The sequence below is a fragment of the Caenimonas aquaedulcis genome (assembly GCF_015831345.1).
GTDB classification, from domain to species: Bacteria; Pseudomonadota; Gammaproteobacteria; order Burkholderiales; family Burkholderiaceae_C; genus Ramlibacter; species Ramlibacter aquaedulcis.
The window spans coordinates 512,057-568,021 of record NZ_JADWYS010000001.1 but is presented as its reverse complement, the minus strand read 5'-3'; the positions used below and the strand labels follow the sequence as shown (position 1 = coordinate 568,021).

At 67.5% G+C, this 55,965-nt stretch carries 49 protein-coding genes and 1 tRNA gene (1 of these 50 running past the window's edge); 18 read left to right on the top strand and 32 right to left on the bottom strand.

Annotation, left to right across the window (positions count from 1 at the left end; translation table 11 throughout):
- The 4 genes from I5803_RS02580 to I5803_RS02565 all read right to left on the bottom strand — a co-directional run.
- On the bottom strand, positions 1 to 454 hold a 454-nt coding region (locus tag I5803_RS02580; protein WP_435520836.1), incomplete at its 3' end, for a calcium-binding protein.
- A 107-nt stretch (positions 455 to 561) separates the two neighbouring features.
- On the bottom strand, positions 562 to 1,305 hold the full coding sequence (locus I5803_RS02575; protein ID WP_196984857.1) for an acetyltransferase domain-containing protein: 744 nt from the start codon (positions 1,303 to 1,305) through the stop codon (positions 562 to 564).
- A 46-nt stretch (positions 1,306 to 1,351) separates the two neighbouring features.
- Complete coding sequence (gene purL / locus I5803_RS02570; RefSeq protein ID WP_196984856.1) at positions 1,352 to 5,332, bottom strand: phosphoribosylformylglycinamidine synthase; 3,981 nt, start codon at positions 5,330 to 5,332, stop codon at positions 1,352 to 1,354.
- Positions 5,333 to 5,409: 77 nt separating this feature from the next.
- Complete coding sequence (locus I5803_RS02565) at positions 5,410 to 6,522, bottom strand: ankyrin repeat domain-containing protein (RefSeq protein ID WP_196984855.1); 1,113 nt, start codon at positions 6,520 to 6,522, stop codon at positions 5,410 to 5,412.
- Between the two features lie 117 nt (positions 6,523 to 6,639).
- Between I5803_RS02565 and map the strand changes: the two genes are divergently transcribed.
- Both map and I5803_RS02555 read left to right on the top strand, forming a co-directional pair.
- Complete coding sequence (gene map, locus I5803_RS02560) at positions 6,640 to 7,443, top strand: type I methionyl aminopeptidase (protein ID WP_196984854.1); 804 nt, start codon at positions 6,640 to 6,642, stop codon at positions 7,441 to 7,443.
- Positions 7,440 to 10,067 (top strand): [protein-PII] uridylyltransferase, encoded by a 2,628-nt coding sequence (locus I5803_RS02555; protein ID WP_196984853.1) that lies wholly within the window; start codon positions 7,440 to 7,442, stop codon positions 10,065 to 10,067. The genes map and I5803_RS02555 overlap by 4 nt, the downstream gene beginning before the upstream one ends.
- A gap of 4 nt (positions 10,068 to 10,071) precedes the next feature.
- Here I5803_RS02555 and I5803_RS02550 read toward each other — a convergent pair whose 3' ends face one another.
- The 8 genes from I5803_RS02550 to smc form a co-directional block, all read right to left on the bottom strand.
- Positions 10,072 to 10,761 (bottom strand): class I SAM-dependent methyltransferase, encoded by a 690-nt coding sequence (locus tag I5803_RS02550; RefSeq protein WP_196984852.1) that lies wholly within the window; start codon positions 10,759 to 10,761, stop codon positions 10,072 to 10,074.
- Between the two features lie 86 nt (positions 10,762 to 10,847).
- Entirely contained in the window at positions 10,848 to 11,387 is a 540-nt protein-coding gene (gene def / locus I5803_RS02545; RefSeq protein WP_196984851.1) for a peptide deformylase, read from the bottom strand.
- On the bottom strand, positions 11,384 to 11,659 hold the full coding sequence (locus tag I5803_RS02540) for a Txe/YoeB family addiction module toxin (RefSeq protein WP_196984850.1): 276 nt from the start codon (positions 11,657 to 11,659) through the stop codon (positions 11,384 to 11,386). The genes def and I5803_RS02540 overlap by 4 nt, the downstream gene beginning before the upstream one ends.
- Positions 11,659 to 11,931: a type II toxin-antitoxin system Phd/YefM family antitoxin gene (locus tag I5803_RS02535; protein ID WP_196984849.1), complete on the bottom strand. Its 273-nt coding sequence runs from the start codon at positions 11,929 to 11,931 to the stop codon at positions 11,659 to 11,661. Before I5803_RS02535 ends, I5803_RS02540 begins: the two co-directional genes overlap by 1 nt.
- Before the next feature lie 40 nt (positions 11,932 to 11,971).
- Positions 11,972 to 12,478 carry a BRCT domain-containing protein gene (locus tag I5803_RS02530; RefSeq protein ID WP_196984848.1) on the bottom strand — a complete coding sequence of 169 codons (507 nt, stop codon included), beginning with the start codon at positions 12,476 to 12,478 and terminating at the stop codon, positions 11,972 to 11,974.
- A gap of 97 nt (positions 12,479 to 12,575) precedes the next feature.
- Positions 12,576 to 14,999 (bottom strand): NAD-dependent DNA ligase LigA, encoded by a 2,424-nt coding sequence (ligA, locus tag I5803_RS02525; protein ID WP_196984847.1) that lies wholly within the window; start codon positions 14,997 to 14,999, stop codon positions 12,576 to 12,578.
- A gap of 34 nt (positions 15,000 to 15,033) precedes the next feature.
- The gene (locus tag I5803_RS02520) at positions 15,034 to 16,056 is read right to left on the bottom strand and encodes a cell division protein ZipA C-terminal FtsZ-binding domain-containing protein (protein WP_196984846.1); all 1,023 of its coding nucleotides are present in this window, start codon (positions 16,054 to 16,056) and stop codon (positions 15,034 to 15,036) included.
- 55 nt (positions 16,057 to 16,111) lie between these two features.
- Positions 16,112 to 19,627: a chromosome segregation protein SMC gene (gene smc / locus I5803_RS02515; protein WP_196984845.1), complete on the bottom strand. Its 3,516-nt coding sequence runs from the start codon at positions 19,625 to 19,627 to the stop codon at positions 16,112 to 16,114.
- A 136-nt stretch (positions 19,628 to 19,763) separates the two neighbouring features.
- Between smc and I5803_RS02510 the strand changes: the two genes are divergently transcribed.
- Entirely contained in the window at positions 19,764 to 20,531 is a 768-nt protein-coding gene (locus I5803_RS02510; RefSeq protein ID WP_196984844.1) for a YiiX/YebB-like N1pC/P60 family cysteine hydrolase, read from the top strand.
- Here the strand turns inward: I5803_RS02510 and I5803_RS02505 are convergent.
- Positions 20,528 to 20,959 carry a hypothetical protein gene (locus tag I5803_RS02505; RefSeq protein ID WP_196984843.1) on the bottom strand — a complete coding sequence of 144 codons (432 nt, stop codon included), beginning with the start codon at positions 20,957 to 20,959 and terminating at the stop codon, positions 20,528 to 20,530. The two genes, I5803_RS02510 and I5803_RS02505, sit on opposite strands and share 4 nt — an antisense overlap.
- A 163-nt stretch (positions 20,960 to 21,122) precedes the next feature.
- Between I5803_RS02505 and I5803_RS02500 the strand changes: the two genes are divergently transcribed.
- The 10 genes from I5803_RS02500 (at position 21,123) to I5803_RS02455 (ending at position 31,670) form a co-directional block, all read left to right on the top strand.
- Entirely contained in the window at positions 21,123 to 22,016 is an 894-nt protein-coding gene (locus I5803_RS02500) for a DUF72 domain-containing protein (protein ID WP_196984842.1), read from the top strand.
- Positions 22,013 to 23,200, top strand: coding sequence for a succinyldiaminopimelate transaminase (gene dapC / locus I5803_RS02495; RefSeq protein ID WP_196984841.1), 1,188 nt, complete (start codon positions 22,013 to 22,015; stop codon positions 23,198 to 23,200). The genes I5803_RS02500 and dapC overlap by 4 nt, the downstream gene beginning before the upstream one ends.
- A 10-nt stretch (positions 23,201 to 23,210) precedes the next feature.
- Positions 23,211 to 24,035, top strand: a complete 825-nt coding sequence (gene dapD / locus I5803_RS02490; protein ID WP_196984840.1) for a 2,3,4,5-tetrahydropyridine-2,6-dicarboxylate N-succinyltransferase — start codon at positions 23,211 to 23,213, stop codon at positions 24,033 to 24,035.
- Between the two features lie 18 nt (positions 24,036 to 24,053).
- The gene (locus I5803_RS02485; RefSeq protein ID WP_196984839.1) at positions 24,054 to 25,211 is read left to right on the top strand and encodes a PilT/PilU family type 4a pilus ATPase; all 1,158 of its coding nucleotides are present in this window, start codon (positions 24,054 to 24,056) and stop codon (positions 25,209 to 25,211) included.
- 13 nt (positions 25,212 to 25,224) lie between these two features.
- Positions 25,225 to 26,400, top strand: coding sequence for a succinyl-diaminopimelate desuccinylase (gene dapE / locus I5803_RS02480; protein ID WP_196984838.1), 1,176 nt, complete (start codon positions 25,225 to 25,227; stop codon positions 26,398 to 26,400).
- Complete coding sequence (gene prmB / locus I5803_RS02475) at positions 26,397 to 27,266, top strand: 50S ribosomal protein L3 N(5)-glutamine methyltransferase (protein ID WP_196984837.1); 870 nt, start codon at positions 26,397 to 26,399, stop codon at positions 27,264 to 27,266. Before dapE ends, prmB begins: the two co-directional genes overlap by 4 nt.
- Before the next feature lie 63 nt (positions 27,267 to 27,329).
- Positions 27,330 to 28,571, top strand: a complete 1,242-nt coding sequence (locus I5803_RS02470) for a cystathionine gamma-synthase family protein (protein ID WP_196984836.1) — start codon at positions 27,330 to 27,332, stop codon at positions 28,569 to 28,571.
- Positions 28,568 to 30,487 (top strand): ABC-F family ATP-binding cassette domain-containing protein, encoded by a 1,920-nt coding sequence (locus I5803_RS02465; protein WP_196984835.1) that lies wholly within the window; start codon positions 28,568 to 28,570, stop codon positions 30,485 to 30,487. The genes I5803_RS02470 and I5803_RS02465 overlap by 4 nt, the downstream gene beginning before the upstream one ends.
- Before the next feature lie 18 nt (positions 30,488 to 30,505).
- On the top strand, positions 30,506 to 31,000 hold the full coding sequence (locus I5803_RS02460; protein WP_196984834.1) for a hypothetical protein: 495 nt from the start codon (positions 30,506 to 30,508) through the stop codon (positions 30,998 to 31,000).
- 79 nt (positions 31,001 to 31,079) lie between these two features.
- Positions 31,080 to 31,670 (top strand): CBS domain-containing protein, encoded by a 591-nt coding sequence (locus I5803_RS02455; RefSeq protein ID WP_196984833.1) that lies wholly within the window; start codon positions 31,080 to 31,082, stop codon positions 31,668 to 31,670.
- Here the strand turns inward: I5803_RS02455 and I5803_RS02450 are convergent, their stop codons facing one another.
- The 9 genes from I5803_RS02450 to I5803_RS02410 form a co-directional block, all read right to left on the bottom strand.
- Entirely contained in the window at positions 31,671 to 32,756 is a 1,086-nt protein-coding gene (locus I5803_RS02450; RefSeq protein WP_196984832.1) for a calcium-binding protein, read from the bottom strand.
- Positions 32,757 to 32,811: 55 nt separating this feature from the next.
- The gene (locus I5803_RS02445) at positions 32,812 to 34,059 is read right to left on the bottom strand and encodes a calcium-binding protein (protein WP_196984831.1); all 1,248 of its coding nucleotides are present in this window, start codon (positions 34,057 to 34,059) and stop codon (positions 32,812 to 32,814) included.
- Between the two features lie 188 nt (positions 34,060 to 34,247).
- Positions 34,248 to 34,721, bottom strand: coding sequence for a pilin (locus I5803_RS02440; protein WP_196984830.1), 474 nt, complete (start codon positions 34,719 to 34,721; stop codon positions 34,248 to 34,250).
- Between the two features lie 236 nt (positions 34,722 to 34,957).
- Positions 34,958 to 35,033, bottom strand: a tRNA-Lys gene (locus I5803_RS02435).
- A gap of 26 nt (positions 35,034 to 35,059) precedes the next feature.
- Positions 35,060 to 35,839, bottom strand: coding sequence for a tRNA threonylcarbamoyladenosine dehydratase (locus I5803_RS02430; protein WP_196984829.1), 780 nt, complete (start codon positions 35,837 to 35,839; stop codon positions 35,060 to 35,062).
- On the bottom strand, positions 35,836 to 36,636 hold the full coding sequence (gene ybgF, locus I5803_RS02425; RefSeq protein ID WP_196984828.1) for a tol-pal system protein YbgF: 801 nt from the start codon (positions 36,634 to 36,636) through the stop codon (positions 35,836 to 35,838). The genes I5803_RS02430 and ybgF overlap by 4 nt, the downstream gene beginning before the upstream one ends.
- A gap of 2 nt (positions 36,637 to 36,638) precedes the next feature.
- Complete coding sequence (gene pal / locus I5803_RS02420; protein ID WP_196984827.1) at positions 36,639 to 37,172, bottom strand: peptidoglycan-associated lipoprotein Pal; 534 nt, start codon at positions 37,170 to 37,172, stop codon at positions 36,639 to 36,641.
- Positions 37,173 to 37,218: 46 nt separating this feature from the next.
- On the bottom strand, positions 37,219 to 38,484 hold the full coding sequence (gene tolB / locus I5803_RS02415) for a Tol-Pal system beta propeller repeat protein TolB (protein WP_231402536.1): 1,266 nt from the start codon (positions 38,482 to 38,484) through the stop codon (positions 37,219 to 37,221).
- A gap of 43 nt (positions 38,485 to 38,527) precedes the next feature.
- Complete coding sequence (locus I5803_RS02410; RefSeq protein WP_196984825.1) at positions 38,528 to 39,313, bottom strand: glycosyltransferase family 2 protein; 786 nt, start codon at positions 39,311 to 39,313, stop codon at positions 38,528 to 38,530.
- Positions 39,314 to 39,457: 144 nt separating this feature from the next.
- Between I5803_RS02410 and I5803_RS02405 the strand changes: the two genes are divergently transcribed.
- Positions 39,458 to 41,776, top strand: coding sequence for an O-antigen ligase family protein (locus I5803_RS02405; RefSeq protein ID WP_196984824.1), 2,319 nt, complete (start codon positions 39,458 to 39,460; stop codon positions 41,774 to 41,776).
- Positions 41,773 to 43,536, top strand: coding sequence for a lipid A export permease/ATP-binding protein MsbA (gene msbA / locus I5803_RS02400; protein ID WP_196988652.1), 1,764 nt, complete (start codon positions 41,773 to 41,775; stop codon positions 43,534 to 43,536). The genes I5803_RS02405 and msbA overlap by 4 nt, the downstream gene beginning before the upstream one ends.
- A gap of 4 nt (positions 43,537 to 43,540) precedes the next feature.
- On the opposite strand, the gene I5803_RS02395 is transcribed toward msbA, so the two are convergent.
- Genes I5803_RS02395 through rng form a run of 3 tightly spaced genes read right to left on the bottom strand, consistent with a single transcriptional unit; the run spans position 43,541 to position 46,909 of the window.
- Entirely contained in the window at positions 43,541 to 44,695 is a 1,155-nt protein-coding gene (locus I5803_RS02395; protein ID WP_196984823.1) for a glycosyltransferase family 4 protein, read from the bottom strand.
- Positions 44,688 to 45,416: a polysaccharide deacetylase family protein gene (locus I5803_RS02390; protein ID WP_196984822.1), complete on the bottom strand. Its 729-nt coding sequence runs from the start codon at positions 45,414 to 45,416 to the stop codon at positions 44,688 to 44,690. Before I5803_RS02390 ends, I5803_RS02395 begins: the two co-directional genes overlap by 8 nt.
- A gap of 5 nt (positions 45,417 to 45,421) precedes the next feature.
- A complete protein-coding gene (gene rng, locus I5803_RS02385; RefSeq protein WP_196984821.1) occupies positions 45,422 to 46,909 on the bottom strand; it encodes a ribonuclease G in 1,488 nt (495 codons plus the stop codon).
- An 88-nt stretch (positions 46,910 to 46,997) separates the two neighbouring features.
- Between rng and I5803_RS02380 the strand changes: the two genes are divergently transcribed.
- Positions 46,998 to 48,431: a PAS domain-containing protein gene (locus I5803_RS02380; protein WP_196984820.1), complete on the top strand. Its 1,434-nt coding sequence runs from the start codon at positions 46,998 to 47,000 to the stop codon at positions 48,429 to 48,431.
- On the opposite strand, the gene I5803_RS02375 is transcribed toward I5803_RS02380, so the two are convergent.
- The 7 genes from I5803_RS02375 to I5803_RS02345 are packed head-to-tail and all read right to left on the bottom strand — an operon-like array spanning position 48,428 to position 53,603.
- The gene (locus I5803_RS02375) at positions 48,428 to 49,021 is read right to left on the bottom strand and encodes a Maf family protein (RefSeq protein ID WP_354001611.1); all 594 of its coding nucleotides are present in this window, start codon (positions 49,019 to 49,021) and stop codon (positions 48,428 to 48,430) included. The genes I5803_RS02380 and I5803_RS02375 overlap by 4 nt on opposite strands.
- Entirely contained in the window at positions 49,014 to 49,481 is a 468-nt protein-coding gene (gene rlmH / locus I5803_RS02370; protein ID WP_196984818.1) for a 23S rRNA (pseudouridine(1915)-N(3))-methyltransferase RlmH, read from the bottom strand. Before rlmH ends, I5803_RS02375 begins: the two co-directional genes overlap by 8 nt.
- Entirely contained in the window at positions 49,478 to 50,080 is a 603-nt protein-coding gene (rsfS, locus tag I5803_RS02365) for a ribosome silencing factor (RefSeq protein WP_196984817.1), read from the bottom strand. Before rsfS ends, rlmH begins: the two co-directional genes overlap by 4 nt.
- A complete protein-coding gene (gene nadD / locus I5803_RS02360) occupies positions 50,080 to 50,691 on the bottom strand; it encodes a nicotinate-nucleotide adenylyltransferase (protein WP_196984816.1) in 612 nt (203 codons plus the stop codon). The genes rsfS and nadD overlap by 1 nt, the downstream gene beginning before the upstream one ends.
- Positions 50,688 to 51,599, bottom strand: coding sequence for an oxygen-dependent coproporphyrinogen oxidase (gene hemF / locus I5803_RS02355; RefSeq protein ID WP_196984815.1), 912 nt, complete (start codon positions 51,597 to 51,599; stop codon positions 50,688 to 50,690). The genes nadD and hemF overlap by 4 nt, the downstream gene beginning before the upstream one ends.
- A gap of 4 nt (positions 51,600 to 51,603) precedes the next feature.
- Positions 51,604 to 52,884 (bottom strand): phosphoribosylamine--glycine ligase, encoded by a 1,281-nt coding sequence (purD, locus tag I5803_RS02350; protein WP_196984814.1) that lies wholly within the window; start codon positions 52,882 to 52,884, stop codon positions 51,604 to 51,606.
- Positions 52,881 to 53,603: a YebC/PmpR family DNA-binding transcriptional regulator gene (locus tag I5803_RS02345; RefSeq protein WP_196984813.1), complete on the bottom strand. Its 723-nt coding sequence runs from the start codon at positions 53,601 to 53,603 to the stop codon at positions 52,881 to 52,883. Before I5803_RS02345 ends, purD begins: the two co-directional genes overlap by 4 nt.
- Before the next feature lie 65 nt (positions 53,604 to 53,668).
- Here I5803_RS02345 and I5803_RS02340 point away from each other — a divergent pair, with 65 nt between their 5' ends.
- Both I5803_RS02340 and I5803_RS02335 read left to right on the top strand, forming a co-directional pair.
- Positions 53,669 to 55,204: a helicase HerA-like domain-containing protein gene (locus tag I5803_RS02340; protein WP_196984812.1), complete on the top strand. Its 1,536-nt coding sequence runs from the start codon at positions 53,669 to 53,671 to the stop codon at positions 55,202 to 55,204.
- Positions 55,205 to 55,245: 41 nt separating this feature from the next.
- On the top strand, positions 55,246 to 55,965 hold the 5' portion of the coding sequence (locus tag I5803_RS02335; protein WP_196984811.1) for a GTP cyclohydrolase II. The gene runs 549 nt beyond the window's last position; the window shows 720 of its 1,269 coding nt (coding positions 1-720); the start codon lies at positions 55,246 to 55,248; its stop codon lies beyond the right edge, outside the window.

Below are 55,965 nucleotides of genomic sequence, written 5' to 3'. Positions count from 1 at the left end.
CGTCGCCGATCAGCGTGTCGTTGCCGTCGCCGCCAAGAAGGGTGTCGTCCGCGCCCATGCCGCCGAGCACGTCGTTTCCTTCGGAGCCGGTGATGCTGTCAAGGCCCGCGCCGCCGAAAAGCGTGTCGTTGGACGGTGTGCCGGAAAGGACCAGGCCATCGCCCGCGTGGGGAACGAGCTGGCCGAACGTTTTGGGCCCGTCGAAGAAATTGAAGGTCTCGACGTCTTTGACGACGTCCGTGCCGTCACGGCCCGGGAACTGGTCGGCGATGGTGTATTCGTGCGTCGCCGCGTCGTACGTGATGACGTAATCGGCGAAGTTGCCCTGGTAATAGGCCGTGTCCGCAAGTGCGCCACCATCGATGGTGTCGTCGCCTCCCGAACCGATCAAGGTGTCGTTGTCGGCCCCGCCGGCCAGAATGTCATTGCCGCCGGTGCCTGCATAGAAAGCCATCAGTACTCCCCCTGGTCTTTGCAGTCCAGTGTATCCAGGCTGCCAATTCCCGAACCACGTTTGTGGCAACGGCACGACAAGGAGAAAGCCACTATGGACGCGGAGAGCTACCGGAGTGCTGGTAGCGCCGTCAACACGCCGATCATCACGGGCTGGTGCAGCATGTACCACGAGAGGCTCCAGCGACCGAGCCATGCGAGTGGATTCGCGGCCTCCGGAATGGTTCGCGCGAGCGTTTCGCGCCGGTGCGCCAGCAGCCACTGCCCCGCCGCCATGCCCCACCACATGACCCCGAGCCACGGAACGAGGGGTACGTAGTCTTCGGTCACCGGCTTGCGGCTGATGAGCCCGAGCCAATTGAACAGGGGCGCATTGAGGAACTCCAGCGCGGGCCATTGCCCATGGGCCCAGGCGGCGGCCGGCTTCAATGCGATGGCGACGGCGCCCGCCACCCACAGCCAGCGGCCCCAACCGGCACTGCATCGCACAAGAATGAGCATCAGCGCAATGCCGTGCAACACGCCGAAGTAGATGAAGCTTTTCGGGAACATGGCGATCGAGCCCGCGGTGACCAGCAGCGCGCAAGCGGCGATCTGGCCCCAGCGCTTCCAGAACCTTCGCCAGCTTTGTCCCTGCTCCACCGCGACCGCCTGACCGAGGCCCGCGCAGAAGAGGAACAGGCTGACGATCGCCGTGCGCTGCCCCGTCCAGAAGGCGTCCTGGTAAAAATTCTGGTGCAGCCAGCCGATGTGGTTGAGGTCGAAGCAGAAGTGGAACACCGTCATCCAGACGATGGCGATGCCGCGCAATGCGTCGATGGAGTCGAAGCGCGTGGTGAGGGGAGCGGCCATCGCGGCGAGTCTATCCGCGCCGGGCGACGGCGGGGCGCTGGGGCGGTCAGCCCACCCACTTCCTCGCGTTGCGCCAGATCCGCATCCACGGGCTGAGCTCGCTCGTGTCTCCGGAGGTCCAGCTCATCTGGACATTGCGGAACACGCGCTCCGGGTGCGGCATCATGGCCGTGAAGCGGCCGTCGGCCGTGGTCACGGCGGTGAGGCCCCCCGGGCTGCCGTTCGGGTTCAACGGGTATGTCTCCGTCGGCTGGCCGTGGTGGTCGACGAAACGCATCGCCGCGATGGCTTTCGACGGGTCTCCACGATGCGCGAAATTCGCGAAGCCTTCGCCGTGCGCCACCGCGATAGGCAGCCGGCTGCCCGCCATCCCCGCGAAGAACAGGCTGGGCGACTCCAGGACTTCCACCTGCGACAGCCGGGCCTCGTACCGCTCGCTGCGGTTCGTGGTGAAGCGGGGCCAGGCCTGCGCGCCGGGGATGATGTCCGCCAGCTCAGCGACCATCTGGCAGCCGTTGCACACGCCCAGCGCGAAGGTGTCCGCGCGGCCGAAGAAGTGCCTGAACTGCTCCGCCAGCAGCGGGTTGAAGGTGATGCTGCGCGCCCAGCCGATGCCCGCGCCCAGCGTGTCGCCGTAGCTGAAGCCGCCGCAGGCGACGAATCCCTTGTAGTCCTGCAGGCGGGCCCGGCCCGATTGCAGGTCCGTCATGTGGACGTCGTACGCGTCGAAGCCCGCCTCGGTGAAGGTGTAGGCCATCTCGACGTGCGAGTTGACGCCCTGCTCGCGCAGGATCGCGACCCTGGGACGCGACAGGTTGAGGTAGGGCGCGGCGACGTCGTCCTTGGGGTCGAAGGTCGGCGACACCTGCAGGCCCGGGTCCGTGGGGTCGCCCGCCGCGGCATGTTCCGCGTCCGCGCCGGCCGGGTTGTCGCGCTGCTGGGCGATCTTCCAGCTCACGCTGTCCCATACCTGGTGCAAGTCGGACAGCTTCGCGCTGAACACGGCCTTGGTGTCGCGCCACACCTGCACTTCACCCTTGCCCACGTCGATGGACGATGAAGCGAGCCGGGTCTGCCCCACGAAGTGGCTGTGGCGCGAGAGGCCGTGCTCGCGCAGCAACTGCATCACCTCGTTGCGCTCCGCGCTGCGCACCTGCAGCACCACGCCGAGCTCCTCGTTGAAGAGCGCCTTGAGCGTGAGCTCGTCCCGGCGCGGGCCGACCTGCGCCGCCCAGTTCTTCGCGTCGCCGTAGTCGGCGCGGCTGTCGCTGATGCCGTCGCCTTCGGTTACGAGCAGGTCGACGTTGAGTGCCACGCCCACGTGGCCCGCAAAGGCCATCTCGCACGCCGCGGCAAAGAGACCGCCGTCGCTGCGATCGTGATAGGCCAGGATGCGGCCCTGGGCGCGCAGCGCATTGACGGCGTTCACGAGCTTCACCAGGTCCTGCGCTTCGTGCAGGTCCGGCACTTCATCGCCGGACTGGCCCAGCGTCTGCGCGAGGATGCTGCCGCCCATGCGGTTGCACCCGCGGCCGAGGTCGACGAGCACCAGCGTGCTTTCTTCGGCGGCGTCGAGCTGCGGGGTCAGCGTGCCGCGGACATCCTGCAAGGTGGCGAACGCGCTCACGATCAGGCTGACCGGCGACGTGACCTTCTTGCGGTCCCCGCCCTCGCCCCACTGCGTCCGCATCGACAGGCTGTCCTTGCCGACGGGAATGGAAATCCCGAGCGCGGGGCATAGCTCCATGCCGACCGCGCGAACCGTCTCGTACAGCGCGGCGTCTTCACCCTCCTCGCCGCAGGCGGCCATCCAGTTGGCGGACAGCTTCACGCGCGCGAGCTCGATCGGCGCGGCCAGCAGGTTGGTGATGGCTTCCGCGACCGCCATTCGGCCGGAGGCCGGCGCGTCGATCGCGGCGAGCGGCGTGCGCTCGCCCATGCTCATCGCCTCGCCCGCGAAACCCTTGTAGTCGGCGAGCGTGACGGCGCAGTCCGCCACCGGCACCTGCCAGGGCCCGACCATCTGGTCGCGGTGCGTGAGGCCGCCCACGGTGCGGTCGCCGATGGTGATGAGGAAGCGCTTCGATGCCACCGTGGGATGCGCGAGCACCGCGATGGCGGCGTCCTGCAGCTTGACGCCGCCCAGGTCCACCGGCTTGAAATCGCGCTTCACCGTCTTCACGTCCCGATGCATCTTGGGCGGCTTGCCCAGGAGCACGTTCATCGGCATGTCCACCGGTGCGTCTTCCTCGCGCGCGACGACGAGCTGGCGCTCTTCGGTCGCCACGCCCACCACGGAGAACGGGCAGCGCTCGCGCTCGCAGTAAGCCTGGAATCTGGCGAGCGACTCCGGCGCGATCGCCATCACGTAGCGCTCCTGGCTCTCGTTGCACCAGATTTCCTTGGGTGCGAGGCCCGATTCTTCCAGCGGCACCTTGCGCAGGTCGAAGCGCGCGCCGCGGCCGGCGTCGTTCGTCAATTCGGGGAACGCGTTGGACAACCCGCCCGCGCCGACGTCGTGTATCGCGAGGATCGGGTTGGCGGCGCCTTCCGCCCAGCAATGGTTGATGACTTCCTGCGCGCGGCGCTCGATCTCGGGGTTGCCGCGCTGCACGGAATCGAAGTCCAGCTCGGCCGCATTCGCGCCCGTCGCCATGGAGCTTGCCGCCCCGCCGCCCATGCCGATGCGCATACCCGGCCCGCCCAGCTGGATGAGCAAGGTGCCGGCGGGAAACTCGATCTTCTTCGTCTGCTCCGCCGAGATCGTGCCCAGGCCGCCCGCGATCATGATGGGCTTGTGGTAGCCGCGCATCGCGCCGCCGGCTTCGAGCTCGTACTCGCGGAAATAACCGAGCAGGTTGGGCCGTCCGAATTCGTTGTTGAAGGCCGCGCCGCCCAGCGGGCCTTCCGTCATGATCTGCAGGGGGCTCGCGATGTGTTCCGGCTTGCCGCCGGGCTGGTCGGACCAGCCGCCCCAGAGCTTCGACACCGTGAAGCCCGTGAGGCCCGCCTTGGGCTTGGAGCCGCGGCCGGTGGCCCCTTCGTCGCGGATTTCGCCGCCGGCGCCGGTGGACGCGCCCGGGAAAGGCGAGATCGCCGTGGGGTGGTTGTGCGTCTCGACCTTCATCAGCACGTGGTGCAGCGCGTCAGCCTTTTCGTAGCGGGACGCCGACGATTCGGTGGCCAGGAAGCGCTCGACCTGCGAGCCTTCCATCACGGAGGCATTGTCCGAATAGGCGATGACGGTGTGCTGCGGGCTGGTCTGGTGCGTGTGCCGGATCATCCCGAACATGCTGCGTTCCTGCGGCACGCCGTCGATCGTGAACGCGGCGTTGAAGATCTTGTGGCGGCAGTGCTCGCTGTTGGCCTGCGCGAACATCATGAGTTCGACGTCGCTCGGGTTGCGGCCCAGGCCCTGGAACGCCTGCACCAGGTAGTCGATCTCGTCGTCGGCGAGCGCGAGCCCGAACTGCGTGTTCGCGCGTTCGAGCGCTGCGCGGCCGCCCCCCAGCACGTCGACGTGCTCCATCGGCGCGGCTTCGAGTTCGGTGAAGAGTCCATGCGCCTCGGACCGGGCGAACATCGCGCTTTCGGTCATGCGGTCGTGCAGCAACGCGGCGATGGCCCGCAATTGCGCGGGCTCCGGGGATTTCGCGCCGCCCAGCAAGCCCGGCTTCGACGCGACGCGGAATTCGGTGATCCGCTCCACGCGCCTGAGGGCGATGCCGCAGTTGTGCGCGATGTCGGTGGCCTTGGAGGCCCAGGGCGATACGGTGCCGAAACGCGGTGACACGACGATCAGCGCACCGTTTTCGGGCGAATCGGCGGGCTCCCCGTAGCTCAGCAGGGCCGCAAGCCGGTCACGCTCGTCGGCAGAAAGCGCATGGTCGGTGGCCACCAGGTGAATGAAACGGGCCGAAACGCCGCTGACCTTGTCGTGGATCGCCTGCAGGCGTGGGAGAAGTTGCCGGACTCTGAAATCGCTGAGGGCCTTACCGCCCTCGAACTCGGTGATGTGCAGGGACACTGTGAAAGCCTGTTCGCGTCGGGGATCCGGTGGTCGGCGCGCCGCTGACTGGGGCGCGCACGGGGTAGACCCGGATTTTACTTGAGCCCGAACACGCGGCAGATCCGCTGCTGGGCATCCGGCTGCGGCTGGCGCGCGCAGCACTGCCCGAGCAGGGGCAGCCTGGCTTGCACCAGTTCGCGTGTGTACAGGCGGGTATCGGCCCCCGCCCGCAGCAGGGTTTCGATCACCTCGAGCTGCGGCTGCATCAAGCGCTCGACCTCCGGCGTGGGACCGCCCATCACGCAGGAACCGGCGGCGCGGCCGATCGCCGTCGTGCCGTCGGGGCCCAGCCGGTTCGGGTCGGCGCCCTGCGCGAGGAGGAACTTCACCATCTCGACGTCGGGCGCGCTGGAGGCACCCATCAGCGGCGTCGAATAGCTCCCCAGGTGGTTGATGTCCGCGCCCTGCGCGATCTGCCACTGCACCATCGCCTGCCGCTGGGCCTGCGTGCGCACGGCCCGCGCCGTCGTGGTGTAGGCCACGCAGGCCAGCGTGCCCTTGGGAAAGGGCTTCACGTAGGCGGCGACGAAACGCGCGGTGGGCGACTCCGGGTCGACGTAGCAGACCGCCTCGCCGATGCCCCAGTCCCGCTGGGTTTCGTTCGCGATGCTCACGAGGAAGAGCGCGAGATTCGTGTCGGCGTCCGTGCCCGAGGCCGGGTTGCACATCGCGCGGCAAGCCGCCGCGATCTGCCTGTCCAGCCGGGCGCCGAAGCGCCTGCGATCGGAGCGCTCCCAGAGAAAGCGCACCACCTCGAGGCGGCCCGATTCCACGGCATCGTCGAAAGCGGTGTGCGGCTCGCCCGGCACCTGGGTGTTGGATTCGGCATAGAGGTCGGCGCCACCGTCGACGAGCAGCTTCACCATGTCCAGCTGGCCCGAGCGCGCCGCGAGCATCAATGCCGTGATGCGCAGGCGCCGCGCGTAGTTCCCCTCCAGTCCGCGCGTCTTCTCGTCGAAGGTGCCGTTGAGGTTCTTGCGCTGCGCAGCCCAGTTGCGCACCGTCGCCGTGTCGCCGCCCAGCACGGCCTCGTGCAGCGGGCTCATGGTGTCGCCGCACGCCGACAGGGCCAACGCGGCTGCGCACAGGCCGAGCACCGCCCGCGCCCAGGAGGCGCATCGTCGCGTGCGGGTTCGGTCTCGGTTCATGGCTGGGCTCCGGAGGCGCATGGGCGCTGGTATTTTGCCGCGCAGGCGGCCGGGCGGCGCAAGGTGGAATCCCCGCCCCGACGTGCGGGAAGCGGGCGGCTCGGGGATAATTGGGACATGAGCATCACCTACAAGGACACCGACGGCGTACAGGGCATGAAAACGGCGGGCCGCCTCGCCTCCGAAGTGCTGGACTACCTCACGCCGCACATCAAGCCCGGCATCACGACCAAGGAAATCGACCGCCTGGCTGCCGAATGCATGAAGAAGCAGGGCACGACCTCCGCGACCCTGGGCTACCAGCCCCCGGGCTACCCGCCCTACCCCGCGTCGCTGTGCACCTCGGTCAACCACGTGGTGTGCCACGGCATCCCCAACGAAAAGCCGCTCAAGAAGGGCGACATCGTCAACGTGGACGTCACGGTCATCAAGGACGGCTGGTTCGGCGATACGAGCCGGATGTTCATGGTCGGCGAGGTGTCCATCGCCGCGAAGCGCCTCGTCAACCTCACCTACGACGCCATGTGGCACGGGATCATGCACGTGAAGCCGGGCGTCCACCTGGGCGACATCGGCTTCGCCATCCAGAAATTCGCCGAAAGCAACGGCTTCTCGGTGGTGCGCGAATTCTGCGGGCACGGCATCGGCCGCAACTTCCATGAAGAGCCGCAGGTGCTCCACTACGGCAAGCCGGGCACGCTGGAAGAGCTCAAGCCCGGCATGACTTTCACCATCGAGCCGATGATCAACGCGGGCCGCAAGGACGTGAAGGAATTCGGCAACGACGGCTGGACCATCGTGACGAAGGACCACTCGCTGTCCGCCCAGTGGGAGCACACGATCCTGGTCACCGAATCGGGCTATGAAGTCCTGACGCTGTCCGCGGGCAGCCCGCCGCCCCCGCCTTTCGTCAACGCATGAGCGCTCTGGGCGCGCTGACCGAGCGGCGCGATGGCTATCGCGCGCGGCAGGCCGCCCTGCTCTCCACGCTCGCCACGCAAGGCGCCTCCACCCGGGGCATCCGCGCCCTCCTGCAAAAGCTCGCGCGGGAAGCCGACGCCACGCTCAAGGAGCTTTGGGCTCAGGCCGGCCTGCCGCCCGGCTTCGCGCTGATCGCGGTCGGCGGCTACGGCCGCTGCGAACTCTTCCCGCATTCGGATGTCGACGTGCTCGTTCTGATGCCCGACGGCACCCAGCTCGACACGGACGCGGACCTCAAGCGCAAGGTCGAGGCCTTCATCGGCAGCTGCTGGGACACCGGTGTCGAGATCGGCTCCAGCGTGCGGACGCTGTCCGACTGCCTCGCCCAGGCCGAAAACGACGTGACCGTCCAGACCTCGCTGCTCGAGTCGCGCCTGATCGTGGGCGACGCCAGGCTCTTCGCCGGCTTCCAGGAACGCTTCAAGGCCGGGCTCGATCCCAAGGCCTTCTTCGTGGCCAAGACGCTGGAGATGCGCCAGCGCCACACCAAATTCGAGAACACGCCCTACTCGCTGGAGCCCAACTGCAAGGAATCGCCCGGCGGCCTGCGCGACCTGCAGGTGATCCTCTGGGTGGCGCGCGCGGCGGGCCTGGGCACGAGCTGGGATGACCTCGCGCGCACGGGCTTGGCCACCCCATTCGAGGTGCAGCAGATCAAGCGCAACGAGGCGCTGCTGAACCTCATTCGCGCGCGTCTGCACGTCATCGCCAACCGCCGCGAGGACCGCCTGGTGTTCGACCTGCAAACGGCCGTGGCGGAATCCTTCGGGTACAGAAACGAAGTCAATGAGGCCGGCCGCGTCATCTCCCGCTCGAGCGAAGCGTTGATGAAGCGCTTCTACTGGGCGGCGAAGGCAGTCACGCAGCTCAACCAGATCCTGCTGCTGAACATCGAGGAGCGCCTGAACCCGAGCGCGCACGAGCCGCAGCCGATCAACGAGCGCTTCCTCAACAAGGCCGGGATGATCGAGGTCGCGAGCGACGACCTGTACGAGAAGAACCCGCACGCGATCCTGGAAACCTTCCTCGTCTACCAGACCACGGTGGGCGTCAAGGGCCTGTCCGCGCGCACTCTGCGGGCGCTCTACAACGCGCGCAACGTGATGGACGGGAAGTTCCGCAGCGACCCGGCCAACCACGCCACGTTCCGCGCGATGCTGATGCAGCCCGAAGGGATCACGCACGCGCTGCGCCTGATGAACCAGACGTCCGTGCTCGGGCGCTACCTGTGGGTGTTCCGCAAGATCGTGGGGCAGATGCAGCACGACCTGTTCCACGTCTACACGGTGGACCAGCACATCCTCATGGTGCTGCGCAACGTGCGCCGCTTCTTCATCGCGGAGCACGCGCACGAATACCCGTTCTGCTCGCAGCTCGCGGCCGGCTGGGACAAGCCCTACATCCTCTACATCGCGGCCCTGTTCCACGACATCGCCAAGGGGCGCGGCGGCGACCACTCGGAGCTCGGCGCGAAGGAGGTGCGGCAGTTCTGCCGGCAGCATTCGATCGAGGCCGAGGATTGCAGGCTGGTCGAGTTCCTGGTGAAGGAACACCTCACCATGAGCCGCATCGCGCAGAAGGAGGACCTCTCCAACGCCGACATCGTGGGCGCCTTCGCGAAGCGCGTGGGCAACGAGCGCTACCTCACCGCGCTCTACCTGCTCACGGTGGCCGACATCCGCGGCACCAGCCCCAAGGTGTGGAACGCCTGGAAGGGCAAGCTGCTGGAAGACCTGTACCGCTACACCCTGCGCATGCTGGGCGGGCGCGCGCCCGACCGCGACGCGGAGATCGAGGCACGCAAGCGCGAGGCGCTGGTGCAGCTCGCGCTGCACGCGCAGCCCTTCGAGGCGCACAAGCGCCTGTGGGACACGCTGGACGTCGGCTACTTCATGCGGCACGACGCCGGCGAGATCGCCTGGCACACGCGCCAGCTGTCGCGCCACATCATGAAGATGGCAGGCACGGCCGCGGCCGTCACCGGCAAGGCCGTGGTGCGCGCGCGCGTGTCCCCGGTGGGCGAGGGCCTGCAGGTGCTGGTCTACACGCCGGACCAGCCGGACCTCTTCGCGCGCATCTGCGGCTACTTCGACCAGGCGGGCTTCAGCATCCTGGATGCGAAGGTGCATACCGCGAAGAACGGGTATGCGCTCGACACTTTCCAGGTGGTGAGTTCGCTCCTGCCGGAACACAACCGCGAATTGATCAGCATGGTGGAGACGGAGCTCGAACAGACGATCGAGGACGCCGGGCCCCTGCCCAACCCGAGCCGCGGACGGGTGTCCCGCCGCGTGAAAAGCTTCCCCATCGCGCCGCGCGTGCACCTCGCACCCGACGAGAAAGCGCAGCGCTGGTTGCTGTCGATTTCCGCGAGTGACCACGCAGGGCTGTTGTATTCCGTGGCGCGCGTGCTGGCCCGGCACAAGATCAATCTCCTGCTCGCCAAGGTGTCGACGCTGGGTGAACGCGTGGAAGACACCTTCCTCATCGACGGGCCCGAGCTGCAGCAGAACCGCCGGCAGATCGAGATCGAGACCGAGCTGCTCGAAGCACTGGGCGCCTGAGGTCCTAGCTGAAGGCGCTGCGGCGCCAGCTGTGCAGCTTGCCCTTGTAGGCGCCGCCCCCGGGCAGGGAGCGTATCGGCTGCTCCGAGTGCGAATAGCCGAGCGTTGCCATGCTCCGCCCGAAACGCGACTGGTTGCCCCGGCCCGGGTCCGCGATCACCACTTCGACGGACATCGCGGAATGCCGGTCGATGAAGTGGGAAAGCGACACCGGATGCTCACGGTCGTACAGGACATCGCTGCCGATGATCAGGTCGAAGCGGCCCAGGCCCGGGTTCTGTCCCGTCCAGTCGCCCCGCAGGTACTTCATGGGAGCGAGGCCGTTCAGGCGCAGGTTCTCGGCGAGGAACGCGGCAGCCAGGGGATGGCAGTCGCTCGCGGTCACGTCGCCGCCGCGCCGGTGCACGACCAGGCTTGCGAGGCCCAGCCCGCAACCGACTTCCAGGACGCGCAGGCCGTCGAGCTCGAAGGTCTGCATGGCATGCGCGAGCACACGGCCCGAGGGCCACAGCATCCCGAACAGGGGCCATTGCGCCGGGGGAACGCCGGCACGTTCCGCTTCGCCCAGCGGGTCGTGGAATTGCTGGCGGTCCAGCAGGGAGCGAAGCTTCAGGTCATCGCCGGTGCCTGCGATGGTTTCGAATTTGACCTGGTAGCCCGGCGCGGAAGGCGCGGGCAGCGTAGCGGACGGCATGAGGAAAAACTTCCTGCGTGCGCCACGCGATGGGGAGCGGGCCACGGCGGGCCCTGTGGGGGGGAGTCTACGCCCTGCGCTGCTGCTCAGTCATCCTCGTTCGCATCGAGGCCGGGGAACAGCACGTCCGTATAGCCGAACTTCGTGAAATCGCGGATGCGCATCGGGTACAGCGTGCCGATCAGGTGGTCGCACTCGTGCTGCACCACGCGCGCGTGGAATCCGTCGACCGTGCGGTCGATCGGGTCGCCGTAGGGATCGAAGCCGGTGTAGCGGATGCGCGACCATCGCGGCACGACGCCGCGCAGGCCCGGCACCGAGAGGCAACCCTCCCATCCGTCCTCTTGCTCGTGGCCCACCGGCGTGATCGCAGGGTTGAGCAGCACGGTGCGCGGTACGGGTGGCGCGTCGGGATACCGGGGATTGGGGGCGTCCGTGCCGAAGATCACCAGCTGCAGGTCGACGCCGATCTGCGGCGCCGCGAGACCCGCACCGTTGACGGCCTGCATGGTGTCGAACATGTCCGCGACCAGCAGGTGGATGGCGTCGGTGTCGAACTCGCGCACCGGCTGCGCGACGCGCAACAGGCGGGGGTCGCCCATCTTGAGGATTTCATGGACCGTCAATGATCATCTCCGTAGTGATAGAGGCAGGCCAACACGACCAGGTCATTGCCGTCCACGCGGTAGACAAGCCGATGCCGCTCGTTGATGCGCCGCGACCAGCATCCCGCGAGCTGGTGCTTCAACGGCTCCGGCTTGCCGATCCCGCCGAAGGGATCCCGCGCCGCGACGTCGATCAGGTCCATGGCACGCGTGAACAGTTTGCGGTCGAGGGCCATGAGTTCCTGGAATTGCTTCCAGCCGGTCTTGCTGAATGCGATCTGCAGCGCTGGCATCAACCACGCCGCAAGGCGTCCCATTCCTTCGCGGACACCTTGCGAACCTTGCCTGTGCGCGCTTCATCCATCGATCGATTGAGTTGCCGCGCGTTGGCCGGACTGGCCAGCAAATAAGCAGTTTCTTCCCAGGACTGGAAATCCTCGAGCGACATCATCACGACCGCCTTGCCGTTCTGGCGGGTGATGATGACCGGTTCGTGGTCCTCGATGGTCTTGTCCATCGTTGCGGCCAGGTTGTTGCGCGCGTGGGTGTAGGTGACTGCGTCCATGGAATCATTGTACAGAAATGAGGACACATGTAGGAAGACGCTAGAGGGCCTTTATCCATTGGTCTTCAGCTACGACCACTAGCGGTGCCCCACCTTCCTTCAGCTGCATTGCAGCATTAATTTTCGTCCCAAATGAAGAATACTTCCACTCGCGGCTAGACAGTTCTCCGATTACCAGGTAATTCAGCCTTTTGTTGATGCCGGTTACGAAACCGCCTCTCGCTTGCACGGCCTTTTCACAGGCACTTCGAGTGCCAAACAGAAAGCTGCCCGTGAAGCAGAACGCGGCATTCGGAATGACAACCGAGGCATTGCTCTCGATAGGTAGCGAAGTGGCCTCAGCCGGTATCGCGCCGTCCTCCGAAAAGGCGCCACCAACCAAATCTGCCAAAGTCTGCTTGAGATACGCGATCTCGCTCGCCTCAATCACCCCATCGGATAGCACTTCCCGAACTCGCATATGCACTACTTGACCTGGCCATGTTGTCGCCAACTCAGGATGCTCCGAAAGCCAAGTTGACAGAAATTGAATCTCTTTGGCATTCAATTCGCCATCCGCGATCAGACCTGCAGCAATGCCCAGTAGTGACTCGCAGCTTCTGCGAAGCAAACGGCTGTCAGTAGCAATCTTGACGGATATAGCCCTATCCATCTAGCACTCCCGAGGCGCGCAGCAGATTCAAAAACTCTACTTCAGTGATGACCTGGATGCCAAGTTTTTGCGCGTCTGCTAATTTACTGCCCGCGCCCGGCCCCGCGATGACAAGGCTCGTCTTCTTGGATACGGAGCCTGTAGCCTTGGCGCCTGCGAGTTCCGCCAACTCCTTTGCGTGCTCGCGCGAGATTTCCTCCAAAGATCCCGTGATCACCACGGTCTTTCCTGCCAAGGGTCGCGAGGAGTCATGCGCAGTCGCATTGGGCTCATCGGCAGCCGACCAATGGATACCTAACCTGTTCACCTGCGCCAACACCGCGACCCAACGCTCCTGTGTGAGTTCTGCTGCAAGTTGGGCCTCAGGATTGCCGGGCTGAAGCGCCGCCTGCCCGACCGCTTCGACAAGTCCACTCGGACTTCCATACTTCGCGGCGATCCTTTTGAGAGTGGAGACGCCCAGCCCCTTTATCTGCAACGCTGCCAGCAGTCGAAAAAAGTCTAGCGATCTAACTCGTTCCGATTCAGAGGGGAGCGTCGGCTCTAGATCGCGGCCCAGCTTCCCAATCACAATTTGGTTGTGCCGCTCAGATAGGAATTTGCGGATAGCCCCCGCCGTCTTCTCACCCAAATTCTCCACTAGCAGCAGCGTATCAATGGAAGCGCCAAGCAATTCGTCCAACGAGCCAAAAAATCTGGCTAGGTCCTTCGCAGTGGTTTCTCCAACGTGACGAATTCCCAATCCAAAAATCAGGCGTGCGAGGGGCTGAGTCCTAGAATTCTCTACCGAACGCATGAGTTTTGCAGCCAGATCCTTTTGGATGCGAACCACCTTCTTGCGTTCGACTCCATCTTTATACGCATGAGCCTCCTCCCGGAGCACAAGACCTGTGAGCTTTGTTTCGGACAGGTTTTCGTAGAAGTCCGCGACAGTCCTCAACAACCCCAACTCTGCGAAACGCTCGATAAGCTCTTCTCCAAATCCTTCAATATCCATTGCTCTGCGGCTGGCAAAATGTATGAGAGCCTGATTTCTTTGAGCAGCGCACACTAGGCCCCCACTGCAGCGGTGGTCTGCCTCGCCGGCCTCTCGTACTACTGTGCTTCTACAAACGGGACAGAGGGGCGGCATCGAAAATGGTTCGCCTCGCAACGTTGCGCCTTTAGGATTTGCGTTGGGATTGAATTCAAGGACAACGCTCACCACTTCGGGGATGACGTCGCCGGCGCGACGCACGATCACCGTGTCGCCGATGCGCACATCCTTGCGGCGCGCCTCGTCCTCGTTGTGCAGCGTGGCGTTCGTCACTGTCACGCCGCCCACGAACACGGGCGCGAGGCGCGCCACCGGCGTGAGCTTGCCCGTGCGCCCGACCTGCACGTAGATGTCCTCGACTGTCGTCTGCTGCTCCTGCGCCGGGTACTTGTGCGCCACCGCCCAGCGCGGCTCGCGCGTGACGAAGCCCAGGCGCTGCTGCAGGGCCAGGCTGTTGACCTTGTAGACCACGCCATCGATGTCGAACGGGAGGCTGTCGCGTTCGGCGCCCACCGACTGGTGATAGGCGACGAGTTCTTCCGCGCCGGTCGCGACCTGCGTGCGCGGCGATACCGGGAAGCCCCAGGAGCGCAGCGTGAGCAGTGTCTCGAAGTGCGTCGTGAAGGCCGGGCCGCCTTCGCTGGCGGGAGTGATCTCGCCCCAGCCGTACGCGAAGAAGCTCAGGGGGCGCTGCCGCGCGATTGCCGGGTCCAGCTGGCGAACCGCACCGGCCGCCGCGTTGCGCGGGTTCACGAAGGTCTTCTCGCCCTTGGCGCCCTGCGCGATTTTCTCGCGCTGCAGCTCGTTGAGTTTCTCGAAATCGTCGCGGCGCATGTACACCTCGCCGCGCACTTCCAGCACCGGCGGCACATCGGGGGGCAGCCGCAGCGGCACCTGACCCACGGTGCGGATGTTCTGCGTGACGTCCTCTCCCACCTCACCGTCGCCGCGTGTCGCTGCCTGCACGAGCACGCCGTCTTCGTAGCGCAGGTTGATCGCGAGACCGTCGAATTTCAGTTCCGCCACATATTCGACGGGCGGATCGGCCTCGGACAGCGCCAGTTCGCGCCGCACGCGGGCGTCGAAGTTCCGCGCGCCGGTGGCCTCGATGTCGGTTTCCGTGCGGATGGACAGCATCGGCACGCGATGCCGGACCTTCGCGAAGCCTTCCAGGAGCTTGCCGCCCACGCGCTGCGTCGGCGAATCGGGCGTCAGGAGTTCGGGATACGCTTCTTCCAGCGACTGCAATTCGCGAAACAGCTTGTCGTACTCGGCGTCCGGGAGCTCCGGATCGTCCAGGACGTAATAGCGATGCGCATGATGGTGCAGCAGCGCGCGCAAGGCGGCGGCACGTTCCTGGATCGATGGGGAGGCTGGCATGACGTGAGGTTAACGCGGCGCGAGCGCCGCCGTGTCACGAGAAGAGCCGGCGGGCGAGCGGTGAGCCCGCTGCGATGTCGCGCGCTTCCAGCGTGTCGTAGAGCTGCTCGAGGTCGGCGCCGATGACGTCCAGCGCCTCCGCGCGGATCACCTGCCCGTTGTCGTCGGTGATGCTGCCTTCCATGGACGCGGCGAGCGTGATGGCGGTGTCGCGCATGCGCACGAAGGGCTGCTCGGCGCGGTCGACCTGCGGAACGTCCAGGCTGAGCGTGACTTCGCGCAGCGCCGACTGCGCCGGGTCGTCGGCCATGGCGGCCTGGGTGTCGTAGGCCAAGCCCAGCACGGCCGGGGCGCCGGGCGTGGCGGCAGGCAGCACCATGCGGCCCGGGATGGCGCCGGGCACGAAGCCCAGCCGCGCGGCGTTCTGCTGCAGGTAGCCGGGGCTCCACGCGGTGTTCTTCGCGCGCAGGGTGAAGCTCAGCTGGGCGTCGTGGGCGCTGGCGAACTGGTCGAGCTCCCGTGCGCGCGCGACTTCGTCCAGCATCTCCGGAAAATCCGGCGAGCCGTTGATCGCGTCCGCGAAAGCCTGCGCCTTCGACACGAACTCCGAATACTCGATCTCGTTCAGGGCGCCCGTGCGGTTGGCCAGCTGCACGCCCGCCTGGAAGGCCGTATAGCGCTGGCCCGCCATCGGCGTCTCCCAATTCAGCGTGGCCTCGTTCTGGCCTTCCACGGCAAACGGTTTGCTGCCGGCGCGCCGGGTGGGCGGCATGGCGGCCAGCGCGGCCTCGCCCGACACGGGCGCCTCCACGCTGATGGCCGCGAGCACGTCGATCAGCGCGTCCAGTCCCGGCCGCTTCTCCGTGAGGTTGGGGGGTGCGGCGAGCGGGTCGAAGTCGGTGACGGGCTGGACGGACACCGTGCTGTCCGTCGGGTCCATGCGCATCGCTTCTGGCTGGCGCGGCGTGTTGCGCCGCGTGGTCCAGGCGTTCCACGCGACCAGCACCACCAGGATCAGCCCGCCGATGAGGGCCAGGCCCAGGGTGAATCCACTCATCGGCAAACCTCCGCGCCACGCGCTGCGGAATGCGCCTCGGGGACGGCCCGGCGGCTCATGCCGCTTCGGCCATGGAGACGGCCGACTCCATGTCTACCGCCACGATGCGCGAGACGCCCTGCTCCTGCATGGTCACGCCGATGAGCTGCTCGGCCATCTCCATCGCGATCTTGTTGTGGCTGATGAAGAGGAACTGCGTTTCCTTGCTCATCGCGGACACGAGCTTGGCGTAGCGTTCCGTGTTGGCGTCGTCCAGCGGCGCGTCCACCTCGTCCAGCAGGCAGAACGGCGCGGGGTTGAGCTGGAAGATCGCGAACACGAGCGCGATCGCCGTGAGCGCCTTTTCGCCGCCGGAGAGCAAGTGGATCGTCTGGTTCTTCTTGCCGGGCGGCTGCGCCATCACCTGCACGCCGGAATCGAGGATCTCGTCGCCCGTCATCACCAGGCGCGCATTGCCGCCGCCGAAGAGCTCGGGGAACATCTTGCCGAAGTGCTCGTTGACGGTGTTGAAGGTGCCGGCGAGCAGCTCGCGCGTTTCGCCGTCGATCTTCTTGATGGCGTCTTCCAGCGTCACCATGGCTTCATTGAGGTCGGCCGACTGCGCGTCCAGGAACTGCTTGCGCTCGCGGGCCGTCGTGAGCTCGTCGAGCGCGGCGAGGTTCACCGCGCCCAGCGCCGCGATCTCCCGATGGAGCCGGTCGATGTCGCCCTGCATGCCGCCCAGGCGCACCTTGCCTTCTTCCACGGACTTCGCGATGGCTTCCAGGTCGGCTTGCGCGTCGGTCAGCAGCTGCGTGTACTGCTCGAAGCCCAGGCGCGCGGCCTGCTCCTTGAGCTGGAACTCGGTGATGCGCTGGCGCAGCGGGTCGAGTTCGCGCTCGAGCTGCAGGCGGCGTTCGTCGCTCGCGCGCAGCTTGGCGGTGAGGTCGTCGTATTCGCTGCGCTTGGCGCCCAGCAACTGCTCGCGCTCCAGCTTGAGCGACAGGGCGGTCTGCAGGCCCGCCTGCGCCGCCGCGTCGGTCAGGCGCGAGAGTTCTTCCTTCGCGCGCTCTTCCTCGGCCGCGAGCGATTGCGCCTGCTGCGCGGCAGTTTCGATGGCGCGCTGCAATTCCAGCTTGCGCGCCTCGACCGAGCGCTGGGAAAACTGCGCCTCCTGCGCCTGGCGCTCCAGGCTGCGATGCTGTTCGCGGCACTCCGCCACCTTGCGCTCGGCCTCGATCACGCGTTCGTCCAGTTGCGCATGGCGCTCCTGGCTGTCGGCCAGCTGCATGTCCAGCTCTTCGAAGCGCGCTTCGGCGGTGACGCGGCGCTCCTGCAATTCCTCCAGCAGCGCATCGACCTCGGCGAGATCTCCCGCGATCTGTTCACTGCGCGCGCGGGTCTGCTCGGCAAGCTGGGTGAGGCGCAGGGTCTCAACCTGCAGTTCGTGCGCGCGGGTTTGCGTTTCCGCGGCTTCGCGCCGCACGCTGACGAGGCGCTGCGATGCCTCGGTATAAGCCGCCTCGGCGCGCACGAGCGCGGAGCGGGCTTCCTCGGCGATCAGCGACTGCGCGCGCAACTGCTTCTCGAGGTTCTCGATCTCCTGCTGGCGGGCGAGCAGGCCGGCCTGTTCGGAATCCTGCGCGTAGAAGCTCGCGCTGTGCGCGGTGACGGCATGGCCGCTTTTCACGTAGATCGCTTCGCCGGGCTGCAGCTTGTCGCGGGCGGCCAGCGCCTCCTCGAAGCTGGAGGCGGTGTAGCACCCGTGCAGCCAGTCGGCCAGCAGGGCCTTCTGGCCCGCGTCGTTCAGGCGCAGCAGATCGGACAGGCGCGGCAACGCCGATGTGCCCTCGGGCACGGCGGCCTGCGGCGGGCTGTAGAAAGCGAGCTTGGCGGGCGGCGCATCGGCGCCGAAGGCGCGCACCATGTCCAGCCGGGAGACCTCGAGGGAATTCATGCGCTCCCGCAACGCGCCTTCCAGGGCGTTCTCCCAGCCCTGTTCGATGTGGATGCGGCTCCACAGGCCCTGCAGCCCGGCGAGCCCGTGCTTTTCCAGCCAGGGCTTGAGCTTGCCGTCGGTGCGGACTTTCTCCTGCAGCGCCTTGAGCGCTCCCATGCGGGCCGACAGGTCGGACTGCTTGTGGCTCTCGCTGTTGACGGACTGCTGCTTTTCGCGGCGGTCCTCGTCCAGCTGCGGGACCTGTTCCTGCAATTCGTGCAGGCGGGCGTCCGCTGTTTCGGCGGCTTCCTGCGCGGCGGCCAGCTGCGCCTGGAGGTTGGTCAGGCGCACTTCGTCGGGCGCCGCCAGCGCGTTGCGGTCCGTCACCAGCTTTTCGCGCCGCTGGTTCAGTTGGCGCGATTGCTCCTCGATGTTGCGCTGGTCGGCGGCCAGCACCTGGATCTGCTGCTGCACCTGCGCGACGCTGCCGCGCTGCTCGGCGGCCTTCGCCTGGGCTTGCCGCAGTGCTTCCTCCAGGTCCGGCATCTGCTGGTCCTGCTCCTCGACCTGCGCGGCCAGTAACGCCGCCTTCTCCTCGGCGTCGATGGCTTGCGCCCCGAGCGATTCGATCTCGGCGAGCGCGTCGTCCTTCCGGGCCGCCCACTGCGCCGCCTGCTCCTTCAGCTGGACGAGGCGCTGTTCCACGCGCGAACGCCCCTCGACGACGAAGCGGATCTCCGCTTCCAGCCGGCCGACTTCGGCGCTGGCTTCGTAGAGCTCCCCCTGCGCCTGGTTCACATGGTCGCCGGCGGCGTAGTGCGCCTGGCGGATCGTTTCCAGTTCGCTTTCGATGTGGCGCAAGTCGGCCACGCGCGATTCGAGGTCGTTCACCGATTTCTCGGCGTCGGCCTTCACCTTCGCCTGGTCGGCTTCGCTCTCGGCGCGTTTCAGGAACCACTGCTGGTGCTGCTTGAGCGTGACTTCGCCCTGCAGCGCGTTGTACTGCTGCGCGACCTCGGCCTGCTTTTCCAGCTTGTCGAGGTTGCTGTTGAGCTCGCGCAGGATGTCCTCGACACGCGTGAGGTTCTCGCGCGTGTCCGACAGGCGGTTTTCCGTCTCCCGGCGGCGCTCCTTGTACTTGGAGACGCCCGCGGCTTCCTCCAGGAACAGGCGCAGTTCCTCGGGCTTGGATTCGATGATGCGGCTGATCGTGCCCTGCCCGATGATGGCGTAGGCGCGCGGGCCGAGGCCGGTGCCGAGGAACACGTCCTGCACGTCGCGGCGGCGCACCGGCTGGTTGTTGATGTAGTAGCTGGACGTGCCGTCGCGCGTCAGCACGCGCTTGACGGCGATCTCCGCGAACTGCGCCCACTGGCCGCCCGCGCGGTGGTCCGCGTTGTCGAAGACGAGTTCCACCGACGAGCGCGAAGCCGGCTTGCGGTTGTTCGTGCCGTTGAAGATCACGTCCTGCATGGACTCGCCGCGCAGTTCGCTCGCGCGCGATTCGCCGAGCACCCAGCGCACGGCGTCCATGATGTTGGACTTGCCGCAGCCGTTGGGCCCGACGACCCCGACCAGTTGGCCGGGCAACATGAAGTTGGTGGGTTCCGCGAAAGACTTGAACCCGGATAACTTGATGGAATTGAGACGCACGGCCCTGCCCGAAGAAGCTGACTGTTGTGGCCCTTCCCCGGGGGGGAACGGCGAGTGGCTGGGATGATACCGTGCCCCGCCGGGCCGGCCGCGCCCCCGGCCTGCCTAGAATGGCGGGCTTTCGGGAAGGGGAATCATGTCGTTACGCCTGATCGTGTGTGCCGCGCTGCTGGCCGCCCTGGCCGGATGCGCCACCGACGTGCGGGACCATCCCGCCACGGGTCGCGCGCAGATCGTGCTCCAGAACCCGGCGCTCAACCCGCGCAATGGCGGCGTCCTCGTCGACGCGGCCAGCCTGCAGCCCGGCGACATCCTGCTGTCTTCGGCGGACGGCATCACCTCCGCCGGCATCCGGCTGCTGACCCTGTCGCCGGTCAGCCACGCTTCGATCTACATCGGCGGCCAGAAGGTGGCGGAAGCCGTCGGCGAAGGTATCCGGCAGCGCACCGTCGAGGAATTGCTGGCCGAGGAATCGACCGTCGTGGCCTTCCGCCATCCGGGCGTCTCGCCGGAGCATGCAAGCCGGATGCAGGCGTTCGCGCGCGAACAGACCGGCTCGCGCTACAACGTGATGGGCGTCATGCTGCAGGCGCCGTTCTCCATCGAGCGGCGGCTGTGCGAACTGCCGCTGCTGCCCTCCCCGTTGCGTGATTTCTGCGTGCAGGGCGTGGCCGCCGTGCAACTGGGCCTCGGCAGCAACGATCGCTTCTTCTGCTCCCAGTTCGTGCTGGAGGCCTATCGCCGCGCGGGGCTGCCGCTCACGGACGCCGATCCGCGCATGATCAGCCCCGGCGACCTCATGCACATGCGGGAGGGCGACGTGCCCTCCGTGCGCACGCACCAGGCGCTGCACTACCTCGGCCACCTGAAGTTCCAGCCGGCCGTGGCGGCAGCGCGCCTTTAACCGCCGACGTGCATGGTGAACTGCGCGCCGTTGGAATGCTGGCAGGTGCCCGTTCCCATGGTGGCCGAGTTCATCGCATAGCGGCAGTTGAGGAACCCGCCGCGATTTCCGAGCCCGTTCGCGACACCTTCCCGCGAACCCGCAACGCGGGTCGCCTCACCGGAGAAGCTCTCGCCGTTGATGTTGGTCGTGAAGTGGCCTCGACCGTTCAGGTCATTGGTGACCACGGCCATGACCGTGCCATAGGCGGCGGCCATGTCGTTCGAAGGGTAGAGGCGGGCCGAGAAAGTCAGCGGCGCTGCCGGCGCGAGCTGAACACTCGCAGGCGGCGGGGTTTGCAGAGGCACGACGTAACAGCCGGCGAGCACCGCGCTGGCGGCCGCGAGACCTGCGAACGATGCGGTCCTGGCGAAGCGTTGGAAGTTCATGTGAATCCAGAGGCCCAAGCACATGCTTGTGCGGCGGATTGTGTGAATCGGGCCGCGCAGCTCGCCGGACTTTGCGCCCCGTATCGCCGCGCGATACCGCCGAGTGCGCCATCGGTTACCGGCGGATGCCCCACGGCCGGGCGGCGTCCAGCCATACTGCGGCATGGCAGGGAAGATCCGAATCGGCGTGTCCGGCTGGCGATACACGCCCTGGCGCGGCAATTTCTATCCGAAGGGGCTGGCGCAGTCGCGGGAGCTGGAGTTCGCCTCGCGGCAGTTCCCGTCGATCGAGCTCAATGGCTCGTTCTACTCGCTGCAGCGCCCCTCCAGTTACGCCCAATGGGCCCGACAGACGCCGCCCGGCTTCGTCTTCGCGGTCAAGGGCAGCCGCTACATCACGCACATGCTGCGGTTGCGCGGCATCGAGGCCGCTCTGGCGAACTTCCTCGCGTCCGGCCTCTTCGAGTTGGGCGCCAAGCTCGGCCCGTTCCTGTGGCAGTTCCCGCCGAACATGCAGTTCGACCATGACGTGTTCGACGCATTCTTCAAGTCCTTGCCACGCACGACCGGGGCCGCGGCGCAGATCGCCCAAGGCCACGACGAGCGCCTGCAAGGCCGCGCCTCCCTCGTGCCCGATGCCAACAGGCGGTTGCGGCACGCGGTGGAGGTGCGCCACGCCTCCTTCGTGGACCCGGCATTCATCGCCCTGCTGCGCAAGCACCGCATCGCGTGGGTCGTTGCCGACACGCCCCGCCCCTGGCCGCTGTACGAGGACGTCACCGCCGATTTCGTCTACATGCGCCTGCACGGCGCCACGCAGCTGTACCAGAGCCGCTACACGAGCGAGCAATTGGACCGCTGGGCGGAGTGCATCCGCGCGTGGAGCGAAGGCGGCCAGCCGACCGGCGCGCGGCTCATCACGCCGGAGCCGCCCGCGCCGCGGCAGGCGCGCGACGTGTACTGCTATTTCGACAACACCGACAAACTGCACGCGCCGGACAATGCGCGCGAGTTGATGGAGAAGCTCGGATTGGGGGGACCGATAATCGGTCCATGAACCCCTTGTTGTCCCGCCTGCAGCCCTACCCCTTCGAGCGGCTGCGCCAACTTGTCGCGGGCGTCACGCCCAACCCCCGGTTCCGGCCGATCAGCCTTGGCATCGGCGAGCCCAAGCACCCGACCCCCGACTTCATCAAGCAGGCCCTGGTCGATTCCCTCGGCGGCCTCGCGAGCTACCCCAACACGGCCGGCGAGCCGAAGCTTCGCGACGCTTTCCGCCTCTGGATGATGAAGCGCTACGGCCTCGCGCTGGACGCCAACACGCAAATGCTGCCGGTCAACGGCTCGCGGGAGGCGCTGTTCGCATTTGCCCAAACGGTGATCGACGGGGGCAAGCGGCCCTACGTCGTCTGCCCCAACCCGTTCTACCAGATCTACGAGGGCGCGGCGATTCTCGCCGGCGCGCAGCCGCACTACGTCGCGAACGACCCGAAGCGCAACTTCGCCGCCGACTGGGACAGCGTTCCGGCGGAGGTCTGGGTGCGCACCCAGCTGCTCTTCGTGTGCTCGCCCGGCAATCCCACGGGCGCGGTGATGCCGCTGGAGGAGTGGCAGAAACTCTTCGAGCTGTCCGACCGGCATGGCTTCGTGATCGCGTCCGACGAGTGCTACAGCGAGATCTACTTCCGCGACGAGGCGCCGCTCGGCGGCCTGCAGGCGGCGGCGAAACTCGGCCGAAGCGACTTCCGCAACCTGGTCTCCTTCACCAGCCTCTCCAAGCGCAGCAACGTCCCCGGCATGCGCAGCGGGTTCGTGATGGGCGACTCGGCCCTGATCAGGAAATTCCTGCTGTATCGCACCTACCACGGCAGCGCCATGAGCCCCGTGGTGCAGGCGGCCAGCATCGCGGCGTGGAGCGACGAGGAGCACGTGGTACAGAACCGGGCCTTGTACCGCAAGAAGTTCGCCGAAGTCACCCCCCTGCTCGCCAAGGTGCTGGACGTGCAGCTGCCCGATGCCGGCTTCTACCTCTGGGCGGGCGTGCCGGGGAGCGACGAGGACTTCGCCCGCGACCTGCTGGCTCAATACAATGTCACCGTGCTGCCGGGCAGCTACCTCGGCCGCGAGACGGGCGGGGCCAATCCCGGCGCCGGCCGCGTGCGCATGGCGCTGGTGGCCGACACCGCGGAGTGCGTGGAAGCCGCGCAGCGCATCGTGCAATTCGTCCAAGGCAGGAAATAAAAGCGACCCCATGACCCAACAGCTCCAGCAAATCATCGACGCCGCGTGGGAGAACCGCGCCAGCATTTCCGCCGCCTCGGCCCCGAAGGAAGTCGCCGACGCCGTCGAGCACGTCATCGCCGAGCTGAACAACGGCCACCTGCGCGTCGCCACGCGCCAGGGCGTGGGCCAGTGGACGGTGCACCAGTGGATCAAGAAGGCTGTGCTCCTGTCCTTCCGCCTCAAGGACAACCAGGTCGTGAAGGCCGGGGACCTCGGGTTCTACGACAAGGTGCAGACCAAGTTCGCGCACCTGTCGGCCGACGAAATGGCCGCGACCGGCGTGCGCGTCGTGCCCCCGGCGGTCGCGCGGCGCGGCAGCTTCATCGCCAAGGGCGCCATCCTCATGCCCAGCTACGTGAACATCGGCGCCTACGTCGACGAAGGCACCATGGTGGACACCTGGGCCACGGTGGGCAGCTGCGCGCAGATCGGCAAGGGCGTGCACCTGTCGGGCGGCGTGGGCATCGGCGGCGTGCTGGAGCCGCTGCAGGCGGGCCCGACCATCATCGAGGACAACTGCTTCATCGGCGCACGCTCGGAAGTCGTCGAGGGCGTGATCGTCGAGGAAAACTCCGTGTTGTCGATGGGGGTGTACATCGGCCAGAGCACCAAGATCTACGACCGCGAGACGGGCAAGGTGAGCTACGGCCGCGTCCCGGCCGGGTCGGTCGTCGTGTCGGGCAACCTGCCCAGCGCCGACGGCAAGTACAGCCTCTACTGCGCGGTGATCGTGAAGAAGGTCGACGCGCAGACCCGCTCCAAGACGAGCCTCAACGACCTGCTGCGCGACTAACCACAGGAAGGCATACACATGTCCACGATGGAACGCATCCTGCGCCTGATGGGCGAGAAGAAGGCCTCGGACGTCTACCTGTCCGCCCATGCGCCCGCGCTGATCAAGATCAACGGGCAGTGCCTGCCGATCAACAACCAGCTGCTGCCGCCGGATGCGCCCAAGGCGCTGCTGGCCGAGGTGTTGCCCGCGTCGCGCATCGAGGAACTCGAGGAAAGCGGGGAGCTGAACATGGCGCAGGCCATCGAAGGCGTGGGCAACTTCCGCTTTTCCGCGATGCGCCAGCGCGGCACCTACGCTGCGGTGATCCGCTACATCACGCAGGACATCCCGCCCCTCGCCTCGCTCTCGGTGCCGATGGTGCTGGGGGACCTCATCATGGAAAAGCGCGGCCTGCTGCTGATGGTCGGCTCCACCGGCGCGGGCAAGAGCACGACGCTCGCGTCGATGATGGATTTCCGCAACGAGAAGGCCAGCGGCCACATCCTCACCATCGAGGACCCCGTCGAATTCCTTTTCAAGAACAAGAAGTCGGTAGTCAACCAGCGCGAGGTCGGCAGCGACACGCAATCGATGCAGACGGCGCTGAAGAACGCATTGCGCCAGGCGCCCGACGTGATCCTGATCGGCGAAATCCGCGACCGTGAAACCATGTCCGCCGCGATCGCCTATGCGCAGTCGGGCCACCTGTGCCTGGCCACGATGCACGCGAACAACAGCTACCAGGCGCTCAACCGCATCCTGTCCTTCTACCCGGTCGAAGTGCGCCCCACCATGCTGGGCGACCTGGCCGCCGCCTTGAAGGCGATCGTGTCGCAGCGCCTGCTGCGCACCGTGCACGGCGGCCGCGCGCCGGCGGTGGAGGTGATGATCAATACCAAGCTGATCTCCGAGCTGATCGAGAAGGGCGACTTCTCCGGCGTGAAGGAAGCGATGGAGAAAGCCATGGCCGAGGGCTCGCAGACCTTCGAGATGGACATCGCCCGTTTGATCGTCGACGGCACCGTGGACAAGAAGGAGGGCCTCGCCTACGCGGACTCGCCGACCAACCTGCAGTGGCGCCTGCAGAACGACTTCGCCGGCAAGGACAAGGATGTCGTCGAGGAAGGCGCGTCCGAGGAAGACCTGCAGGACGAACCGTCCTTCACCGAAATCACGCTGGACGTGAAGCACTGAGATCCAGTCCCCGATGTCGCGCGCCCTCCACCTCACCGAACAACTCATCTCCCGCCGCTCGGTCACGCCGGAAGACGGCGGGTGCCAGGACATCCTGTCGCAACGGCTGAAGCCGCTCGGTTTCGCCTGCGAGACCATCGCGAGCGGCCCGGAGAATTTCCGGGTGACCAACCTCTGGGCCAAGCGGCCGGGCCGACTCGAAGCGACCCCCGGGGCGGGCCGCACGCTGGTCTTCGCCGGCCATACCGACGTCGTGCCCACCGGCCCGCTGGACCAGTGGACCAGCGACCCTTTCACGCCCTCGCACCGCGACGGCAAGCTCTACGGCCGCGGTGCGTCGGACATGAAGACCGGTATTGCCGCCTTCACCGTGGCGGCGGAAGAATTCCTGGCGGCCCACCCGAACCCCGCCCTGTCCATCGCCCTGCTGATCACGAGCGATGAAGAGGGGCCCAGCGTGGACGGAACCGTGGTCGTCTGCGACCGCCTGAAGGCGCGCGGCGAGAAGCTCGATTGGTGCATCGTCGGCGAGCCGACCTCGGTCGAGCGCCTGGGCGACATGATCAAGAACGGCCGGCGCGGCACCATGAGCGGCAAGCTCACGGTCAAGGGCGTCCAGGGCCACATCGCCTATCCGCAGCTCGCGAAGAACCCGGTCCACCTCGCATTGCCCGCCCTCGCCGAACTCGCGACGGTGCAGTGGGACAAGGGCAACGAATTCTTCCAGCCCACGAGCTGGCAGGTGAGCAACATCCACGCGGGCACGGGCGCGGGCAACGTGATCCCCGGCACGGTGGTGGTGGACTTCAACTTCCGCTACTCCAGCGACTGCACACCGGAAGGGTTGCAGAAGCGCACGCACGAACTGCTGGACCGCCACGGGCTGGACTACCAGCTCGACTGGGTCGTCGGCGGCCTGCCCTTCCTCACGACGCCGGGCGACCTCGTGCAGGCGGTGACTGGCGCGATCCGCGCGGAAACCGGCGTGGAGACCGAGCTGTCCACCACGGGCGGCACCAGCGACGGGCGCTTCATCTCTCGCATCTGCCCCCAGGTGATCGAATTCGGGCCGCTCAACGCCAGCATCCACAAGATCGACGAACACGTGGTGGTGGCGGACATCGAACCCCTGAAGAACATCTACCGCCGCACGATGGAAACCCTCGAGGCCATCGCGGCCCGGCCATGACGCTGATCGAGCTGGTGGAGACGGGCACGGCGCGGCTCGAGGCCGCGGGCGTCGCCTTCGGCCACGGCACGACCAACGCGTTCGATGAAGCCGCATGGCTGGTGCTGTGGCAGCTGGGCCTGCCGATCGACGACCTGGAAGGCGCCGCGGACATGGCGGTGTCGCCGCAGCAGGAGGACAGCGTCGCGGAGCTCATCGAGGAGCGTATCGCGACGCGCAAGCCCGCCGCCTACCTCACGCGCGAAGCCTGGCTGCAAGGCGTGCCCTTCTACGTCGACGAGCGCGCGATCGTCCCGCGCAGCTTCATCGCGGAGTTGCTCGCCGATGGGACGATCGACGCGTGGCTGTCGGACGAGACAAAGCGCGTGCTGGACCTTTGCACGGGCAACGGCAGCCTGGCGGTGCTGGCGGCGCTCACCTATCCCGACGTCCAAGTGGATGGCGCGGACATCTCGCCGGAGGCGCTGGAAGTCGCCCGCATCAACGTCGAAAAGCACGGCGTGCAGGATCGCGTGCGGCTGGTCGAATCCGACGGTTTTGCCTCGCTGTCAGGGCTTTATGACCTAATCTTGTGCAATCCGCCCTACGTCAATGCGCAGAGCATGGCGCAGCTTCCCGAGGAATACCGCGCGGAGCCCGAACTGGCCTTGGCCGGTGGCCCCGACGGCATGGACTTCATCCGGGCGATGCTCCGCGATGCGCCTGCGCGAATGACGGACAACGCGGTGCTGGTGCTGGAGATCGGCAACGAGCGCGAACACTTCGAGGCCGCGTTTCCGGCGCTGGAAGTGGCGTGGCTGGAGACCAGCGCGGGGGAGGACCAGGTGCTTTTGGTCACGCGGGAGGCCTTGGCGGCGCTCGCCTAGGCAACTTCCCCCGATGACCCGGCGGAAGCAGGCACGTCCCCCACCGGCGACAATAGAGGGCTTATGACCAAGGACATCACCACCCGCATCCTGCATGCGGACCGCCTGGGCGGCGTCGAGCACGGCGCCGTGCTCAAGCCGCTGCACATCGCCACCGCCTACGGCTACAACACCGCCGAAGAGCTCACGGCCGTCTTCCAGGGCGACAAGAGCGGGCACGTGTACGGCCGCCAGGGCAACCCGACCACGCAGGCGCTGGAGGCCAAGATCAGCCTCATGGAAGACGCCGTCGGCACGGTGTCCTTCGCGACCGGCATGGCCGCCGTCTGTTCGACCATGCTGGCACTGCTCAAGAAGGGCGACCACGTCGTCGCCAGCCGCTTCCTCTTCGGCAACACCGCCAGCTGGATGAACACGCTCTCGCAGCTCGGCTGCGAAGTCACGCTGGTCGATGCGACGCAGGCCGCCGCCGTCGAAGCGGCGCTTCGCACGGAAACCCGGATTGTGTTCGTCGAGACCATCGCGAACCCCCGCACGCAGATCGCCGACCTAGAAGGCATCGGCAAGCTGTGCCGGCCGCGCGGCATCGTCTACATCGTGGACAGCACCATGACCACGCCCGCCCTCTTCCAGCCGAAGGCGGTGCAGGCGTCGCTGGTGATCCATTCGCTCAGCAAGTCGATCTGTGGCCACGGCAATGCGCTGGGCGGTTCGGTCTCCGACACGGGCCTCTTCGACTGGGGCGCCTATCCCAACCTGCTGCCCGCCTATCGCAAGGGCGCGCCGACGGCGTGGGGACTGCTGCAGATCAAGAAGAAGGGCCTGCGCGACATGGGCGCGACGCTCAGCTCCGAACACGGCCACCGCATCGCCGCCGGCGCGGAGACCCTCACCCTGCGCATGGAGCGTGCGTGTTCGAACGCCATGGCGCTCGCGCAGTGGCTCGAGGCGCAGCCCTTGGTCTCGAAGGTGCACTACCCAGGCCTGGCGAGCCATGCGCAGCATGAACGCGCGGGAAAGTTGTTCAAGAGCTTCGGCGCCCTGCTGAGCTTCGAGACCGTCGACGGCGTCTCGCCCTTCGAAGTGCTCAATGCGCTGGAGCTCGTCATCAAGTCCAGCCACCTCGGCGACAACCGCACGCTCGCCATTCCCGTGGCGCACACGATCTTCTGGGAGATGGGCGCGGAGCAGCGGCAGACCATGGAGATCGCCGATTCGCTTATTCGCCTGTCCGTGGGCATCGAGGCGCAGGCGGACCTGCTGGCAGACTTCGCGAACGCATTTGCAAAGCTGGGCAAGAAGTGATCGTCCTTCGCAATTTGGTCCTTCGCCGCAGCGCGAAGGTGCTGCTCGACAACGTTTCCGTCACGATCAACCCCGGCGAGAAAGTCGGCCTCGTCGGCCGCAACGGCGCGGGCAAGTCCACGCTGTTCGGCCTCATCAACGGCACGCTGCACGAGGACGGGGGTGATTTCTCGATGCCGTCGCAATGGCGGCTGGGTCAAGTCGCGCAGAACATGCCGGAGACCGACGAAAGCGCCACCGATTTCGTGCTGGGCGGCGATACGCGCCTCATGGAACTGCGCGAGGCGCTCACCCGCGCGGAAGAATCGGGCGACGGGATGGAGATCGCGCATGTGCACTCCGACCTCTACGATGCCGGCGAGCTCGACGCCGTGCCTCGCGCGCAGTCGCTGATCCTCGGCCTGGGCTTCAAGACCTCCGAGCTGGACAGCCCCGTCAACAGCTTCTCCGGCGGCTGGCGCATGCGCCTGCAACTCGCGCGCGCCCTGATGTGCCCGTCCGACCTGCTGCTGCTCGACGAGCCCACCAACCACCTGGACCTCGACGCGCTCGTGTGGCTGGAAGCCTGGCTCAAGCGCTACCAGGGCACGATGATCGTGATCAGCCACGACCGCGAGTTCCTCGACGAGGTCACCAACGTCACGCTGCACATCGAACGCCAGCAGCTCACGCGCTACGGCGGCAACTACAGCGCCTTCGAGACGCTGCGGGCGCAACAGCTGACGCTGCAGCAGTCCACGTTTTCCAAGCAGCAGGAAAAGATCGCCCACCTGCAGAAGTTCATCGACCGCTTCAAGGCGAAGGCGTCCAAGGCCAAGCAGGCGCAAAGCCGCGTGAAGGCGCTGGAGCGCATGGAGAAGATCGCGCCGGTGCTGGCGGATGCGGAGTTCACCTTCGAATTCAAGGAGCCCGCGAACCTGCCCAACCCGATGCTCGCGATCAGCGAAGCGTCGTTCGGCTACGGCGACAAGGTGATCCTCACGGGCGTCAGCCGCTCCGTGATGGCGGGGCAGCGCATCGGCATCCTGGGCGCGAACGGACAGGGCAAATCGACGCTCGTGAAGACGATCGCGCGCGACATCCCCGCCCTCGCGGGCACGCTGACCGAGGGCAAGGGCCTGAACATCGGCTACTTCGCGCAGCAGGAGCTCGACGTGCTGCGCCCGCAGGACACGCCGCTCGAACACATGGTGCGCCTCGCCAAGGAGCTCGGCCCCGGCTCGGGCGAATCCGGCCGCGAGCAGGACCTGCGCAATTTCCTCGGCACCTTCAACTTCACCGGCGACATGGTCAAGCAGGCCGTCGGCACGATGAGCGGCGGCGAGAAGGCCCGCCTGGTGCTCGCGATGATGGTGTGGCAGCGCCCCAACCTGCTGCTGCTCGACGAGCCTACCAACCACCTGGACCTCGCCACGCGCGAGGCCCTGTCGATGGCGCTCAACGAATTCGAAGGCACGGTGCTGCTCGTGAGCCACGACCGCGCGCTCCTGCGTGCGGTGTGCGATGAATTCTGGCTGGTGGGCCGCGGCAAGGTCTCGCCCTTCGACGGCGACCTCGACGACTACCAGAAGTACCTGCTCGACGAAGCCAAGCGCCTGCGCGAAGTCGCGAAGGCCGAGGCCAGCGCCGCGAGTGCGCCGGCCCCCGCCCCCACGCCCGCGCCGCAGGCGCAGCGCGCGCAGGCCGCCACGCAGCTCAAGCCGCTGCGGCGCGAGCTGGAGCAAGCCGAAAAGCGCCTGGCGGTGCTGCAAGCCGACAAGGCCGCGCTCGAGGACAAGCTCGCCGGCACCCTGCCGCGCGCCGAACTCGCGGACGTGGGCAAGCGGCTCAAGGCCGTCAATGATGAGCTGCACACGCTGGAAGAGCGCTGGCTTGTCTTGTCTGGTGACATCGAGGCGATTGAAACCGCACGCTGATGGCGGCATAGTGGGCATATGCCCACTGCCCTTCAGCTCGCCGAAGACAACCTCATCCTCATCGACGCGGTGCGCCGGAGCCGCAAGCTCCTGAACCGGCGCGCGCTCGCTGGCGCGGTGGCCGCCACGGTGCCTGTCCCCGGCCTCGACTGGGCGGTCGATGCGGCGCTCCTGACCCAGCTCATCCCCGCGATCAACGCGGAATTCGGGCTCACGCCCCAGCAGCTCGACGCGCTGCCCGCCCACAAGCGCGAGCAGGTGCAGAAAGCGCTCGCCATGGTGGGATCCGTGCTGATCGGCAAGTTCGTCACGCGCGACCTGGTGCTTCGCATGGCGAAGAAGGCGGGCATGCGGCTCACGGCGACGCAGGCGGCGAAGTACGTTCCGCTGGCGGGCCAGGCGGTCGCGGCCGTCATGGGCTACACCGCGCTGCGCTACATCGGGGAGGAGCACATCAAGGATTGCGTGCGCGTGGCGCAGGCTGCCCAGCTTGCATTGCCAGCACCGGCGTAGCGGCCATCGGCAAGGGTCAGTACGTCGTCAGCGGCCCGGCGTTACAACGGACTTCCATTCCAACAAGAAGGATCTGCCCATGGACACCTATCCCGCCCTTCACAGCCGCGCCGCGCTGGGCGCCGCGCGCATCTGCCGCCCCGGCACGGCGCGCCAGCAGGTCACGCTCGACTCGCCCGCCATGGACGTGATGACCGACCTCACGCAGGTCGCGCCCGCCGTCATCGAGCCCGGCGCCACGATGGAAGCCGCCCACCAGTACATGATGCAACGCGGCGTGCGGCTGCTCCTCGCGCTCGACCAGGGCGATGTGCTCGCCGGCCTCATCACGACCACCGACATCCTCGGCGAAAAGCCGGTAAGCCTCGCCCGCGAACGGGGCATGCGCCACTCCGAGATCCTCGTGTCGGACCTGATGACGCCGGCATCGCGCCTCGAAGCCTTCGACCTGGCCCGCGTCGCGTCGGCACGCGTCGGCCACGTGATCTCGGGGCTGCAGGAAGCGCGTCGCAACCACGCGCTCGTCGTGCAGCAGGACGCCTCCGGGCAACTTGAAATCCGCGGCATCTTCTCGCTGTCGCAGATCGCGCGGCAACTCGGCATGCCCCTGCAGCTGCCGGAAGCCGCGGGCACCTTCGCGGAAATCGAAGCGGCCCTCGCGGGCGGGTGATCAGCCGCCGCCGGCCACGTGGTCCAGGTGCGGCACGCTGCCGACGAAGCCCACCATGTGGTCGGTATTGAATGACAGGTTCGCGGCGAAGGCGAGCAGGTCTCCCTGTGTCGCGAAGGTCTTGGCCGCGCCGATCTCGCCCGCGTACTGGTCCACCGTCGCTGCATCGGGCGCGACACCCACGATGCTGTTGTACAGGTAAGCCACCAGCGACGCATTGGGCACGCCCGGCGCGTAGAAGTCGATGAGCTGCTGGCCCAGCACCGGCATGCTCAAGCCCTGGTGCGATGCACCGAGCCAGAAGTCGAGCTGGGCCATCGCGCCCGCCTGCCCGAAGCCGGCCGTCAGCAGCGCCATGGCCTGCCATGCGGCGTCACCGGGCTGGGTGTCGAACACGACGAGTTTATCGGTGAGCGATACGCGCTCCACGCCGGTGAGCGTGACGTCGATCCCCGCGGCCGCGACGTGGGCCGCGGTGAGAGAGGTCATGGCGGAATCGGCGGCCTGCACGACCAGCGTGTCGGTCCCGCTGCCGCCATCGACCGTGTCCTGGCCGCCGGCCCCTGCGATCGAGTCGTTGCCGCCGAAGCCGTTGATGACGTCGTTGCCGGAGGTGCCGGTGAGCGTGTCGTTGGCTTCGGTGCCGTTGAAGGTCGTGGACGTGGGGAGCTGGCCGGTGGCGCCGTGGAAGTTGGTCGGGCTCGCCACCATCACCGTGCCCGTGTCGCTGATGGAGTGCGACCCATCGCCCGGGAGCGCGCCGTAAGTCACCGCGTCCACGCCCGCGTAATTGATGGTCCCGCCCGCGGTGAACAGGAAGCCGTCGGGCACGACATAGTCGGGCGTGACGATCCCCAGCGCCGCGAAGCCCTGCGTGGCGATGAGGACGTGCGTGTTCGCCGTGGCGGCACTGGGCAGGTCCGCTGGAAACGTGAATGTGTGCTTCACGCCGTTCGAGGTCACGCTGATCGGGTGGCCTGCCAGCAGGTGCTCCCCGTTGAAGTTGCCCACGGCCAGTTCGATGAACTGCACGGTGCCGTCGGCGCTGGAGAAGATTTCGTCGATCTGGTAGAGGTGAAAGCTCATGGCGCGCAGTGTCCCGCGCCGGGTTCACGCCGTCAACGGCCCGGCTGCACAACCGTCAAAAAATGAAGTTCGCCGCGGTGAGCGAGGAACTTACGCCCGTCAGTTGGATCGCGATGTCGTTGGTGGCGTCCAGCATGCCGTTCGCATCGAGGTCCACGTGCAGCAGGGACGTGGACGTGTCGAACACCGCGCGGATCGCGCCAGCGTGCAGGGCGGCATCGACCGCGGCCGCGCCGCTGACGTTGCCCATGAAGGTGGCTGCGCCATGCGTGAGCGCGGTGAAGTCGAGCAGGTCCCCGCCGGGCCCGCCCGTGAAGTCCGTGACGATGTCCACGCCCGTGCTGTCCGAAGACTCATAGGCATAGACGTAGGCGTAGGTGTCCACGCCGGCGCCACCGGTCATTACGTCCTTGGCGGGTCCGCCGCGAATCCAGTCGTTGCCGGGGCCCGCATCCACGACGTCGGATGCGCGGCCCGCGAAAATGATGTCGTCCCCCGCGCCGGCGGCGATCGTGTCGTTGCCGAAGCCCGCGACGATGATGTCGTTGCCGCCGCCCACGCCGATCGCCAGGTCGTTGGTGTTGCCGTACAGGTAGACGTGCAGCCCCGCGTCGAACGTGGCCGCGGCGACGGTCTTCACGGACATCAGGGCGATCTGCCAGCCGGGGGACAGGTCCAGGGCTGCATTGCCGGTGATGTTCAGCGTGGTGTGCGCGGTCGTCGACAGCGTGAGCGTGTTGGTGACGGACGCCGGCGTGGCACTCGTCGTGGTCGAGACGAGATCGAGCGTTTCGACGCCCGGCGCATCGATGGTCTTGAAGTCGGCGGAGCCCGGGGCAGCAAGCTTCAGCGTGAGCTGGTCGTTGCCGTGCGTCGCATCCGCCAGGGTCACGGTCATGTTGCCCGTCGCAGCGGCGTCCGATTCGATGGTCCCGCCCGTGAGGAGCCCCTTGACCTGCGCCGCCGCATAGCCGGCATCCAGCTTCAAGGTCTGGGGGCCCGCAAGGCCGGTGAGATCGAGCGTGCCGGAAAGGCGCTGCGTGAGCTCGGTCGTCGTGCTGTGCGCGAGCGTCCCGTCCGCCGCCCACGTATAGCCGCTGCCCGGCGTCGCGACCCATCCCCGCACCATCGACGCGCTGATGGAGGCCCCGCGCCCGAGGCTCAAGGCGTAGGCGAGCTGATCCGCGGTGAGACCGAAGCCCGCGGCGTCGTTCGCCACCTGGGCGTCGGAAGGATGGCGCGAGAAGTAGTAGGCGATGTCCGCGTCGGAGATACGCTGGCCGTGGGATGTGACAAGGGTCATTGATGTGTTCGGGTGGTTGCGCGCCCAGTCTGCTGAGCTTCGCGCCACCAGTTTGTCGGTGGCATGCCACCTTCCCGGCGCCGCAAGGACCGACCCCGTGTAGGAGAGCGGCCACACGCTGGATTCGCGGCGCAAAAAAAAGCGGCCTCCGCAGAGGCCGCTCCTTCGAGGCTGACGGTCAGGTCAGCTTAGCCGCGGCAGGAGCCCGGCAGGTACTTCGGCAGGACGCCGTTGGTGGCGGCGGGGCCGCAAACCCACTTGAACACCGCGCCGCCGAGGTTGGCGGGGACGGCGGAGGTGACCGTGTCCGTCGCCCAGGGCGTCAGCGTGATCTTCTTGTCGTCGATGTTGGTGTCGTTGAAGCCGGTGGCTTCCACGGTGATGACGCCATTCGAATCCGTGTGGATGCTCTTGACGTACTTGCTCGATTGCGAGGAAGACTCACAGCCCCAGCCATCGGCGGCCGGCGTAGTGCTGCCCGATTGGTACACCTCCGTGATGGTGGTGCGGCAGGCCGAGGCCGCGAGCACGACCTCCGACATCTTGGCGCGTTTCGTGTAGTCCTGGTAGGCGGGCAATGCCACCGCGGCCAGGATACCGATGATCGCGACAACGATCATCAGTTCGATCAGGGTAAAGCCCTGTTGCAGTTGACGCTTCATCGAGGTTCTCCAGTAGGTTGATTGAAAAAGCCATGAGGTAGCGCAATTGCCGTGCCACGAGGAATGCCGGTGTTTGGGAGCGCTGCGGGCCCCTTTCATCGGATGCGTGACATTCCGCGCTCGATTAATGACACGAATGACGAGGCGGGGGACTTTTGCGCGATTAAATCCGCCTCGCGCGCGTACGGGACAGGCGAAAAAAAGGGACGCCATGGGAGGCGTCCCTTCGAGGATCATGGTAGGACGTACAAGATTCGAACTTGTGACCAACGGATTAAAAGTCCGCTGCTCTACCAACTGAGCTAACGTCCCGCAAAGCCCGTGATTATAGCCTGCTGTCAGGCCGTCTTCGCGCTCGACGCGATGCGATCGAGCACGACACCCGCGGCGCACTGCCCGAAGGTCGCCGTGACGCTCACCACCGAGCCGTATCCATGGCAATTGAGCGAGCCGTCGCCCTCGATGGCGCACGACGGGTCGGGCGGGGCCACGGGCTCACGGCTGAAGACGCACGTGACACCGATCTTCCTGCCCTCGCGCGGCGCGCCGTGGAGCTTGCGAAGGCGATAACGCAGCTGCGCGAGCAAGGGGTCGTGCGTGGTGTGGGCGAGGTCGTCGACGTCGACCTTGTGCGCAAGGCGCTTGCCGCCCGCGGCGCCCACCACGACCAGGGCGCTGCGGCTTTGCAACGCCCATGCCGCGATGGCCACCTTGCCGTGCACCTGGTCGCAGGCGTCGATGACGGCGGTGACACCCTCTGGGAGCAGCCCCGGCCAGTTGCCCGGCTCGACGAATTCCTCGATGCCCAGCACCCGGCAGGTCGGATTGATCTGCGCGATGCGCTGCGACATGGCTTCGACCTTGGCCTGCCCCAGCGTGCCCGCGAGTGCATGCACCTGCCGGTTGATGTTGGATTCGGCCACGTGGTCCAGGTCGATCAGCGTGAGCCGCCCCACCCCGCTGCGCGCCAGCGCCTCCGCAGCCCAGGAGCCCACGCCGCCGATGCCGACCACGGCCACGTGCGCCGCACGCATCGCGCCGGCACCCGCCACACCGTAGAGCCGCTCCAGGCCACCGAAGCGGCGCTGCAGGTCGGCGGCTTCGTCGAGGTGCGTCACCGCAGCTTGGACAGGCGCTCCTTGGCCGCTTGCGCGGCTTCGGACTGCGGATAGGCCTTGATGAGTTCGTCGAGCGTGCGGCGCGCCGCGGCGTTGTCCTTGAGCTCGATCTGGCAGTTGGCGATCGACAGCACCGCCTCCGGCGCGCGCGGATGGTCGGGCGCCTGCTGCAGCAGCGCGCGGAAATTCGCGATGGCGCCGCGGTAGTCGCGGTTGGCGAACTGCGAGTTGCCGAGCCAGAAGAGGGCCGTGGGACGGAAGCCGCTTTGCGGGTAGCGCCTGATGAAGTCGGCGAATGCGGCCTGCGCCGCGGGGAAGTCGCCCTTGCGGAACAGCGCCAGCGCTGCCTCGAAATCGCGGCCCTCGGTCGGATCCGCGATGAACTCGCGTCCGTCGACGGACACCTTGGCCGGTTCCACCTTGCGCAGCCGTTCCTCGACGCTCGTGGCGAGATCGCGCTGGCGGCGCTGCGCCTCGGCGAGTTCGCGCACCAGCTGCTCGTTCTGCCCCGTCAGCCGCGCGACTTCGCCGCGCAGCTGCTCGATCTGGTTTTGCAGGTCCAGCATGGCACGGCGCATCTGCGCGGCTTCCTGGCGCTGGTCCTCCGCCGTGCGTTCGCCGGCCATGCGCATCGCCTCGACGCGCTGGCGCAAGTCCAGGATGGCGCGGCGCGCTTCGTCGTCCTCGAAGAGGGCCGCCGACGCGCCGGTGCTGGCGCCCAGGCAGAGCACGGCCGCGGCGGCCGCGAGTGCGCCGCGAACGGCCGGCGCGCGGGTGAGGGCAGCGATCGTGCGCATCTTCAGCGGTACGTGAACTCGGCGCGGCGGTTCTGCGCCCAGGCCGATTCATCGCTGCCCATCGCGGCCGGTTTTTCCTTGCCGAAGCTCACGGCCTCCATCTGCGCATCGGGCACGCCCAGCAGCGTCAGCGCGCGGCGCACGGCCTCGGCGCGCCTCTGGCCGAGGGCCAGGTTGTATTCGCGGCCGCCGCGCTCATCGGTGTGCCCTTCGATGTTCAGCTTGCGCGACGGGTTGGCCTTCATCCAGCGCGCGTGGCCGTCGACGATGCTCTGGTATTCGGGCTTGATGACGTAGCTGTCGTAGTCGAACAGGATCACGCGCGCGACGTTCTGCGGGCCGAGATTGGTGAGTCCCGCGTTGTCGGTGACCACGGGCTCCACCTTGCTCTGCGTGCCCCCGCCGCCGGGCTGCTGCGGCAAGGTGCCGATCTTCTTGTCCTCGACGGGAGGCTGGTCCAGGGGAACGCTGGAGCAGCCGGCCATGACCAGGGCCATGGCCGCGGCGCCGATTGCAAGGTTCATTCGCTTGATCATTCGATTACCTCCAAAACAAAAATTCAAGAATTCATTCGATGCGGATTCATTTCTGGAACGGGCCCCAGTCGGGCTCGCGGATGTCGCCGCCCTTGCCCGCCAGACGCGCCTTGATCTTGCCGTCGAGCGTGGTCGTCATGAGCGCCTCCTGGCCGTTCTGCCGGGTCGCATAGACGATGAGGCGTCCGTTGGGCGCAAAGCTGGGGCTTTCGTCGGCGGTGGTGTCGGTGATGGACTGGACGTTGTTGCTGCCGAGCTCCATGACCTGCAGCTTGAACACGCCGTTGATGCGGGAAATGTAGGCCAGCCAGCGCCCGTCGGGGCTCACCGTGGGCGAGATGTTGTAACTCCCCGTAAAGGTCACGCGCTCGGGATTTCCGCCGGTGTTGGGCATGCGGTAGATCTGCGGCGCCCCACCCCGGTCGCTCACGAAATAGATGCTGCGCCCGTCCGGTGCGTAGACGGGTTCGGTGTCGATGCCGGCCGATTGCGTGAGGCGCCTCGGCTCGCCGCCGTTCGCATCGATCGTGTAGAGCTGCGAGCCGCCGTCGCGGCTGAGCGTGACGGCGAGGGTGCGCCCGTCGGGCGACCACGCGGGCGCGCTGTTGGAGCCGCGGAAATTCGCGATCAGCCGGCGCTTGCCCGTCAGCACTTCGTGCACGTACACCACCGGCTTGCGCGATTCGAACGACACATAGGCGATCTGTTGCCCGTTCGCCGACCACGCCGGCGAGATGATGGGCTCGCTGCTCGACAGCGCGCTCTGTGCGTTCTCGCCGTCGGCGTCGGCGATCCAGAGGTTGTAGCGCGTGCCGGCCTTGGTCACGTACGCGATGCGCGTCGAGAAGATGCCCTTCTGCCCGGTGAGCTTTTCGTAGATGACGTCGGCGATGCGGTGCGCCTCGACGCGCAGGTCCCCCGCCGTCACCACCTGGCCAAATACCGCGGCGTCCTGGCCGCGCACCACATCCCAGAGGCGGAAGCGCACGTCGTAGCGGCCGTCCGCCAGTCGGCTCATGCCCCCGACGGCGAGCGAGTCGGCGCCCTTCTGGCGCCAGGGCGTCATGTCGGGGCGGCTGTTTTCGTCGAACGCGGCGCCCGCGGCGTCCACGATGCGGAACTGGCCGCTGCGCTCGAGGTCCGCCTGCACGATGGCGGCGATCTTCTGCGGCGCGTCGGCCTCGCCGCGAAACGGCGCGATGGCGATGGGCAGCTGCGTCAGGCCCACGCCGGTCACTTCCACACGGAACTGCGCCAGGGCCCCGGCCACCGGCGCCATCAGCAGGCCCGCCACGCACGCACGGCGCTTCATCGATGTCTCACTCATGAATGCTTCGTCCTTTTCTCAAACTGCCTCAACGCTTCAGGATGTCTTTCCAGCCGGCGGCCCACTGCGCCTGGTGCTCCAGCTCCACCGCCTTGGCGTAGCGGTAGAACGTCACTTCGAAATACGAGAGCGCGATGATGAAGCCTGCCCAGCCGTCCAGGAAACCGCGCTTGAACAGCCAGTGCTTCCAGAAGGCCCACACGGCATGCGTCAACGCCTTGCCGTAGCTCGAGCCGCTTTGCCGGCGCTTCGTGGCGCCCAGCGTCGAATAGCGGTTCATCTTACTGAGGGATTCGGACAAATCCCTGAATGGCAGCTGCCAGATGGCGTTGCTCAGGTAACCTGCCGTAACGCCCGGGGCGAGCTCGTAGCCTTCGTGGACGGGGCTCATCTCGTATTTCATGGCCTCCTTGCGGAACAGCTGCGGCTGGCGGTAGTTCGGGTACCAGCCTGAATGACGGATTTCGCGGCCCAGGAAAAAGTTTCGCCGCGGCACGAAATAGGCGCCGTGCTGCGGGTTTTCCACCAGCGCGCGCACTTCGGCGCCTACTTCCGGCGTACACCGTTCATCCGAATCGAGGCTGAAGACCCAGTCGTGCGTGCAGGCCGCGACCGCGTCGTTGCGCAGCTTGCCGAAGCCTTCGAAGGGGATCTGCACCACGCGGGCGCCCAGCGACTGCGCGATCTCGATCGTGCCGTCCGTGCTGTTGGAGTCCGCCACCACCACCTCGTCGGCCCACTGCACGCTGTGGATCGCATCGGCAACCTTCGCGGCTTCGTTGTAGGCAATGATGTAGGCGGAGATACGGGCCATGAATGGTGAGGGGTTGGCGGTCGAGGCGGCTATTTTGGCCCATCGCCCGGGCGCCGGACATAATCCGGGCTGGCGAATGACGAGGCGGAGCGCGTGACGGATCGAACGAGTTGGAATGGCCTGCGGCCCTGGCCGGTGTACCTGATGGCCGCCTCCGTTCCCGTGTCGCTGGCCGCGCTCAACGTCGCCAAGGCCCTGGTGCTCGCGCTCGGCCTCGCCCTGCTGGCATCTGCCGTCGCGTCTGGCCGCCCGCTCGAGCGCCTTCGCTCCGTGCGATCGCCCTGGCTGGTGGTGGCGATGCTCGCCGCGCTCGGCGCGAGCCTCGCGTACACCGAAGTCCCCGTGCTCACCGCGCTGCCGGAGCTCGCCAAGTACGGCAAGCTGCTGGTCATCCCGCTGGTGCTGGTGCTGATCCGCACGCCCCGCGAGGCATCCATCGCCCTTGCGATCTACGGCGGCGCGCAGTGCTTCGTCGTCCTCAGTTCCTACCTGCTGTCGACGGGGCTGCAGCTGCCCTGGGTGATCAAGGGCGAAGCGCAGCGCCAGGCGGTGGGCGCCGTCTTCTCGACCTACCTGGACCAGTCCATCATGACCGCGGGCCTCGCGGTGCTGTGCTGGCACCTGCGGGACCGCTTCGCTTCCCGCCATGCGCGGATGGCGGTCGGGTTCGTGTGCGCGTTGTGCGCGCTCAACGTGCTGTTTCTGCTGCCGGGGCGCAGCGGGCACGTGGCCCTCATCGCGGGGCTGCTGATGGCGATCCCCGCCGCGCTGCCGCGCCAGCACCGGGCCAAGGTGCTGCTGGTGTCGGCCGTCGTCGCGATCACGCTGCCGCTCGCGGCGCCGCAGTTTCGCGAGCGCATGGCCAAAGTCGCATCGGAGTCGGCGGCGTACGTCGACGGCGACCGCTCGCCCACGTCGTCCACGGGCACGCGCCTGAACTTCTGGCAGCGCTCGCTCGAGGCGATCGGCGAGCGTCCGCTCACCGGGTATGGCGTGGGCAGCTGGAACCAGGAATACCTGCGCCTCGAAGGCGTCGACCTGCGCGCGGAGTTCGCGCACCTGCGCAATCCGCACCAGGAATACCTGTTGTGGGGCGTGCAGCTGGGCCTCGGCGGCATCGCCCTCTTCTGCCTGTTCCTCAACGCGATGCAGGCCGACGCCCGGGTCCTCACGCGCGATGCGGGCGCCGCCGCGCGCTCGTTCGTCGTGATGCTGGCGATGGTCTGCCTGTTCAATTCCACGCTGTTCGATGCGCTCATCGGCGATTACTTCTGCCTGCTCATCGGGCTGCTGTTCGCGCTGGGGCTCTCCGATGCCAGGGCCGGCACGCCCGGCCGCATCGCCGGCGCCCCCGCGCAGGGATCGCTCATCGACCGCCTCGCGCTCGCGTCGGTGACGCAGCCCCTCAGCCGGCCGGTCCCGGCGGAATCCGGCCCCGCCTACCTGGCGGCGGTCGGGCGCCTCAAGGTGGCGCGCAGGGTCGCGTGGCGCCGGGTGGTGCTGCGCATGACGGGCCAGGACGACCTGAAGCTCGATCGCTTCCCGCCCGGCAGCCGCAAGCTGCTGTGGATCTATTTCGGCGAGGAGCAGATCGGCGACGGGCTCATGGACCTCGCCCACCGCTCGCTGCTCGTCGAACGCGGATACGAGGTCGATCTCTTCACGTCCGCGCTCGTGGCGAGGCTGTACCAGGGCGACCCGTGGTTCTCCCGGGTGTCCGCGGACCCGGCGGGCTTCCGCGCGGCGGACTATGCGTGCGCGCTCATCCTGAGCAACAAGCACCGCCCGCTCAAGCAGAAGATCCGCCACTTCCCGCAGCTTCCCTGGGTGTCGATCCACGAATTCTTCACCGGCCCGAACTTCCACCGCGGCCTCTTCGCCGCGCAGCGCGCCGCGGACCTCGCCGGGGTGGACCTGGACGCCCCCGGGCTGGAATCGCATGGCTCGCAGAAGCTGCGCGATCTCGACGGCTCCGCCCCGCCGCCGCCGGGTGACTTCTCGCAATCGATCGCGCTGGCGATCGGGGGCGTGCACGAAGACCGCACCTACGAGGGCTGGATCGGCGTCGTGCGCGGCCTGGTGGCCGGCGGGCAGCGCAGCTTCGTCCTCGTGGGCAGCCACAACGGGGCGGCCCGCGCGGCGGCGCTGGTGTCGGCCTTGCAAGGCCAGGCCGACATCGCGGATTTCACCGGGGCGCTCAGCCTGGACGAGACGCGCTCGCTGCTGGGCGCATGCGCGGTGGCGGTCTGCCCGGACGGCGGCCTCATGCACCTGGCCGTGACCACGCCGGTGAAGCTGGTGGGCCTCTTCTCGTCGCGGATCGCGCCGCAGTGGCGCCTGCCTACCGACCGCCTGGGCGGCGCCCTGGTATCGGGCACGGAACGCGTGTCCGACATCGCTCCCGAAGACATCGTGCGCCGGGTCCTGCGCGTGCGAACAGAAAGTGCCGTGTGCCCGCATTGAACGTCAACCAAGCCCAGCGCATCCGGCGCATCCTGCCCTACTTCCGCGGCTGCGGGCCCGCCTTCGCCGCCCTGCTTGCGGCCACGTGCGTGGTGGCGCTGACCGAGCCCGTCATCCCCGCGCTCATGAAGCCCCTGCTGGACAACGGCTTCCAGGGCGCGAACTTCAACCTGTGGCTGGTTCCGCTCGCGCTGCTGGGCCTGTTCGGGCTGCGCGGCATCTCCGGTTTCATCGCCCAGTATTCGCTCGCCCACATGGCCAACAAGGCGATGGTGCAGCTGCGTGGCCGCCTGTTCGCCCGCGTGCTGGACGCGCCCATGTCGCTGTTCGCGCACACCTCGGCCAGCGCGCTGTCCAACACCGTCGTGTACGAAGTGCAGACCGGCACCACCTTGCTGGTGACGACCATGCTGACGCTGATCCGCGACTCGCTGACCCTCGTCGCGTTGATGGCCTACCTGTTCTACATCAACTGGAAGCTCACCTTGATCGTGCTGGTGATCTTCCCAGGCGTCGCCCTGGTCATGAAGGTGCTTTCCAGGCGCCTGCACCGCATCACGCAGGCCAACCAGGACGCGACCGACCGCCTGGCCTATGTCGTCGAGGAAAACGTGCTCGCGCATCGCGTGGTCCGCCTGCACGAGGCGCAGGCGGCGCAAGGCGAGCGCTTCGGCCAGCTGAGCGGGGAACTGCGGCGCCTCGCGATGAAGTCCACCGTGGCGGCGTCGGCCATGACGCCGCTCACGCAGATGCTTGCCGCCGGCGCCCTCTCCGCCGTCATCTGCACGGCGCTCTGGCAAAGCTCGACGAGCGGCATCACCGTCGGCGGCTTCGCGGCGTTCGTGACGGCGATGCTCATGCTGATCGCGCCGATCAAGCACCTCTCCGAATCCGCCTCGCCCATCACGCGCGGCCTCGCCGCGGTGGAACGGGGTTTGGACCTGATCGAACACACCGAACCGGAGCGCGAGGGCACGCATGAGGCCGCGCGCGCCTGCGGCGAGATCGCACTGGAGGACGTGACGGTGCGCTACGAGGACAGCGCGCGCGACGCGCTCGAAAGCGTGAGCCTGCGCGTCGCGCCCGGGGAAACGGTGGCGCTCGTCGGCGGCTCGGGCTCGGGCAAGACGACGCTGGTGAACCTGCTGCCCCGTTTCGTCGTCCCCAGCAGCGGCCGCATCCTGCTGGACGGCGTGGAACTCCACGACTGGCGCCTCAACGCGCTGCGCCGGCAGTTCGCCTTTGTGAGCCAGGAAGTGGTGATGTTCAACGACACGATTGCCTCCAACATCACGCTCGGCCTGCCGGTGGACCGCGAGCGGATCGCCCGGGCACTGGAGGCGGCGAACCTGAGCGAGCACGTGGCCACGCTGCCGCAGGGCATGGACACGCTGGTGGGTCATAACGCGCGGCAACTCTCGGGCGGCCAGCGCCAGCGGCTCGCGATCGCCCGCGCCATCTACAAGGACGCGCCGATCCTCGTGCTCGATGAAGCAACGTCGGCGCTCGACACCGAGTCGGAGCAGGCCGTGAAGTCCGCGCTGCAGCGGCTGATGGCCGGACGCACGACGCTCATCATCGCGCACCGCCTCTCCACCATCGAGCACGCGGACCGCATCCTCGTGATGGCCTCCGGCCGTGTCGTCGAAGAAGGCTCGCACGCCGAGCTGCTGCGCCGCGGCGGCCACTACGCCCGGCTCTACAGCGTGGCGTCCGCCGAAGGGTCCAACCCGGCCTCGCCCAGCGACCTGCTGGGGTGATGCGTCAGCCCGCGGCGGCCGCGGCCCCGGCGTAGAGCGCTTCGTAAGCCAGTGCCGCCGCCCGCCAGCTGTGGCCGGCGGCGAACTGCAGGCCGTTCCTGCTCAAGCGGGCCGCGAGCTCGCGATCGTCCAGGATACGGCCCAGCGCGTCGCGCAGCGGCCCGGCCTGGCGCGGATCGTCCAGCAACAAGGCGTCCCCGCCATCGCGCAGCATCGTCGAGATGCCGCAGTGCGCCGGACCGCTGGCCACCACCGGCAACCCCTGCGCCATGGCCTCCAGCACCACCATCGCAAAGGAGTCGCCGAGGGTGGGATGCGCGAGCACGGTAGCCGCGCGGTACAGCGGTCCCATGTCCTGCCGCACGCCCAGGAACAGGACGCGCCCTTCCAGGCCGAGGGCCCGGATGCGATCCTGGTAAGGCGTGCCCGAGCCGCTGCCGACCACGGCGAGCGTGGCGGAAGAAGGAAGCCCGGCCACCGCCTCGAGCAGCGTCCCCAGGCCCTTGCGCGCGAAATCGTTCCCGACGAAGAGGATCACCTCGCCCTCCTCCGGCAGGCCGAGCGCGGCGCGGGAAGCGCCCTGCGTAGCCGCGACGGCGCCCATGTCGACGCCCGGCGTGATCACGGACATGGCCGCTTCGCTGTCCGGATAGGACGCCACGCACTGCGCGCGCAGGGCATCGGACACGAGGACGATGCGCCGTCCGCGGCGCACCCGGAAGCGCATCGCTTCGAGCGCGAGGTTCGACAGCAGCCGGGGACTCGCGGCGATCTTCGCCCAGCGCCCCGCACGGGCCCAGCCGCGGCTCGCGCCCAGCAGGTCGCCGCGGACCGGACGCACGTGGATGGTCTGGATGTCGCCGTGCCAGGTGTTTTCGTGGGAGTGCACCACGTCGAATCCATGGCGCGTGACGTGCCAGCTGCACAGCGCATACCAGAGCTGGTTCAGCCAGCGTGGGCGCTTGAAGAGCCGGGGCACCTTCACGTGCATGACGCCGGGCCATTCATGCGAGAACTCCTGCGCGACCACGTGGATGTCGTGGCGCTGCGCGAGTTCCTGCACGATGCGGATGGAATAGGACTCGGCCCCGCCGCCGGTAGCGCGAAACACCCGGTTCAGCACCGCGATGCGCAGGCGCCGCGCGGGTGCGTCATCCACGCCGGCGGTCCTCGTAGCCGGTGGCTACCTTCATCCACAGGAGGGGCAGCGAGGTCTGGCGCAGTACCGGCACGCGCGGCAACTCATAGGAATCGTCGCCGGCGCGCGTGCGTGCGCGTTGCGTCGTGGTCGCGGTGGCGAAGCCGGCGTCGCGCACCATCGCCGCATGCTGCGGCCTGTGAAAACCATAGGGGTAGCAGAAGTGGCGCACCGGCACGCCGAAGCGCGATTCGAGATCCCGCTTGCAGCCCTCGATTTCCTCCCGTGCCTGGGCATCGTCCGCCTGCAGCAGGTCGACGTGATTGCGCGTGTGCGCGCCGATTTCCTGGCCGCCGAGGATCCACGCGCCGAGTTGCGCGGCGTCCATCAGCGGCTTGGGCGGGACGCCCTTCGCGTGGTCCCACACGTTCGAGCCGCCGAGCTGGCCGCTGACGATGTAGCAGGTCGCGGAAAAGCCGAAGCGCCGCAGCACCGGCAGTGCGTGCTCCAGGTTGTTCACGTAGCCGTCGTCCAGCGTGATGCCCACGACCTTGCCGGACTTCTCGCCGCGCAGGTAGGGCTCCAGCGCCGTCATCGACAGGCCGCGATAGCCGAGTGCGCGCAGCATGCGCATCTGCCGCGCGAACGCGCCCGGGGAGACGACGAGACTGCGGTAATTCGAGCCCGCGGGCGGCGCGGCGTCGACCTGGTGGTAGGTGAGGATGGGAATGGGCGGTCGCATCGCGGTTACAGCAGGACGATGTCGTATTGCTCCTGTCCCATCGCACTCTCGCTTTGCAGGGAGATGGGTTTGCCGATGAAGTCGGACAGGCCCGCGAGATGCTGGCTCTCTTCGTCCAGGAACAGCTCGATCACCTGCGGCGCGGCCACCACGCGGTATTCGCGCGGGTTGAACTGCCGCGCCTCGCGCAGGATTTCCCGCAGGATGTCGTAGGCGACGCTGCGCGCCGTCTTGATGGTGCCCTTGCCGGCGCAGGCCGGGCAGGGTTCGCACAGCATGTGCGCGAGCGACTCGCGCGTGCGCTTGCGCGTCATCTCCACGAGGCCCAGCTGCGAGAAGCCGCCTGCCATGGTCTTTACGCGGTCGCGCGCGAGCTGCTTGCGGAATTCGGCCAGCACGGCGTCGCGGTGGTCCTCGCGGCCCATGTCGATGAAGTCCACGATGATGATTCCGCCGAGGTTGCGCAGGCGCAATTGCCGCGCGATGGCCTGCGCCGCCTCGAGGTTAGTCTTGAAGATCGTGTCGTCGAAGTTGCGCGCGCCGACGAAGCCGCCGGTGTTGACGTCGATGGTGGTGAGCGCCTCGGTCTGGTCGACGATGAGGTAGCCGCCGGACTTGAGATCCACGCGGCGTCCCAGCGCCTTGGCGATCTCCTCGTCGATGTTGAACAGGTCGAAGATCGGCCGCTCGCCCTTGTACAGCTGCAGGCGTTGCGCGCCCGCGGGCATGAATTCGCTGCCGAAGGCCTGCAGGATCGCGAACTGCTCCTTCGAGTCGATCCGGATGGTCTGCGTCTCCTCGCCGGCGAGGTCTCGCAGCACGCGCTGCAGCAGGTTCAGGTCCTGGTGCAGGATGGACGGCGGCGGCAGGCGCACGGAGGCTTCGCGGATGCGCGACCAGGTCTTGCGCAGGTAGGCGATGTCTTCGGCGAGTTCCCCGTCGTTGGCGTCTTCGCCATTCGTGCGAAGGATGAAGCCGCCGCCCCCGCCGGTGGAGGGATTTCCGACGAGCGTCTGCAGCCGGGAGCGCAGCGCCTCGCGCTGGTCCGACGGGATCTTCTGCGACACGCCCACGTGGTCGTCCTGCGGCAGGAAGACGAGCAGGCGTCCCGCGATGCTGATCTGCGTGGACAGGCGCGCACCCTTGGTGCCGATCGGGTCCTTGATGACCTGCACCATGAGCGCCTGCCCCTCGAACACCTGCTTTTCGATCGGGACCTGCGGCTGGCTGCTGCGCACGAAGCCGGGCGGCTCGCCCTCGGGCTGGCGGTGCCAGACGTCCGCGACGTGCAGGAACGCCGCGCGCTCCAGCCCGATGTCGATGAAGGCCGACTGCATGCCCGGAAGCACCCGCGCGACCTTGCCGAGGTAGACATTGCCCACGAGGCCGCGCTCCAGGGTGCGTTCCACGTGCAGTTCCTGCACGGCGCCGTTCTCCACGACGGCCACCCGCGTCTCCTGCGGCGACCAGTTGACCAGGATGTCCTGTTGCATGTCGGCAAGAATAACCGAGTGCGCTGCGGGCGACAGCGGGAAGTAAGCCCAATTTGTTAGCATGCCTCCACTCCCTGCCTTCCTTTCCATGACATCCTCCCCGACAGCACTCGCCTTCCTCCAGGGCGGGCACGAGATGGGGGCACGCATCCGTGCCTTCGACTGGGCCTCCCACCCCCTCGGGCCGCCCGAGGGCTGGCCGGCCGCCTTGCAGATGGCGTTGAGCCTCTGCCTGAACTCCAGCTTCCCCACGGCGATCTACTGGGGGCCCAGCATGTACACGCTGTACAACGACGCATGGTCGGTGATCCCGGCGGAGCGACACCCCGTCGCCCTGGGCCAGCCCGCGAAGGAACTCTGGTCCGACATCTGGGCCACCGTCGGGCCGGAAATGGAGTCCGTGCTGGCCACTGGCGAGGGCCTCGCGCAGTTCGAGCAGATGCTGCCCATGGTTCGCGCGGGCCTGCCGCGCGAATCCTGGTGGAACTACAGCTTCACCGCCCTGCGCAATCCGGACAACACGATCGGCGGCATCTTCAACCAGGGCAACGAAGTGACGGCGCTGGTGCTGGCGCGGCGCGCGCGCGAGGCCGAGCTCGACCGGCTCCGGGAGCTTTTTCGCCAGGCGCCGCAGCCGATCGCGCTGCTGCGCGGACCGGACCACGTGTTCGACATCGCGAACGAGGCCTACCGGCGACTCGTGGGCGGCCGCGACGTCGAGGGCAAGGCCGTGTCGCAGGCCCTGCCGGAAGTGGTGAAGCAGGGCTTCATCCCCCTGCTGGACAAGGTGTACCAAAGCGGCGAGCCCTATGTGGCCACCGGCATGCTGGTCAAGCTCGAACAGGCGCTCGGCGCGCCTGCGGAGGATCGGCTGCTCGATTTCATCTACCAGCCCGTGCGTGACGCTTCAGGCAGGGTGGACGGCATCCTCGTGCTGATCACCGACGTGACCGACCGGGCGCGGGCGGAGGCGGCGCTGCGCACCACCAACTGGCAGCTGGGCGAGGAGCGTGCGCGGCTGGCCGCGATGGTGGAAGCCGAGAAACGCGCGCAGGCCGCGCTGCGGCGCTTCAACGACACGCTGGAGGCGCACGTGCGCCTGCGAACCGCCGAGCTGGAGCGGACGATGGCGCAGCAAGGCGCCATCGCGGACAGGCTGCGCGCCACCTTCGAGACGAGCCTGATCTACCAGGGGTTCATCGGCACCGATGGCGTGCTGCTGGATGCCAACACGCAATCCCTCTCCGGCATCCAGGCGAAACTGAGCGACGTCGTCGGCCGCCCGTTCTGGGAGACGCGCTGGTTCGAGAGCACGCCGGGCCTGGCCGAACGCATACGGGAAGGCGTCGCGGCCGCCCTCTCCGGCATGGCCGTGCGCGAAGTGCTCGACGTCAACCTGCCGATCGGGCCCCGGCGCTTCGACTTCTCGCTGCGGCCGGTCTTCAACGGACGCGGGGAGATCGTGGGCGTCGTGCCCGAGGCCGTGGACATCACGGGCCGCGACGTGCCCGCTTCGCCCTAGGCAAATTCGCGCAGCAACTGCGCCGTCTCGTGCATGGGCAGGCCCATGATCCCGCTGTAGCTGCCGCTGATATGCGGGATGTAGGCGGCCGCGGCGCCCTGCACCGCGTAGGCGCCGGCTTTGCCCATGGGCTCACCGCTCGCCACGTAGTCGCGGATCTGCGCGGCAGTCATCGATGCAAACGTCACGCGCGACACGCTGAGCGCCTCGCGTCGCTTCCTGCCGTCCTGAATCGCGACCGCCGTCAGCACGCGGTGCGTCCGCCCGGACAGTTCGCGCAGCATGCGGATCGCGTCCTGCGCATCCGCAGGCTTGCCGTAGATCGTGCGGCCCAGCGCCACGGTGGTGTCGGAGCACAGGACGGGCGCAGGCGCAAGGCCGCGCCGCTTCATCCGCGCGATGGCGGCGCCGAGCTTCAGGCCGGTCACGCGCTGGACATAGCGCGAGGGCGCCTCGCCGGGCAACGGCTCCTCGAGGGACTCGGTGTCTTCCCCGGCGTCGGGCAGCAGGAGTTCGTGCCTCACGCCCAATTGCTCCAGCAGTTGCCGGCGCCGCGGGCTCTGCGACGCGAGATAGACGAAATCACTCACGATGGTAGGGATGGTTCGCGTTGATCGACCACGCGCGATAGAGCTGCTCGACCAACAGCACGCGCACCATCGCATGGGGCAGCGTCATGTCGGACAGGCGGATGCGTTCCTGCGCGCCCTGCTTGAACGCCGGGTCCAGCCCGTCGGGCCCGCCGATGACCAGCGCGACGTCGCCGCCCTGCATCTGCCAGGCTTTCAGGCGCGCCGCCAGTGCCACCGTGGTGAGGGCGGTGCCGCGTTCATCGAGCGCGACGACATGCGTGCCCTTGGGGATCGCCGCTTCGATGCGCTGGCGTTCCGCGGCGTAGAGCGATTCGAGGGTTTTGGAGGCGCGCGGCTCCGTCTTCACGGCCTTGAGTTCCACCCGCAGCTCGGGGGGAAAGCGTTTCGCGTAGTCGTCCCAGGCGGTGGCGGCCCAATCGGGCACTCGCTGCCCCACCGCCACGACCAGCAGCTTCATGCCTTGCGCGTGGGGCTCTTGCGTGCGGCGGTTTTGGCGGCGGGCGCTCTTTTGGCAGGCGCCCTGGAGGCCGACTTCGCCGGGCGTGCGGTCTTGGCCGCACTGCCCGGGGTCTTCGCAGTTGCCGATTTCTTCGCGGGAGCCGTCTTGCCCGCCGCCTTCTTGGCCGGTGTCTTCTTCGCGGCCGTCTTTTTCGCGGGCGCCGGCTCCTCCGCCTGTGCAGGCTTGGGGGCACCGAACTTCAATCGCACCGGCTTCTCGCCCCAGATCTCTTCGAGGTGGTAATACGTGCGGATCGCGGGCTGCATGATGTGCGCGACCGCGGCGCCGCAGTCCACGATGATCCACTCGCCGTTGTCCTCGCCCTCGATCCGCGGCTTCTGGAAGCCGGCCTCGCGCACGGCGTCGCGCACGCTCGCGGCGAGGGCCTTGGTCTGGCGGTTGGAGGTGCCCGAGGCGACGATCACGCGCTCGAAGAGCGGAGACAGATGCTCGGTGTTGAATACCACGATGTCCTGCGCCTTGACGTCCTCCAGGCCATCGATGATGGCGCGCTGGAGTCGTTGGGTGTCTTTCTTGGCAGCTGCTTCTTGGGTCATCAGGTACGTGAATAAAGGTGATGTCGTTCAATATAGCGCGCAACGCCTGCAGGGACCAGATGGTCGATCCCTTCGTTGGCGCCCGCGCGGGCGCGGATGTCGGTGGCACTCTCAGGCATGGCGGGCATCTCCAGGTGCCTCAGCCGGGCCTCGGGAGGCACCTGGAAAGGGGTGGCGCCGGCGTGCGAGGGGCGATCGGCCATGCACAGCGTCACCATCCCAAGTATCGCCTGCCACTCGCGCCAGCGGGTGATGGCGCCTGCCTGGTCCTCACCCATGACGAGAAAGAGCTCCGCGCCGGGCTGCTCGGCCATGAGCTCGCGCAAGGTGTCGATGGTGTAAGTGGGGCCCGGGCGCTTGAGCTCGCGATCGTCCACGATCACGCCCGGCAGCTCGCCGAAAGCGATCTGCGTCATCGCCAGGCGATGCGGCGCCGGAGTCAGCACGTTCGACTTGTGCCACGCCTGGCCCGTGGGGAGCACGCGCATTTCGTCGAGCTTCAACTGCCCGATGGCCGCCGCGGCCAGCGCCACATGCGCGACATGCGGGGGATCGAAGGCGCCGCCGAACACGCCGACACGGCGCGCCGGGGCGGGGCCGGCCGGCGTCAAACCCAGTCCTTTCGCACCAGGAACCTGCTGTAGAGCTCGGCCTCGGCGGAGCCGGCATCGGGCTCGTGGCGGTATTCCCAGCTGGCGAGCGGCGGCATCGACATCAGGATCGACTCGGTCCGGCCGCCCGATTGCAGCCCGAAATGGGTGCCACGGTCCCAGACGAGGTTGAACTCGACATAGCGCCCGCGCCGGTAGAGCTGGAACGCGCGTTCGCGCTCTCCGTAGGGCGCGTCCTTGCGCCGCTGCAGGATGGGCAGGTACGCATCGAGGAACGCATCGCCCACCGAACGCATGAGCGCCAAGCCGTTGTCCGCACCGCCCTCGGCGAAATCGTCGAAGAAGATGCCTCCGACGCCGCGCGGCTCGTTGCGGTGCTTGAGGAAGAAATAGTCGTCGCACCACGCTTTGAAGCGCGGGTACTTGTCGTCGCCGAAGCGCGCGAGGCTGTCCTTGCAGGCACGATGGAAATGAACCGCGTCTTCCTCGAACCCGTAGTACGGCGTGAGGTCCATCCCGCCGCCGAACCAGAACACAGGCTCGCGTCCCTGCGGATGCGCGGCGATGGCGCGCACGTTCATGTGCACGGTCGGCGCATAGGGGTTGCGGGGATGGAAAACGAGCGACACGCCCATCGCCTCGAAGGCCGAGCCCGCGAGCTCGGGACGGTGCTGCGTGGCGGACGGGGGCAGCTTCGGGCCGGTGACATGCGAGAAGCCGCAGCCCGCGCGTTCGAACACGGCGCCGCCCTCGAGGATCATCGTGACGCCGTCGCCCTGCAGCGGCTCGCCGGGTTCCTTTTTCCACGCGTCACGACGGAAGGTGCCGCCGTCCACCTGTTCGCACGCCGCCACGATGCGGCCCTGCAAACCCTGCAGGTAGCTGCGGACGGTGTCGGTGGCGCCCATGCGTTCAGCCGCGGATCGCGCGGTGGCCGATGTCGCGGCGGTACTGCGCGCCGTCGAAGTGGATCTGGTCGGCCACTTCGTAGGCGCGATGCTGCGCGGCCTTCACCGAATCGGCGAGCGCCGTCACGCACAGCACGCGGCCGCCGGCCGTGAGCGTGGTGCCGTCCTTGCGCACCGTGCCCGCGTGGAACACCATCGCGTCTTCTTCCGCCTTGGGCAGGCCCGCGATCGCGTCTCCCTTCCGGGGGTTGAGCGGATAGCCCGCGGCAGCCATCACCACGCCGAGCGCCGTGCGGCGGTCCCAGTCGAGGTCGACCTGGTCGAGCGTGCCGGAGGTCGCGTGCATCATCACGTCGTACAGGTCGGACTTCAGCCGCATCATGATGGGCTGAGTCTCCGGGTCGCCCATGCGGCAGTTGAATTCCAGCGTCTTGCAGTGGCCTTGCGGGTCGATCATGAGGCCCGCGTAGAGGAAGCCCGTGTACGGGATGCCGTCCTTTTCCATGCCCTTGATCGTCGGCAGGATGATCTCGCGCATCGCGCGCGCATGCACTTCGGGCGTGACCACGGGCGCGGGCGAATAGGCGCCCATGCCGCCGGTGTTGGGCCCGAGGTCGCCGTCCTGCAGGCGCTTGTGGTCCTGGCTCGTGGCGAGCGCGGTGACGTTCTTCCCGTCGCACAGCACGATGAAGCTCGCTTCCTCGCCCGAGAGGAATTCCTCGATCACCACGCGCGCGCCGCCGTCGTTGTGCGCCACGCCGAGCGTGTTGTCCAGCAGCATGAAGTCGACGGCTTCGTGCGCTTCCTGCGGCGTCATCGCGACGACGACGCCCTTGCCCGCCGCCAGGCCGTCGGCCTTCACGACGATGGGCGCACCCTTCCTGTCGATGTACGCATGCGCCGCAGCCGGGTCCGAAAAGGTTTCGTACTCCGCCGTAGGAATGGCATGGCGCTTCATGAACGCCTTGGAGAAGGCCTTGGAGCTTTCCAGCTGCGCGGCCTTCTGGGTCGGGCCGAACACGCGAAGCCCGTGCGTGCGGAACTCGTCCACCACGCCGGCCGCGAGCGGGCCTTCCGGGCCGACGACGGTCAAGGCGATCTTTTCCTTCTGCGCCCATTGGCGCAGCGCCACCACGTCGGTGATGGGCACGTTCTCGAGCCGCGCGTCGATGGCCGTGCCGCCGTTGCCGGGTGCCACGTAGACGGCCTGCACCTTGGGCGATTGCGCCAGCTTCCACGCCAGGGCGTGTTCCCGGCCGCCGCCGCCGATGACCAATACCTTCATAGAATTTCCGCGTTGTGGAAAACGTCCTGCACGTCGTCCAGGTCCTCGAGGACGTCGAGTAGTTTCTGCATCTTCGCGGCGTCGTCGCCCTTCAGTTCGATCGTGTTCTCCGGCCGCATCGTCACCTCGGCCACCTCGGGTTTGAGGCCCGCGGCTTCCAGCGCGTTCTTCACGGCCTCGAGCTGGGCGGGAGAAGTCAGCACCTCGATCGCGCCATCGGCATCGGACATCACGTCGTCGGCGCCGGCGTCCAGCGCGACTTCCATCACCTTGTCTTCGCTCGTGCCCGGCGCCAGGATGAGCTGGCCCACGTTCTTGAACTGGAACACCACCGACCCGGCGGTGCCCATGCTGCCGCCGTACTTGCTGAACGCGTGGCGTACCTCGGCCACGGTGCGCACCTTGTTGTCCGTCATGGTGTCCACCAGGATGGCCGCGCCGCCGAAGCCGTAGCCTTCGTAGCGGATCTCCTCGTAGTGCACGCCTTCGAGGTTGCCGGTCGCCTTGTCGATGTTGCGCTTGATCGTGTCGGCGGGCATGTTCGCCGCCTTGGCCTTCTCCACCGCCAGCCGCAGGCGCGGGTTGATCGCGAGGTCGCCGCCGCCCTGCCGCGCCGCCACCATGATTTCACGGATCACGCGGGTCCAGATCTTGCCGCGCTTTTCGTCCTGGCGCCCCTTTCGGTGCTGGATGTTTGCCCATTTGCTGTGTCCGGCCACGGGGAACCCTTCTTTTCTGCGTTGCGTTGATATATTGGGATACCTCCCATTTTACTTTTGATGTCATGCCCGACCCGATCCTCCTCGCGAAGAATGCGCAGACAGAGTGCTTCCTGCTGCCGGGCCTGGCCAATCGCCACGGCCTCATCACCGGAGCCACCGGCACCGGCAAGACCGTCACGCTGCAGACGCTGGCCGAGAACTTTTCGAAGCTCGGCGTGCCCGTCTTCATGGCCGACGTGAAGGGCGACCTCACCGGCATCTCGCAGGCCGGGAAGATCGAAGGCAAGCTCGCGGACATCATCAAGGAGCGCGGACTGCCCTCCCCCGAGCCCTTCGCGGCGCCGACGACGCTCTGGGACGTCTTCGGCGAGCAGGGCCATCCCGTGCGCGCGACGGTCTCTGACATGGGCCCGCTCCTGCTGGGCCGCATGCTGGGGCTGAACGAGACGCAGTCGGGCGTGCTCAACATCGTCTTCAAGATCGCGGACGACAACGGCCTGCTGCTGCTCGACCTCAAGGACCTGCGCGCGATGCTGCAGCACGTCGGCGACAACGCGAGCGAATTCACCACCCGCTACGGCAACATCAGCGCCGCGAGCGTCGGCATCATCCAGCGCGGCCTGCTGCAGATCGAGACACAGGGCGGCGAGAAGTTCTTCGGCGAGCCGATGCTCAACATCCAGGACTTCCTGCAGACGGACGACAAGGGCCGCGGCATCGTCAACATCCTCACCGCCGACAAGCTGCTCAATTCGCCGCGCCTGTACGCGACCTTCCTGCTGTGGATGCTCTCCGAGCTTTTCGAGCAGCTGCCCGAGATCGGCGACCCGGACAAGCCCAAGCTCGTCTTCTTCTTCGACGAGGCGCACCTGCTCTTCGACGAGGCGCCGAAAATCCTGCTCGAGCGCATCGAGCTCGTCGTGCGGCTGGTGCGCTCCAAGGGCGTCGGCGTGTACTTCGTGACGCAGAACCCGCTGGACATTCCCGACAGCGTGCTCGCGCAACTGGGCAACCGCGTGCAGCACGCCCTGCGCGCCTACACCCCGCGCGACCAGAAGGCGGTGAAGGCGACGGCGCAGACGATGCGCCAGAAGCCGGGCCTCGACATCGAAACGGCCATCACGGAGCTCGCGGTCGGCGAGGCACTGGTGAGCCTGCTGGATTCCAAGGGCCGCCCCAGCGTGACCGAGCGCGTGTTCGTGATCCCGCCCGGCAGCCAGATCGGCCCGATCACGCCGGAGCAGCGCAAGGCGTTGATCGCGAACTCGATCGTCGCAGGCGTGTACGAGAAAACGGTGGACCGCGAGTCGGCCTACGAGAAGCTCAAGGGACGCACCGAATCGGCGCCTTCCGCGGGCGGCACCACCACCGCGGGCGAAAGCAAGCCGGCGGGCAACGCGGGGGCGCCGGCTGCGGGCGGCGGCATCCTCGGCGGCCTGGGCGACGTCCTCTTCGGCAGCACCGGCCCGCGAGGCGGCAAGCACGAGGGCCTGGCCGAAAGCATGGCGCGGTCGGCGGTGCGCACCATCGGCAGCACCGTGGGCCGCGAGATCATCCGCGGCGTCCTCGGTGGCATCATGGGCAGCAAGCGGCGCTAGGCCCTCCACAAGGGTACATTGGTGCTTTTGCAGTGCACCCCATGGCCACACCTGCCGAACCCGTCAAACCCGGCGCCGCGCCGCGCCACATCCGCCTGACCTCCCACGCGGGCGGCTACGGCGCGCTGCCCATCCATTGGGGCGCCGCCACGGCCGCCGAACGCGGGCCCGTGGTCGGCACCACCACACAGCGCAGCCACCGCAACGTCATCGGCACGCACAGCGGCTCCTACAGCGTGTACCGCGCGCTGGCCGTTGCGGCGGGTGCGCTGTCGCGCCACCACAAGGCCGACCTCACCAACACCGCGCCCACCGACATCATCGGGCCCTACCCGCAGTGGAGCGATCCGTCCAAGATCGTGAGCCTGGACCCATGGGGTGCGACGGTCGCGAACGTTTTCGAATCGGAACTTGCCGCCGGTTACGACATCCGCCCCACCATCGCCGTGACCCAGGCGCACGTGATCCTTCCGGAAGTGATCGAAGGATTGCAGAAGGGCCGCCTCCAGGCCGACGGCACCGTGCTGACGGCGGGCGGCGCCGCGATGGTGACCAAGGCCGCGATCGAACCGGTGTGGTGGCTGCCCGGTGTCGCCGCGCGTTTCGGCTGCTCGGAGAACGACCTGCGCCGCGTGCTGTTCGAGGAGACGGGCGGCATGTACCCCGAACTCGTGACGCGCAGCGACCTGGAAGTCTTCCTGCCGCCCATCGGCGGGCAGACGCTCTACATCTTCGGCAATCCGCGCGACCTCGCGAACCCC

Coding starts and splice junctions, on each gene's coding strand:
- I5803_RS02450 (WP_196984832.1), bottom strand. CDS start 32,756: ATGAGCTTTCACCTCTACCAGATCGACGAAATCTTCTCCAGCGCCGAC.
- map (WP_196984854.1), top strand. CDS start 6,640: ATGAGCATCACCTACAAGGACACCGACGGCGTACAGGGCATGAAAACG.
- I5803_RS02410 (WP_196984825.1), bottom strand. CDS start 39,313: ATGGCCCGTATCTCCGCCTACATCATTGCCTACAACGAAGCCGCGAAG.
- I5803_RS02455 (WP_196984833.1), top strand. CDS start 31,080: ATGGACACCTATCCCGCCCTTCACAGCCGCGCCGCGCTGGGCGCCGCG.
- I5803_RS02470 (WP_196984836.1), top strand. CDS start 27,330: ATGACCAAGGACATCACCACCCGCATCCTGCATGCGGACCGCCTGGGC.
- I5803_RS02540 (WP_196984850.1), bottom strand. CDS start 11,659: ATGCCAGCGCTGCAGATCGCATTCAGCAAGACCGGCTGGAAGCAATTC.
- ligA (WP_196984847.1), bottom strand. CDS start 14,999: ATGCCAGCCTCCCCATCGATCCAGGAACGTGCCGCCGCCTTGCGCGCG.
- I5803_RS02440 (WP_196984830.1), bottom strand. CDS start 34,721: ATGAAGCGTCAACTGCAACAGGGCTTTACCCTGATCGAACTGATGATC.
- dapE (WP_196984838.1), top strand. CDS start 25,225: ATGTCGCGCGCCCTCCACCTCACCGAACAACTCATCTCCCGCCGCTCG.
- I5803_RS02520 (WP_196984846.1), bottom strand. CDS start 16,056: ATGAGTGGATTCACCCTGGGCCTGGCCCTCATCGGCGGGCTGATCCTG.
- I5803_RS02390 (WP_196984822.1), bottom strand. CDS start 45,416: ATGCGACCGCCCATTCCCATCCTCACCTACCACCAGGTCGACGCCGCG.
- rsfS (WP_196984817.1), bottom strand. CDS start 50,080: ATGACCCAAGAAGCAGCTGCCAAGAAAGACACCCAACGACTCCAGCGC.
- rlmH (WP_196984818.1), bottom strand. CDS start 49,481: ATGAAGCTGCTGGTCGTGGCGGTGGGGCAGCGAGTGCCCGATTGGGCC.
- I5803_RS02510 (WP_196984844.1), top strand. CDS start 19,764: ATGTCGTTACGCCTGATCGTGTGTGCCGCGCTGCTGGCCGCCCTGGCC.
- I5803_RS02550 (WP_196984852.1), bottom strand. CDS start 10,761: ATGCCGTCCGCTACGCTGCCCGCGCCTTCCGCGCCGGGCTACCAGGTC.
- I5803_RS02505 (WP_196984843.1), bottom strand. CDS start 20,959: ATGAACTTCCAACGCTTCGCCAGGACCGCATCGTTCGCAGGTCTCGCG.
- I5803_RS02340 (WP_196984812.1), top strand. CDS start 53,669: ATGCCCGACCCGATCCTCCTCGCGAAGAATGCGCAGACAGAGTGCTTC.
- I5803_RS02555 (WP_196984853.1), top strand. CDS start 7,440: ATGAGCGCTCTGGGCGCGCTGACCGAGCGGCGCGATGGCTATCGCGCG.
- I5803_RS02500 (WP_196984842.1), top strand. CDS start 21,123: ATGGCAGGGAAGATCCGAATCGGCGTGTCCGGCTGGCGATACACGCCC.
- tolB (WP_231402536.1), bottom strand. CDS start 38,484: ATGAAGCGCCGTGCGTGCGTGGCGGGCCTGCTGATGGCGCCGGTGGCC.
- I5803_RS02535 (WP_196984849.1), bottom strand. CDS start 11,931: ATGGACGCAGTCACCTACACCCACGCGCGCAACAACCTGGCCGCAACG.
- I5803_RS02485 (WP_196984839.1), top strand. CDS start 24,054: ATGTCCACGATGGAACGCATCCTGCGCCTGATGGGCGAGAAGAAGGCC.
- prmB (WP_196984837.1), top strand. CDS start 26,397: ATGACGCTGATCGAGCTGGTGGAGACGGGCACGGCGCGGCTCGAGGCC.
- I5803_RS02565 (WP_196984855.1), bottom strand. CDS start 6,522: ATGAACCGAGACCGAACCCGCACGCGACGATGCGCCTCCTGGGCGCGG.
- ybgF (WP_196984828.1), bottom strand. CDS start 36,636: ATGCGCACGATCGCTGCCCTCACCCGCGCGCCGGCCGTTCGCGGCGCA.
- pal (WP_196984827.1), bottom strand. CDS start 37,172: ATGATCAAGCGAATGAACCTTGCAATCGGCGCCGCGGCCATGGCCCTG.
- rng (WP_196984821.1), bottom strand. CDS start 46,909: ATGCAACAGGACATCCTGGTCAACTGGTCGCCGCAGGAGACGCGGGTG.
- I5803_RS02575 (WP_196984857.1), bottom strand. CDS start 1,305: ATGGCCGCTCCCCTCACCACGCGCTTCGACTCCATCGACGCATTGCGC.
- purD (WP_196984814.1), bottom strand. CDS start 52,884: ATGAAGGTATTGGTCATCGGCGGCGGCGGCCGGGAACACGCCCTGGCG.
- I5803_RS02405 (WP_196984824.1), top strand. CDS start 39,458: ATGGCCGCCTCCGTTCCCGTGTCGCTGGCCGCGCTCAACGTCGCCAAG.
- dapC (WP_196984841.1), top strand. CDS start 22,013: ATGAACCCCTTGTTGTCCCGCCTGCAGCCCTACCCCTTCGAGCGGCTG.
- I5803_RS02460 (WP_196984834.1), top strand. CDS start 30,506: ATGCCCACTGCCCTTCAGCTCGCCGAAGACAACCTCATCCTCATCGAC.
- I5803_RS02445 (WP_196984831.1), bottom strand. CDS start 34,059: ATGACCCTTGTCACATCCCACGGCCAGCGTATCTCCGACGCGGACATC.
- hemF (WP_196984815.1), bottom strand. CDS start 51,599: ATGGGCGCCACCGACACCGTCCGCAGCTACCTGCAGGGTTTGCAGGGC.
- I5803_RS02380 (WP_196984820.1), top strand. CDS start 46,998: ATGACATCCTCCCCGACAGCACTCGCCTTCCTCCAGGGCGGGCACGAG.
- dapD (WP_196984840.1), top strand. CDS start 23,211: ATGACCCAACAGCTCCAGCAAATCATCGACGCCGCGTGGGAGAACCGC.